Origin of the sequence: Streptomyces sp. DT2A-34, assembly GCF_030499515.1 — a bacterium.
Classification (GTDB): domain Bacteria; phylum Actinomycetota; class Actinomycetes; order Streptomycetales; family Streptomycetaceae; genus Streptomyces.
Genome location: NZ_JASTWJ010000001.1, coordinates 2,690,687 through 2,748,357, shown reverse-complemented (window position 1 = coordinate 2,748,357; position 57,671 = coordinate 2,690,687). Strand labels below are relative to the sequence as shown.

The following is a 57,671-nucleotide window of genomic DNA, read 5'->3' as shown; positions in this document are numbered from 1 at the left end:
CCCGACGGCACAGACCCCGTCGCCTTCGAATCCACCACCGCCCTCGACACCTGGCTGACCACCCACCCCGCCCCTCACCCCGGCCTCTGGATCAAGGTCGCCAAGAAGGGCTCGGGCATCCCCTCGGTCACCGCCGCCGAGGTCAACGACGTGGCGCTCTGCCACGGCTGGATCACCGGTCAGCGCAGGAGTCTCGACGCCGCGTACTTCCTGCAGAGGATCACCCCGCGACGGCCGGGCAGCCTCTGGTCGATGGTCAATGTGCGGCGCGTCGAGGAGCTGACGGCCGCCGGCCGCATGCGCCCGGCCGGCCTCGCGGAGGTGGACGCCGCGAAGGCGGACGGGCGGTGGGCGGCGGCGTACGAGTCGCAGAAGCACGCCACCGTCCCCGAGGACCTCGCGGCCGCACTGGAGCGGAGCCCCCGGGCCAAGGCCGCCTTCGACGGGCTCGGCAGGACGGATCAGTACCTCGTCATGCTCGGGGTGCTCCAGGCCCGGACCCCTGGGGCCAGGGCGGCTCAAGTGGGCGCGGCGATTGCGCAGTTGGAGGCGGGGGCCGAGATCTAGATCCAGCCCCGCCCAGGGTCACGCGTTCCTGATCGCCGAAATATCGAAGTTCAGCTTGATCTTGTCCGAGACCAGCACCCCGCCCGTCTCCAGCGCGGCGTTCCAGGTCAGCCCCCACTCCGAGCGCAGGATCTCCGCCTTGCCCTCGAAGCCGACGCGCTCGTTGCCGAAGGGGTCCTTCGCGGCGCCGTTGAACTCGAGGTCGATGGTGAGCGGTTTGGTGGTGCCGAGGATCGTCAGGTCGCCGGTGATGCGGTAGTCGTCGCCGCCGAGGGCCTGCGCCGAGGTCGAGCGGAAGGTCATCGTCGGGAACTCGTCCGTCTTGAAGAAGTCCGCGCTCTTGAGGTGCCCGTCGCGGTCCGCGGAGCCGGTGTCGATGCTCTCCATCTTGACGTCGATGGAGGCCGTGGACGCGGACGGGTCGCTGCCGTCCAGGTGCAGCGAGCCGCTGAAGTCGAGGAACTTGCCCTTGATGTTGGTGACCATGGCGTGGCGGACGGTGAAGCCGATCGTGGAGTGGGCCGTGTCGATCGTGTAGTCGCCGGTGAGGGCGGACAGGTCGGAGCTCACCATGACGTACTCCTTCGCGAGATGTTGAATCTTTAACTACATCAACGCGACCGACCCTAGGTCTATTCCGTTCGGGATTCAACATCATCCGCCAGGTGTTGGCGTGATTACTCTGAGGTGGTAGATGCCCAGGGCATGAATCCACAGCGAAGAGCCTCCATGGGACCCACCCGTCGAGCCGTGTTACTCGCGGCGGCGCTCCTGACCACGACCACGACCGCAGCCACGGCCACGACCGCTCCCGCCGCCGACGCCGACCCCTACGAAGCCCTCCGCCTGCGCTGGCTCGGCATCGCGCTCGGCGCCGACTACGACCCGACGGCCGAGCCGTACGCCTCCCGCCTCGCCGAAACCGGCACCCTCGCCCGCGGCTTCCAGGCCACCATGGCCCCCACCCCCACCTCCCTCTGGCCCGGCCACCCCTACGACCCGCCCGCCGGCATCACCCAGAGCTACGGCCGCCTGTGGGCCATGACCCAGGCCTACGTCCAGCCCGGCACCGGCTCCACCACCGACCCGGCCCTCCTCGCCGACGTCCTGCGCGGCCTCGACCATCTCTCCGCCACCATCTACAACCCCTCCACCACCCGCTACGGCAACTGGTGGGAATGGCAGATCGGCAGCCCCCGCCTGCTGACGGACATCACGGCCGCCCTGTACGGCCACCTCGGCGACGCCCGTATCGCCGACGCCTGCGCAGCCGTCGACCACTTCATCCCGGACTCGATGCTCACCGACTACTCCGGCACCTCCACCGGCGCCAACCGCGTCGACCTGTGCCGCGGCGTCGCCCTGCGCGGCATCCTCGGCCGGGCCCCGGCGAAGATCGCGCTCGCCCGTGACGGGCTCTCCCCGGTCTTCCCCTACGTCACGAAGGGCGACGGCCTCTACGCCGACGGCTCCTTCATCCAGCACACCTGGGTCGCCTACTCCGGCACCTACGGCCAGGTCCTCCTCGACGGCCTCGGCCGCCTCTTCGCCCTGCTCGCCGGATCCGAGTGGGAGGTGACCGACCCGAACAGGCAGATCGTCCTGGACAGCGTCGAGCGCGCCTTCGCCCCGCTCATCCACGACGGGCTGATGATGGACAGCGTCAACGGCCGTGCCATCAGCCGGGGTTACCTCAAGAGCGACGACCGGCACGTGATGCGCAGCGACCACTTCCACGGCCAGGGCGTCATCGCCGCCATGACCCTGCTCGCGGGCGGCGCGAGTGCCGTGGAACGCGAGCGCTGGCACGGCCGTATCAAGGGATGGATCGAACGGGACACCGTCACACCGGTCTTGACGGCGCGCCAGTTCGGGGTCGCCGACCTCGCCCGACTGCACGCCGTCGCCGCGTCGCCGGTCCCCGCCGCTCCCGAGCCCACCGGCCACCACCTCTTCGCCGCCATGGACCGGGCCGTCCACCGCCGCCCCGGCTTCGTCGCGAACATCGCCATGGCCGGCGACCGCATCGCCCACTACGAGTGCGGCAACGGCGAGAACCCGCGCGGCTGGCACACCGGCGCCGGGATGCTCTCCTGGTGGGCGGAGGGTCTGGGTGACCAGTACACCGACTGGTATTGGCCGACCGTCGACTGGTACCGGCTCCCGGGTACGACCGTCTCCACGCTCCGCCTCCCCGACAAGGCCGGCGGTGAGTGGGGCGAGCCCAAGCCCGACGTGCGGTGGGTCGGCGGCACGACCGACGGCGAGTACGCGGCGATCGGGCAGCATCTGAAGGGCCTGGGGTCGACGCTCGAAGCCCGCAAGTCATGGTTCTGCGTCGAGGACGCCGTGATCTGCCTCGGGGCCGGGATCACCTGCGCCGACGGCGTGCCCGTCGAGACCGTCGTCGACAACCGCAACCTGGGGGAGGGCGGCACCCAGGCCTTCGTACGCGGCCCGGGCTGGGCGCATCTGGAGGGCCACGGCGGCTGGGTGGTGCCGTACGGCGATCTGCGCGCCCTGCGCGAGGACCGCACCGGTGCCTGGGCCGACATCAACACCACCAGTACGACCGAGCGCCGCACCCGCCGCTGGCAGACCCTCTGGCTGGACCACGGCACGGACCCGACGGACGCGACATACGTCTACGTGCTCATGCCGGGCGCCGGCCGGCATGAGGTGGCGGCGCGGGCCGCACAGGGCGCCCGTCGGCTGTCGGTCCTCGCCAACGACCGCGCGCGCCAGGCGGTGCACGTGCCCTCCCTGGGCCTGACGGCCGTCAACTTCTGGCAGCCGGGCACGACCGGCCCGCTCACCGCCTCCGCCGGCGCGAGTGTGCTGCTCCGCCGCGGCGGCCGTACCGCTACGCTCTGCGTGAGCGAGCCGCCGCGCACCGGCGAGCCGCTGGAGATCACCTGGGAGCACCCCGTACGCCGCGTCCTGCGGGCGGACGACTCGGTCGAGATCCTGGCGACGGGCCGCCGACTGCGGGTCCGTGTCACTCCGGGGATGGTATGCGCGACCCACCGATGTGAGGTGGCTCTCGGCTGACGACTTTGTGCGACCCCCACAACGCGGACGCCCTCTGAGCAGTCGGAAGGGCTGCATGCAGTGATGGTTCTGTTCAGGGGTACCAGGAAAACGCTCCGGAGACTGTACGGAGTCAACGGCTCGCTTTCCTTCGTGTCCTTCGTAAGGTCGCTACATGACCGTTTTGGATGAGGCACCGGGTGAGCCGATCGACGCCCGCGGGCGGACGGCCGAGCTGCACGAGATCCGTGCGCAGGCATTGGCCGGCCCGAGCGAGAAGGCGACCGCGGCGCAGCACGCCAAGGGCAAGCTGACCGCCCGGGAGCGGATCGAGCTGCTGTTGGACCCGGGCTCCTTCCGGGAGGTCGAGCAGCTGCGCCGGCACCGCGCCCAGGGCTTCGGCCTGGAGGCCAAGAAGCCGTACACGGACGGTGTGATCACCGGCTGGGGCACGGTGGAGGGCCGGACGGTCTTCGTGTACGCGCACGACTTCCGGATCTTCGGCGGCGCGCTGGGCGAGGCCCACGCCACGAAGATCCACAAGATCATGGACATGGCCATCGCGGCCGGTGCCCCGCTGGTCTCCCTGAACGACGGCGCGGGCGCCCGCATCCAGGAAGGCGTCTCCGCCCTCGCCGGCTACGGCGGCATCTTCCAGCGCAACACCAGGGCGAGTGGTGTCATCCCGCAGATCTCGGTCATGCTCGGCCCGTGCGCGGGCGGTGCGGCCTACTCGCCCGCCCTGACGGACTTCGTCTTCATGGTCCGCGAGACGTCCCAGATGTTCATCACCGGCCCGGACGTGGTCAAGGCGGTGACGGGCGAGGAGATCACCCAGAACGGCCTGGGCGGCGCGGACGTCCACGCGGAGACGAGCGGCGTCTGCCACTTCGCGTACGACGACGAGGAGACGTGCATCGCGGAGGTCCGCTACCTCCTCTCGCTGCTGCCCCAGAACAACCGCGAGAACCCGCCCCGGGTGGACTCCACGGACGCCGCCGACCGCCGCTCGGACGTCCTGCTGGACCTGGTTCCGGCGGACGGCAACCGGCCGTACGACATGGCGAAGGTCATCGAGGAGATCGTCGACGACGGCGAGTACCTCGAGGTCCACGAGCGCTGGGCCCGCAACATCATCTGCGCGCTGGCCCGGCTGGACGGCCAGGTGGTCGGCATCGTGGCCAACCAGCCGCAGTCCCTCGCCGGTGTCCTCGACATCGAGGCATCGGAAAAAGCTGCGCGCTTTGTCCAGATGTGTGACGCTTTTAACATCCCGATCGTCACTTTCCTGGACGTCCCCGGGTTCCTCCCGGGCGTCGACCAAGAGCACGGCGGCATCATCCGCCACGGCGCGAAGCTCCTCTACGCCTACTGCAACGCGACCGTCCCCCGGATCTCCCTGATCCTGCGCAAGGCGTACGGAGGCGCCTACATCGTCATGGACAGCCAGTCCATCGGCGCGGACCTCACCTACGCCTGGCCGACGAACGAGATCGCCGTCATGGGCGCGGAAGGTGCGGCCAACGTCATCTTCCGCCGGCAGATCGCCGAGGCCGAGGACCCCGAGGCCATGCGGGCCCGCATGGTCAAGGAGTACAAGTCCGAGCTCATGCACCCCTACTACGCGGCCGAGCGTGGCCTCGTGGACGACGTGATCGACCCCGCGGAGACCCGCGAGGTGCTCATCAAGTCCCTGGCGATGCTCCAGACCAAGCACGCCGACCTGCCGTCCCGCAAGCACGGCAACCCCCCGCAGTAACCCAGCGGATCCTTCGCGGTACCCCCGCGGAAACCTCTCTCACGGAGACTGTGACCTATGAACTCCCCTGACATCCGCGTCGAGAAGGGCCACGCCGAGCCCGAGGAAGTCGCGGCCATCACCGCGATCCTCCTGGCCCGCGCCGCCGCCCAGCCCTCCGACACCACCCCGGCCCACCGCGGCCGCGCGAAGGCGGGCTGGCGCCGCCTGGAGCGCGAGCCCGGGTTCCGGGCGCCGCACAGCTGGCGCTGAGGCCTGGCGAACGTACGGCCCCGTTCTCCCTGGGGGAGGGCGGGGCCGTGGTCTGTGTCAGCGGACGGCGACGGTGACGCCGGGAAAGTCGAGGGCGCGTGGGTCGGGCAGGAGGCACCCGTACAGGCTGAGGCGCTTCAGGCTGGGAGGGAGGACGGGTGCCGAGTCGAGCCAGGCGGCGACGTCCACGTTGTGCAGACTCAGATGTCGGAGCCGGGGCAGGGTGGGCAGGTGCCGCAGGGCGGCCGGCAGGCAGGTGTCCATCGGGAGCATCTCCAGAGACGTGATACCGGGATGGCCGACGAGCGGAGCCAGGCTGGCTGTCGCTTCGAGGTCCCACAGCGAGAGGTCGGTCACCTTCGGTCCCAGACGGAGATCCGCCAAGCTCGGTGTACCGGCCAGCCCCAGGTACAGCTGCCGTAGCCGTGGCAGTTCACCCAGTGCTTCGAGATGCCTCATCGATCCCGTGCCCAGCAGGACGAGTGAGGTCAAAGAGGGCTGGGCCTTGAGATCGGTGAGGTCGGCCTCGCCCTCCACCTGGAAGACCAGCAGCCTTCTCAGGGGCGGGAGGCCGGTGAGCATCGCGAAGTCCGAGACGGGGTGCTTGACCGACAGACCGTCGACGGATGCCAGCCGCCGCACGGCATTCCACTGGCCGGAGTGGGTGATCACGGCGTTGCGGCCCCGCAGGGGGAGGCGGGCCAGCACCTGCGTGGCGTAGTCCTCCGCGTCGAAGTAGCCCCACGCGTGGATGAGTTCGGTGATGACAGGGTCGCGCCGATCCCGCGTGTATCCCGCCAGCAGCCGGAGCGCCTCCTCCCCGCCGATCAGCGCGACCGTCCGCACCGTCTGCATGGCCGCCTTCTGTGTGAGTTCCTCCAAGGACTGGGGAAGCTCACGCAGCAGACTCGGCCCCACGGCCGCCAGCGCCGGTGGATCCGTCACGCGGTGTGCCGGAAGCAGCGCTGCCACCGCCTCGTCCAACCGCCCTGCCAACTCGCCGGAGACCTCGGGCACCGTCTCCTGACAAGCCGCCGCCAGCAACCGCAACCGCCGCGCGTGCCGGGGTTCCTCCTCGGCCCGGTCCAGGATCCCGCCCAGCAACTCCTCCCGCTGCGGCCGATTGGCATGCCCGGCCGCCATGATGATCGTCTCCCGCCAGATGTCCAGGTGGGCCCGCCCCACCAGGTTCCCGATGCGGTCCTCCTCCGTCGCCTCCTGGGCGGCCAGGTACTCCTGGAACGTCCGGTGCACGAAGTCCAGCCGCCCCACGGCGGGGGAGCGCAGTACGCCTGAGCGCCCCCGCAACTGGTCCAGGACCCGCACCCCGTCCCGTTCCTCCAGATGCCGCATCCCCGTCAGCTTCCGGCCGACATACCGCTCCGCCTGCTCCAGCGAGATCTCACTGCGGTTGTTGTCGGACAGCCGCCACGCCAGATCCCGCAGCAGCACCAGCTTGTCCCCGAGGCTCAGCCGGCTGTCCACGGCGCTGGGGACGCTGCGGTGCGCGTCCCGCTCATGGACCAGCGTGTGCAGGGCGTTCCGGTACAACTCCATCCGGTCACGGGGGAGTTGGCTGCCCCGGTTCAGATGCATCGCGCACAGCAGCGACGCCAGCAACGGCGTCCCCGCGAGTGACTGGAGATGCGGTCGGTCCTTCAGGCTGTTCAGCAACGACTGCTCGTACTGCGGCAGTTCCTCCACCGCGCACGGCAACTCCTCACCCAGCTCCCGCACCGCCTGATGCCACTGCCGTACGAACGCCACCAGATCGGGTGGCGTCATGCGGTCCAGGTGCAGCGCCGTGAACTCCTCCCGGCGCAGCCAGTCCGCCCCTGCCGCGGACGGACGCGAGGTGACGACCACCCTTATGTCCCCGTACGCCGCGAGCAGCTTGCGCAGCCACTCCCGTACGGCCCGCCGCTCCCCGTCCAGCAGCTCGTCCACCCCGTCGATCAACAGCAGCGCCTTCCCGCCCGCCAACTGCCGCTCCACCCACGCCTTCGGCATCACCCCCGTGATGTGCCCGGCCACCGAATCGAGCATCGCCTCCGGCACCGGCAGTACCCGTCCGCTGTACTCCCGCAACTTCACGAACACCGGCGTCAGACCGTTCCACCCGGCCAGCTCACCCGTGAACGCACCCCGAGCCGCAGTGACCGCCAGCCACCGCAGCAACGTCGTCTTGCCCGAACCCGCCTCACCCCGCAACAGGACCCGCGAGGCACCGCCCAGAGCGGCCTCCACACGCATCCCCGCGGCCTCGCCCCGCCCGCCGTCCTCCCAGTCGCTCATATCGGGCCGTAGTAGCGGCAGAGAGCGTCCTCCAGCCCTTCGCCGGGCCGTTCCGTCGTCGCCCGTTGCCCGCAGGCTCACATACGCCACCGACAACCGAGCCTGCGCCACCGCCCGGTCCGACGCACGCCGAAACAGCTCCACCTCGTCCAGCGAGGTACTGACCAGCTCCAGATACCGCCGCCGGAACTCCCCGTCCCGGTCCGTCCCCTCCGGCGCGAACAGCGACCGGTCCGGCAACCGCTCCAGGACCCGGGCGATCTCAGCGCCGAGCGACGTCGTCCGCGCCAACAGCTCCGCAAGCGCCCGCTCCTGGAAGACCGGCAGTCCTCGCACGATCCGTACGTAGTACTCGCAGCACTCCGCGAACAGCACCTCGTACAGGCGGCTTTCGGCCTCGCTCAGCCCCACCGGAGCGCGCACGGCCCCCGTGATCCGCCGCACGACCTCCGCCGGATTCACGTCCGCCGCCAGCAGCGCCTCGTCCGACAGATCGGCCCGTACGCAGGTGTCGCACACCGCGTCGAGCACCGCCCGCCGCCCACCCTCGTCCAGCCCCCGGAACTCCCGCTCCAGAAACGGCGCCAGCCGGTCGAACACCGCGTCCGCGATCTCCTCGAACTGCCGCTCCACGCTCCGCTGCAGCCGCAACCCGGACACCCGCACCCGCACCAACTCGGCCATCGACAACCGGCGTTCCTGCTCCCGCCGCTTCCCACCGAGCCACACCTGGGCCGCCGCCCGCGCCACGGTCGTCCCCAGCCGTAAGGCAGCCGCTTCCGCGCTCATCCCCGCACCCCTCTCAACACACCTACGGCCCCCATCCCTCCCACAGGAGGAACAAGGGCCGCAAGCGAAACGTGCCGAAGACCGGCCGCCGGAGAGCCGCTAGCGCAGCCGCGCCATCAGCGCGTGCTCGACCAGCGTGATCAGCGCCGACTTGGCGTCCGCGCGGTGGCGGGCGTCCGTCGTGATGATCGGGGTGTCCGGACCGATCTGGAGGGCCTCACGGACCTCGTCCGGGTTGTACGGCTGGTTGCCGTCGAAGCCGTTCAGCGCGATCACGAACGGCAGGCCGCTGTTCTCGAAGTAGTCGACCGCGGGGAAGCAGTCGGCGAGGCGGCGGGTGTCCACCAGGACGATCGCGCCGATCGCGCCGCGCACCAAGTCGTCCCACATGAACCAGAAGCGGTCCTGACCGGGGGTGCCGAACAGGTACAGGATCAGGTCCTGGTCCAGGGTGATGCGGCCGAAGTCCATGGCGACCGTCGTGGTCGTCTTGTCTCCGGTGTGGGTGAGGTCGTCGATGCCCGCCGAAGCGGAAGTCATCACGGCCTCTGTGCGCAGCGGGTTGATCTCCGAAACGGCCCCGACGAACGTGGTCTTGCCCACGCCGAAGCCACCCGCCACCACGATCTTCGCCGAGGTGGTGGAGCGGGAAGGACCGCCGCTAGAGCTTGCGAAGTCCACTGAGCACCCTTTCGAGCAGTGTCACGTCTGGCTGGCCGCCGGCGTTCTCGTCGCCGCCGGGCTGATGGATGGCGACCAGGCCCGCCTCCGCCAAGTCGGCGACGAGGATCCTGGCCACGCCGAGAGGGATCGTCAGGAGGGCGGAGACTTCCGCCACCGACTTGATCTCGCGGCAGAGGTTGCAGATCCGCTGATGCTCGGGCAACTGGCCCTGCATCTGGTGCGGCTGCGCGGTGGTGTGCACCAGCGCCTCGATGGCGAGCTGGTAGCGCGGGCGCGTCCGTCCGCCGGTCATGGCGTACGGGCGTACCAGGGGGTTGTGCGACGACCCGGCGGGCGCCGGCTCAGGGGCGCGTCGCTGCGGCTGCACCGGCTGGATGCGCGGCGCCGGCGGCTGGTCGTACGGCGAGGGGCCGGGGCCCTGGGGCGCGTACGGCTGCCGCTGGCTCGGGGAGGAGGGGAAGTTGTAACGGTTCGGGTTCTGGGAACCGTCGTTCTGGCCCTGGCCAGGACCGTACGACCAATTACCCGACGATGAACCGCCTGGGGGTGTTGCCACTTTTTCTCCTCCTCCGACTGTGCCTGGCACCCATCATGTGGAGCCGCGTCCCGAAACCTTACGGCCCCGGGACGCCAAAACGCACCGACTGTCTGTTAGTTGAGCAGGCTGCCTTGAAGCTCCGCACGAAGATCCGGCGTGAGGACCGTACCGGCTCGGTCGACCAGAAGCGCCATCTCGTACCCGATGAGGCCGATGTCCGCCTCCGGATGTGCGAGGACCGCGAGCGACGAACCGTCGGAGATGGACATGATGAACAGGAATCCCCGCTCCATCTCCACAACCGTCTGGTTCACGCTGCCACCCTCGAAGATACGGGAGGCGCCTGCCGTCAGAGACGTCAGACCGGAGGCGACGGCCGCGAGCTGGTCGGCGCGGTCGCGGGGGAAGCCTTCGGACATCGCCAGAAGGAGTCCGTCGGCGGAGACCACCACCGTGTGCGACACCCCGGGGGTGTTGTCCACGAAGTTGGTGATCAACCAGTTCAGGTTCTGTGCCGCCTGGCTCATCGGGCTCACACTAACGCTCCTGGTTGTAGGTGCTGTCAGAACCGAAGCCCTGACCGTTCGTTTCGCTTCCCGCGCTGCGTCCCCGCTGGACCCCGCGGCGCAGGTTGCTCAGCCTGCCCCGGACGTCCTCGGGAGCGCGGGAGATCTGTGGACCTCCCTGGGGGGTGGTCTCGGCGGCTCCCTCGACCAGGTTGGCCTTGGGTACCCGCCGCGGCAGGCCGGAGGAGGTGACCCCGCCCGCCTTGGGCTTCCGGAGTTGCGCGGCCTGCTGCCAGCGGTCGTCGTTGGCCGAGCGCCAGCTGCTGTCGCCGTTGCTCTCCGGCGTGGGGGCCGGCGATTCCTGTCGCACCGGCCGAGCGCCGTTGGTGCCGCTCGCGGCGGAGCCACGGCGGGGGAGCCCGGCGTCGGTCAGTGCGTGGGCGGCGGAGGATGCCGGTCCCGGACCGTCGAAGCCTACGCGGTCGCGCTCGTTCGAGTCATCGGCCTGCGCAGATTCCGTTTCCGGAGCGTACTGGTCCTGGTACCCGTTGCGGTAGCCGTTCGGCTGCGGCCAGTCGTCCTGGTGGCGCCGCTGCTCGAAGGCGGGGAAGGTCTCCGGGGCCGACGCGCTCGCGGCCGCGGGCTCCTCACGGGTCGCCTCCGGATACGAGGGCTCGGGGTAGCCGCCGCCCGACGAGAAGGTGTCGTTCTGCTGCAGGCCCCCGTTCGGCGCGTAGTACGTGTCGTCGTACGACGGCCGCTGCGGCTCGTCGTACGCGGCCCGCTGCTGCTCCTCGTACGGCGTCTGCCGCTGCTGCTCCTCGTACGACTGGCGCTGCTCGTCGTACGACGGCTGCTGGTCGAACCCGCCGCGCTGCTCGGGGAAGCCGCTCTGGCCGTCGTAGGCCGGCTGACCGGTGAAGTCGTCGTACCCGGGCGCCCCAGGGTTCTCCTGGCCGGGCTGCTCGCCGTGGTTCTGGGACTCCAGGGCCGCACGGCGCTCCTCACGCATCAGGGAGCGGCCGACGGGGTCCAGCTCGCGGATGTCGTCCGGGACCTCGGTGTAGCGGCTGTCGTCGAAGCCGAGCTCCGCCGCCGTACGCATCGGCACCTGGTTGAAGTTCTCACCCTGGAAGTTCTGCTCCGGGATGATCTGCGAGACGGTGAAGTCGTCATGGGCAGGCTGCTGCTCGCCGCCACCGCCGTGCGTGATCGCGTCCGGCAGCATGACCAGCGAGGTGGTGCCGGCCTGCTCGCCGGAGGGGCGCAGCTGGACGCGGATGCCGTGCCGGTCGGACAGCCGGCCGACCACGAACAGGCCCATGCGCTGCGAGATCGCGGCGTCCACGGTCGGCGGGTTGGCCAGCTTGTGGTTGATGTCCGCGAAGTCCTCGGCGGTGAGGCCGATGCCCTTGTCGTGGATCTCGATCATGACGCGGCCGTCGGGGAGACGGGTGGCGGTCACCCGGACCTTGGTCTGCGGGGAGGAGAACGTCGTCGCGTTCTCCAGGAGCTCGGCGAGCAGGTGCACGAGGTCGGTCACGGCGCGGCCGTGGATCTCGGCCTCCGGGACGCCCGACAGCTCGATGCGCTCGTACTGCTCCACCTCGGAGGAGGCGGCGCGCAGGACGTCGACCAGCGGGACCGGCTGGTCCCAGCGGCGGCCGGGCTCCTCGCCGGCGAGGACGAGGAGGTTCTCGCCGTTGCGGCGCATACGGGTCGCGAGGTGGTCCAGCTTGAAGAGGTTCTCCAGCTGGTCCGGGTCGGCCTCGTTGTTCTCCAGGTCGGTGATCAGGGTCAGCTGGCCCTCGATCAGCGACTGGTTGCGGCGCGACAGGTTGGTGAAGATCGCGTTGATGTTGCCCCGCAGCAGGGCCTGCTCGGCGGCGAGCCGGACGGCCTCGCGGTGGACCTGGTCGAAGGCGCGGGCGACCTCGCCGATCTCGTCGCGGGTGTTGATCGGGATGGGCTGGACGCGGGTGTCCACGCGGCCCGGGTCGGTGCGCGAGAGCTGGTCGACCAGCATGGGCAGGCGCTGCTCGGCGATGCCGAAGGCGGCGTTGCGCAGCTGGCGCATCGCGCGGGACATCTGGCGGGCGACCATGCCGGCCAGGATGAACGCGGCGAGCAGGGCGACGACGACGGCGGCACCGGTGATGAGGGCGTCACGCTTGGCGTCGTCGGCGATGTTGGAGGCCTCGTTCACCGCGGTGTCCGCCAGGTCGGACTCGATCTCGCGGTAGGCGTTGAACTTGAGGGTGTTGACCGCCCACCAGTTCTGCGCGGTGACGCCCTGCTCGGCGAGTGCGGCGCGGGCGCTGGGGGCGGGGGACTCGAGGCCGACGAGGAGCTTGACCATATTGGTCGGGTCGGCCGGCGGCGGGACGTAGTCAGGGTCCTTGGCCGCGGCCTCCTTGGCCATGGCCGCGCCCTCGGCCGTGATCTCCTTCTTGGCGTCCTCGAGCTTCTGCGCGTCGGCTTCGGTGCCACCGCCCTTGTATTCCTCGATGGCGATGCCTTCCAGGTAGGCATACGAGGAGAGAGCGACCCGCTGGCTGGCGAAGCTGCTCGCGGTGGGGCCGGGCTTGACCAGCAGGTGCATACCGATGGAGCGCTGCAGCGACAGGGCCGCCTTGGTGAGCTCGATGGCGTAGACCGTGCGGCCGTAGGAGGTGATGTTGCCGGTGCCCAGACCGAGCTCGTTGGCGAACTCCGTCAGAGGGTGCGCGACCTCGACGTAGCCCTCCTCGGTCTGCACACCGGTGAGCTTGTTGGTGTAGGCCGCCGCGCGCAGGTCGGCGAGCCCCGGCTCGGCGTCTCGGAACACCTTCAGACGGCGCTCCAGGCCCGCTTTCTGCGGCATGTTCTGCGCGGCGGCGTCGAACTCGTCGGCTGCCTTGTCCGTGTTGGCACGGGCCGCGGTGACCGTCTTGTCGTCCTCGCCCTTGCCCTGCAGCAGCGGCGCTGCCGTGACGTCACGCTCGTTGTAGAGGGCGTCGGCGTAGTTCAGGGAGGCCCGGACCAGACGCGCGGTGTTCTCCGCGTCCTCGGCCTCCTGCCAGGTGTCGATCGAGCTCTTCACCTGGAAGCCGCCCATGACGAGGCCGACCAGCACGGGTATGAGCAGGATCGCGTTCAGCCGGGTCGGCACGCGCCAGTTGCGCGGCGAGAGACGGCCGCCGCTTGGCGCAGGCGCCGCCGTGGGTTCCGATCCGGGCACAGGGGCGGGCGCCGCTCCGCGCGGCGGCGGGGTGAAGTTGCCCCGGGCCGACGGCTCGGGACTGCTCTTGCTTCGCCTCACTCGACCAACAACCTTCCGGCGGGGTCGGCACCTACGTATGTGCCGCTGTGTCTCAGAGCCCAGTTCGCCATCGAGTACGGAGTACTGCTGAGTACGTCTTTGACTATTGGGCAGTTCTCGCATTCCAGCACGTCGGCCTGCGCTCTTCCAAACAGTGGAAGAGGAGGATTACGAGCGATGTAAGCCCCAGATAAAACGGTCATACAGAACGAGCCCCGCCAAAAGACGGGGCGTTCGTACGCGCAGCGATACCGCTTGACCGCGACGAGTGGCCATACCACCCGATTCCTCTGCCGAAACGTTATGAACAACGGAGCCGACCGTGTCAAAGGCCACAGCCGGCTCCGCCGCATCTACGACAACTGCCGTATTGCGCTTCCGACTTGCGCTACCGCAGCCGCGCCATCAGGGCGTGCTCGACCAGCGTGATCAGCGCGCTCTTGGCGTCGGCCCGGTGGCGGGCGTCCGTGGTGATGATCGGCGCGTCCGGGCCGATCTGCAGCGCCTCGCGCACCTCGTCGGGCGTGTAGGGCTGGTGTCCGTCGAAGCCGTTGAGGGCGATGACGAAGGGGAGCCCGCTGTTCTCGAAGTAGTCGACCGCGGGGAAGCAGTCGGCGAGGCGGCGGGTGTCCACCAGGACGACGGCGCCGATCGCGCCGCGCACCAGGTCGTCCCACATGAACCAGAAGCGGTCCTGGCCGGGCGTACCGAAGAGGTACAGGATCAGGTCCTGGTCCAGGGTGATACGGCCGAAGTCCATGGCCACCGTGGTGGTGGTCTTGTCCCCGGTGTGCGTGAGGTCGTCGATGCCCGCGCTCGCGGAGGTCATGACGGCCTCGGTGCGCAGCGGGTTGATCTCCGAGACGGCGCCCACGAACGTGGTCTTGCCCACGCCGAAGCCACCCGCCACCACGATCTTGGCGGAGGTGGTCGCCCGGCCCGGTTCAGAGCTTGCGAAGTCCACTGAGCACCCTTTCGAGCAGCGTCACGTCAGGTGCGCCGCCGTTGTTCTCGTCGCCGCCCGGCTGGTGGATGGCGACCAGGCCGGCCTCAGCGAGGTCCGCGACCAGGATCCTGGCCACGCCCAGCGGCATGGACAGCAGCGCGGAGACCTCGGCGACCGACTTCACCTCACGGCACAGGTGGCAGATGCGCTGGTGCTCCGGAAGGAGCCCCATGAGCGCTGCCGGGTCGGCCGTGGTGCTGATCAGGGCCTCGATGGCGAGCTGGTAGCGCGGCCGGGTCCGGCCGCCGGTCATCGCGTACGGACGTACCAGCGGCTGGTCGCCCTCATCCTCGTACGGCTCCGCGTACGGATCATGAGAGGCGGTGGGCGGGGTCATGAATCCTCCGGGCGGGGACAGCAAGTCGGTCAGTCAAGCCGTCTGACGTCGCCGGTGGGGGGGTTGTGGCGGCCGGACGGTGATTTGGTGAGACGGGTGGATCCGCGGGTGATCAGTGGAGCAGACTGCCTTGGAGCTCGGCGCGCAGGTCCGGCGTGAGCACAGCGCCCGCGCGGTCGACCAGCAGCGCCATCTCGTAGCCGACGAGGCCGATGTCGCACTCGGGGTGGGCGAGAACGGCCAGGGACGAACCATCCGAGACGGACATGAGGAAGAGGAATCCTCGCTCCATCTCGACGACGGTCTGTGCCACGCTGCCGCCCTCGAAGATCCGGGACGCCCCTGCCGTCAGCGAGGTCAGACCCGATGCGACGGCCGCCAGCTGGTCGGCACGGTCACGCGGGAATCCCTCGGACATGGCCAGCAGAAGACCGTCGGCGGACACGACAACGGTGTGGGACACACCCGGGGTGTTGTCCACGAAGTTGGTGATCAACCAGTTGAGGTTCTGTGCTGCCTGGCTCATCTGGCTCAACTAACGCTCCTGCTGGTGAGTGGGGTTCGGGAAGCTGCCGGTCTGGCCGTTACCGACCTGGCGACCTTGCGCGATACCCCGACGGAGATTGGTCAGCCGACCGCGTACGTCGTCAGGCGCACGCGAGACAGCCGGACCGGATTGGTGCTGTTGCTGCTGAGCCGTGCCCGGGACGAGGTTCGCCCGGGGCACCCGGCGCGGCAGGCCGGAGGTGGTGACACCGCCCGCGGCCGGTTGCCGGACGCGTTCCGCCTGCCGTACGAGGTCGTCGTTCGGCGAGCTGCGCCAGGCGGTCGATGAGGTCCGCTGGGGAGCGGAGGACGGCTGCGCCGGAGCCGCGGGAGCCTGCGGCTGCTGCGGGGCGGAGGCCGGAGCCGAGCCGTCCGCGCCGGGCTGACGGCCCTGCGGACCGCCGTGGAACCAGTTGGTCTCCAGCGTGTCGTACAGCGGGGTACGGCCGTCACCGGGACCCGCCGGCGGCAGCGCCTCCGGCTCCTGGCGTGCGGGCCGCTGCTGCGGACGCGGCGGGACCGGGGGCTGCTGGGCGCCGAAGTCGGCACCGCCGCCGTAGGCGCCGTTGACCTGCGGCCGCTCGAACTGCCCGGTGGAGTCGGGGTTCTGGCGGCCGGGCAGGGCGTGCTGGCCCGTCGAGCTGCCGTCGTACCCCTGCGGCGAGGCGAACTGGCCCGTCTGCGACGAGTTGTTCTGCCCGTTCGGGGTGCCGAAGACGTCCGAGCGGACGAACTGACCGTTGTTCTGCGGCTCGTTCGCACCGGGGCGGGCGGACTGGCCCGTGCTCTGCGAGTCGTACCCGCCCGGGGCAGGGGCGCCGAAGTCCGGGCGGCCGAAGTCCGACGGGCCGGCGTTCGAGCCGGGGCCCTGGCGGCCGTCGGGGCGTCCGATCGCCGGGATCTCCGTGGTGGAGCCGGGGCCCTGGAGGTCGTCGATGCGCGGCATACGGGAGGTCTGTGCGGTGTCCTCGTCGTGCCCGCGCGGGGTGTCGAGCGAGGCGCGCGGCACCGGCGGCTGCGCGTTCTCGTCGCTCCAGCTGGGGCGGGACGGCTGGTTGCCGCCCGGCAGCTCGGCACGCGGGCCACCACGCGGCGGCAGCTGCGGCTGACGGCCGCGGCGGCCCGTGTCGTTGCCGGCGGGCGGGGACTGCGGCGACGAGGGGCCACCCGGGCGGGACTGGTCGAGGCCGGAGGAGGCGCCACGGGGGCCGCCGAAGGGGTCCTGACCGGTGCCCGCGGCCTGCAGCCCCTGCGGGGCACCCGGCGCCTGGCCACCGAACCCGGCGCCCGCACCGGCCGGCGGCCGGCCCTGCGAGGGCGCGCCCGGACCCTGCGGTCCACGCGGTGCGCCCGGTCCACCGGGAAGTCCGCCACCGTCACGTCCGGGCAGCGCGGCCCGCGGTTCCTGACCGGCACCGAGCCGGCCCCCGCCGGACGCACCGGCGCCGAGCGCGCCGCCACCCGGCGCACCCGCGCCGAGGGAGCCGTTGCCGGCCTGGGCCTGGGCCTGGGCCTGGGCCTGGCGACGGGCGGCAGCCGCACCGGCGGCGGCCTGCGCGGCGGCCGGACCACCGGAGAGACCCGGACCGTTCGGGCCGGGCTTGCCCGGAGCGGGCTTCTTGCCGCCCTGGGCGACATCGACGGGGAGCATGACCAGCGCGGTCGTACCACCGGAGTCGGAGGGGCGCAGCTGGATGCGGATGCCGTGGCGCTGCGACAGCCGGCCGACCACGAACAGACCCATGCGGCGGGAGACCGAGACGTCCACGGTGGGCGGCGAGGCGAGTCGCTCGTTGATCGCGGCGAGGTCCTCGGGGGAGAGGCCGATGCCGGTGTCGTGGATCTCGATCAGGACGCGGCCGTCGGGCAGCGCGTGACCGGTGACCTTGACCTTGGTCTGCGGGGAGGAGAACGAGGTCGCGTTCTCCAGCAGCTCGGCGAGCAGGTGCACGAGGTCGTTGACCACACGGCCGGCCACTTCGGTGGTCGGCACGGAAGCGAGCTCGATGCGCTCGTACTGCTCCACCTCGGACGCGGCGGCGCGGAGCACGTCGACCAGCGGGACCGGGCGGGTCCAGCGACGGCCGGGCTCCTCACCGGCGAGGACGAGGAGGTTCTCACCGTTACGGCGCATACGCGTCGCGAGGTGGTCGAGCTTGAACAGCGAGGACAGCTGGTCCGGGTCGGCCTCGCGGGACTCCAGTTCGGAGATGAGCGAGAGCTGACGCTGGATGAGGCCCTGGGAGCGGCGCGAGAGGTTGGTGAACATCGCGTTGACGTTGCCCCGCAGCAGGGCCTGCTCGGCGGCGAGGCGGACCGCCTCGCGGTGCACGTCGTCGAAGGCCGCGGCCACCTGGCCGATCTCGTCCCGGGAGTGCACACCGACCGACTCGACGGAGGTGTCGACGTCCTGCGGGTCGGACTCCGAGAGCTGCTTGACCAGCTCGGGCAGCCGGTCCTGGGCGACCTTGGTGGCGGTCTCCTCCAGGCGGCGCAGCGAGCGGATCATGGAGCGGGCCACGACGAACGCGCCGACCAGCGAGACACCGAGCACGAGCAGGATCAGCGCACCGGAGATGATCGCCTCGCGCTCCGACTCGTTGCGCAGCTCGCGGGCCTTCTGCTCCATGTCCTCCAGCAGCGTCGTCTCGATGGCGCGCATCTGCTGGATCTTGGTGGTGCTGTCGTCCACCCAGTCCCGGTACGACCGCTTGTCCAGCGACTGCAGACCGGTGTCGGTGGTGAGGGCGCGGCTGGCGTAGGTGTCGCTGGCCTTGATCGTCGGGTTGCCGTCGCCGATCGGCTCCAGGAGCTCCTCGGCGGCTCCCGAGCCGTAGATGCTCTTGAAGCTGCGGATCTCGGACTTCTGGCTCTCCAGCGCCGAGTCGGCGTACAGGCGGTCGTTCTCGGACAGGTCGCCCTGGGTGGTGCTGTTCGCCGGCAGCGCCGCCGCGAGGACCGCGCGCTGGATGGACGCGTATTCCTTGGCCGAGGAGAAGGCGGCCAGGGCACGCGTGCTGTGGATCATGTCCGGGTTGCTGGTCGCCTCGGCCATGTCCTGCGAGAGGCCGAGCAGGTTGGTGATCAGACGGTGGTAGGCCTCCACGGTCTGGGTGGAGTTGTCCTCGGCCTTGTAGGCGGCGCTGCGGATCTCGGCGAGTCCGCCCAGGGCCCGGACCAGCTGGACGATGTTGTCGCGGACGCCCTTGAGGTTGCCGTCCTTGCTGCTGTCGTCGATCTCCTCGGCGGCTTCCCTGAAGCTGTCCGACGCCCGGTCGGTCTTGTCCCGATAGCCCTTGACCGTGTAGTCGGTCGCCTTGGCGCCGTGCGCGAGCGGACCGGCGGACTGGTCGCGCTCCTCCTGGAGCGCCGCGGCCAGCTCGGTGGCCCGCTTGGTCATGTCCGTCAGCAGCTTCATGTTGTCGAGCTGCTGGATGTCGTTCATGTTGTCGCTGATGCGCAGCGCGCCCAGCGAGGTGGCCGCGACCACCGGGAGAGTCAGCAGCGCCACCAGACGCGTGGAGATACGCCAGTTGCGCAGGGCTATTCGCGTGCCGGGGCCGCCGGAGCCCTTCGGGGCCTTCTTCGCCGGCGGAGCGGAAGGGTTCGCCGCCCCCGGGGATGCCGACACGCCGGGGCGCCCGGAGCGCTCACCGCCCTCGACGGACGGGGCCGGGCCCGGGTTCTGGGCGTGCTGGGGGGAGGGACCTCGGTCGGTCCCGCCGTGCTCCGGCTCCGCCGAAGCGCTGCCATCCCTCTTGAAACGTCCCTGCACTAGCGTCGCAACCTCTGGACCAGGCGCCCCTCCGCGTGAACGGACGGACACGGTGTCGGCGTCTTTCGGGAGCGCCCTGAATACGCTCCCTGATGGTCGTCAGTGACCGGCGCTGGCTCCCCCTTCTCGCCGCCACTCGGCGCTCGATGCGCCCCCTGTGCGCCGGCTCGATCCTGCGGCGGTCCGTGGAATTCCAGCACAGTGCAGGATCTCCAACAAGGCCCGTAGGTCGAGCCGTGACATACGTGACACCACGTGAGTACGAGATTACCTGCCGTAGAAAGCGATCCCACCCATAACGGACGTATGCCTGCGAACCGTTCGGGCGCAAGGGGTGCCCCAGTCGCCATGATCAGGAGCGGAATGACAGCTTCAGGGGTGCAATGTCCGTTTCGGTGAGGTGGATCGCGAGCCGGAATTGACTGATTTGTCCGCGAACTCGTGAGCAAACTCACACGCGGATCAAGGGGTCCGCGCAACTTCCCGAGGGAATTGCATGTTTAGCCTGACGCTTTACAAGAGGAATGTTTCTGCCAACCCGCGTCCGGACGCAGGCCCATCGTGGCCGGCCCCGGCGCCCCGTCACGACAGGGCTCAGTAAAACCGTGAAGACGACGACGATGATCCGCACGATAGCCAATCCGCGGCGCACGACGCTGGCGCACCTCGACGGCGCCGACGAACTGCAGGCCCCGCAGCAGCCGGAGCACTCCGTCGACCTTCCCGCTCAGACCGCCAACCCCAAGCGCACCATCCTCCAGGAGATGCCCGTCACCGCCGCCGCCGAGTAGTACGCGGCCGGACGACCGGTTGTTCAATCACGTACGAACATGCGGTCGCGTACGACGGTGGGAGCGCCCGCGGTAATGCGCGAGGCGCTCGCTCCTCCCCGCGCTAGCCTGGAGCGTCAGACTCCAGCCGGCTCAAGTGAGGGGCGCAGGATCCCGTGCGCATCGCCAGATTCTCCATCGACGGGAATGTCGCCTTCGGCGCGGTCGAGGGCGACAAGCCGGACGAGCTCGTGCTCGACATCATCAAGGGCATCCCGTTCGCGGACTTCGAGCTCTCCGGTACGAAGGTGCCGCTGAGCAAGGTCAGGCTGCTGCCGCCGGTGCTCCCCAACAAGGTCGTGGCGTTCGGCCGCAACTACGCCGAGCACGCCCGCGAACTCGGCAACGACGTGCCCGACGCCCCGTTCGCCTTCTTCAAGCCGTCCACCGCGGTGATCGGCTCCGGCGACGAGATCCAGTACCCGTCCTTCACCGAGGACCTCCACCACGAGGCCGAACTGGCCGTCGTCATCGGCCGCATGTGCCGCGAGGTCCCGCGCGACCGCGTCAAGGACGTGATCTTCGGCTTCACCTGCGCCAACGACATCACCGCCCGCGACGTCCAGAAGCGCGAGAAGCAGTGGGCGCGGGCCAAGGGCTTCGACACCTCCTGCCCGCTGGGCCCGTGGGTGGAGACGGACCTGGCCCTCGAAACGGCCGCCGACCTGACCATCCAGCTCACGGTCAACGGCGAACAGCGCCAGCTCGGCCGTACCAGCGAGATGATCCACCCGATCGAGGACCTGATCGTCAACATCTCCGAGGCCATGACGCTGCTCCCCGGCGACGTGATCCTCACGGGCACCCCGGCAGGGGTCGGCCCCCTCAACGTCGGCGACGAGGTCGCCGTCACCATCGAAGGCATCGGCACTCTCACCAACAAGGTTGTCAAGCGTGGCTAGCGCACCCGTCCGCGTACGTTTCTGCCCCTCGCCCACCGGTAACCCCCACGTGGGCCTGGTCCGCACCGCCCTGTTCAACTGGGCGTTCGCCCGGCACCACCAGGGCACGCTCGTCTTCCGCATCGAGGACACCGACGCGGCCCGCGACTCCGAGGAGTCCTACGGCCAGCTGCTCGACTCGATGCGCTGGCTCGGCTTCGACTGGGACGAGGGCCCCGAGGTCGGCGGCCCGCACGCGCCGTACCGCCAGTCGCAGCGCATGGACCTCTACAAGGATGTCGCGGCCAAGCTCCTGGACGGCGGCCACGCCTACTACTGCTATTGCTCCCAGGAGGAGCTGGACACCCGTCGCGAGGCCGCCCGCGCCGCCGGCAAGCCCTCCGGTTACGACGGCCACTGCCGCGACCTGACCGACGCGCAGGTCGAGGAGTACAAGGCCCAGGGCCGTACGCCCATCGTCCGTTTCCGCATGCCCGACGAGGCGATCACCTTCACGGACCTGGTCCGCGGCGAGCTGACCTTCACGCCGGAGAACGTCCCGGACTACGGCATCGTCCGCGCGAACGGCGCCCCGCTCTACACGCTCGTCAACCCGGTCGACGACGCCCTGATGGAGATCACCCACGTCCTGCGCGGCGAGGACCTGCTCTCCTCGACGCCCCGGCAGATCGCCCTGTACAAGGCGCTGATGGAGCTGGGCATCGCCAAGGGCATCCCCGAGTTCGGCCACCTGCCGTACGTGATGGGCGAGGGCAACAAGAAGCTGTCGAAGCGCGACCCGCAGTCGTCCCTGAACCTCTACCGCGAGCGCGGCTTCCTCCCCGAGGGCCTGCTCAACTACCTCTCCCTGCTCGGCTGGTCGCTCTCGGCCGACCAGGACATCTTCACGATGGACGAGATGGTCGCGGCCTTCGACATCGCGGACGTGAACCCCAACCCGGCCCGCTTCGACCTGAAGAAGTGCGAGTCGATCAACGGTGACCACATCCGCCTGCTCGATGTGAAGGACTTCACCGAGCGCTGCCGCCCGTGGCTCCAGGCGCCGTTCGCCCCCTGGGCCCCGGAGGCCTTCGACGAGGTGAAGTGGCAGGCGATCGCCCCGCACGCGCAGACCCGTCTGAAGGTGCTGTCGGAGATCACGGACAACGTCGACTTCCTGTTCCTGCCGGAGCCGGTCTTCGACGAGCCGTCCTGGACGAAGGCGATGAAGGAGGGCAGCGACGCCCTCCTGCGGACCGCCCGCGAGAAGCTGGACGCGGCCGACTGGACCTCCCCGGACTCCCTGAAGGAAGCCGTCCTGGCCGCCGGCGAGGCCCATGGCCTCAAGCTCGGCAAGGCCCAGGCCCCGGTCCGCGTGGCCGTCACGGGCCGCACGGTCGGCCTGCCGCTGTTCGAGTCCCTGGAGGTCCTGGGCAAGGAGACGACCCTGTCCCGGATCGACGCGGCGCTGGCGAAACTCGCGGCGTGACGCCGACGCGGACCTGAGGGGCGGCACCCGGACAACCGGGTGCCGCCCCTCGGCGGTGGATCAACGGAGGCGCTGACCCGGCCGAGGCTTCGGCCGTGAACCCGACTCCAATCCTCGGGTGGTGTCCCCTAGTTGGGTCACCGTTGGTTTACGTTGGATCGCGTGACGATCAAAGCTGTGGTCTGGGACGTCGACGACACCCTCTTCGACTACACCACCGCGGACCGTGTGGGCATGCGCGCGCACCTGCTGGCCGAGGGCCTGCTCGACGGGTACGACAGCGTCGAGCAGGCCATCGCGCGCTGGCGGAAGATCACCGACGCCCAGTGGGCGCGGTTCTCGGCGGGAGAGGCCACCTTCCAGGGGCAGCGCCGCGACCGCGTGCGGGTGTTCCTCGGCGAGGAGCTGACCGACGCCGAGGCCGACGCCTGGTTCGAGCGGTACATCGGGCACTACGAGACCGCCTGGAACCTTTTCCCGGACGTCCTGCCGGTCCTGGACGCCCTCGCGGCCAGCCACCGGCACGCGGTGCTGTCCAACTCCAGCATTCACGTCCAGGACCGCAAACTGCGCGTGCTCGGCGTGTACGACCGCTTCGAGGCCGTCCTGTGCGCGGCCGAGCTCGGCGTCTCCAAGCCGGAGGCCGGCGCCTTCCACGCCGCCTGCGCCGCGATGGAGCTCGCCCCGCACCAGGTGGCGTACGTCGGCGATCACCCGGAGATCGACGGGCGGGGTGCCGCGGACGCCGGGCTGCTGTCGGTGTGGATCGACCGTGACGGCGCGTACACCGGCGTTGGCGCGCCCGCCCCGGCGGACGGCAGACCGCACCGGATCGCCTCCCTCGCCGAACTCCCCGCGATCCTCGGCGCGGATACCCGTTTTGGAGCCCCGTCCACCTTCGGGTAATGTTCTTCCTGCGCCGCCGGGGAGCGGGCCGAAAGGCCGGAAACCCGGAGGAGCAAACTAGAACAAGATCCCCTCAGGGGCTTGCGTTCCAGTGGCCTATGGTGTAATTGGCAGCACGACTGATTCTGGTTCAGTTAGTCTTGGTTCGAGTCCAGGTAGGCCAGCTCGCAGAGCTCATCTGCAAAGCCCCCGTTGTGTAGCGGCCTAGCACGCTGCCCTCTCAAGGCAGTAGCGCCGGTTCGAATCCGGTCGGGGGTACTGATCTCGATCAACTCGGGATCGCTAGGGCCCCCGTTGTGTAGCGGCCTAGCACGCCGCCCTCTCAAGGCGGTAGCGCCGGTTCGAATCCGGTCGGGGGTACTGTCTGGTCTAAACCACATTGGTCTATGGTGTAATTGGCAGCACGACTGATTCTGGTTCAGTTAGTCTTGGTTCGAGTCCAGGTAGACCAGCTCGGACCTGCGGAAACGCAGGCTCCACGCCCCCGTTGTGTAGCGGCCTAGCACGCCGCCCTCTCAAGGCGGTAGCGCCGGTTCGAATCCGGTCGGGGGTACCACATGAAGGCCCTTCGCTTCGGCGGAGGGCCTTCATCGTGCCGGCGTCGGCTACTCGAAGCCGTACCGCCGCGTCGTCTCCTCCTCCTGGGCCAGCCGGTGCAGCGCCTGCAGCACCGGCTCGTTGAGGATCGCCCCCAGGATCGCGAACTCGATCCGCTCCGCCTCCGACGGGTGCGTCTCCATGTTGTCCAGGTCGAGGACGGCTGTCCGGTGCATCAACTCGGCGTACGGCGCGAGCAGTTCGGCCCCCCAGCCGTAGCCGAGCCGGCGGAACGCGGCCACCGCCACCACCAGCGAGCGATAGGCGGGGGAGATGGTCGTGAGCCGCTTGGCGTTCTCCCAGCCGAGCCGGTCCAGGAGCGTGCTGACCTCCTGCTGTGCGGCCTGGACATACTCGTCGTCCTCGTCCGGCTCCGGCACCTGGGGCAGCGCCCACAGCGCCGCGCCGAGGCGGATCGAACGGCCCAGTGAGTCGTCGTCGACGTGTCCGAGCACCTCCCGGACCGTCGCCACCGGCACCCGCCCGACCTGGATCATCGCGCGCACCAGGCGCAGCCGGCGCAGATGTTCCTCGTCGTACTCGGCGGTGCGGGCGTTGATCTGGCGGCCGGGCGCCAACAGCCCTTCGCGCAGGTAGTACTTGATCGTCGCGATGGGCACCCCGCTGCGCTCGCTCAGTTCCGCCAGCCGCATCTCTTGCGCTCCCTTGGAGAGTGTCACTATCCAAGCGCTCCCAAGAAGGATAGTGCCGCTGTCCGACTGGGCCGTGCCTCGCTGGTTCCCGGTCGCCCTGGCCATGCCGCGGACCTACTACGTGGTCCAGTACTGGGAGTCCAAGGAGAAGCTCTACGCGTACGCGACCTCGCCCGACATGCTCCGCCGCCGGGCGTGGGCGCTCTTCGACCGCAAGGAGCGGGAGGGCAAGGTGCGCGGGCATGTGGGGCTGTGGCACGGAGGTCCTACGTGGTGCCCGAGGGGGCGTACGAGTCGATCTACGCGGACATGCCGGCGTTCGGACTCGCGGCGGCGCACGGGCAGGTGCCGCTGGAGAAGCGGGGGCGCTACGCGAAGGACCGGTTCGCGCACCGGTCGAAGGTGAAGGCGGCCGAAGAAGCCGGGTGACCGGGGGGCTCAGGGGAGTGGGGAGGGTCTGCCGCGGCGTTGAGGCGGACCCTCCCCACTGACGTCCCCGATGTCAGCCGGTGCGGCGCAGGGCCTCGGAGAGGCGTGCGGCGGCGTCGATGACCGCCTGGGCGTGCATACGGCCCGGGTGGCGGGTCAGGCGCTCGATGGGGCCGGAGACCGACACGGCGGCCACCACGCGGTTCGACGGGCCGCGTACGGGCGCGGAGACGGACGCGACGCCCGGCTCGCGCTCGCCGATCGACTGGGCCCAGCCCCGGCGTCGTACGCCGGAGAGCGCGGTGGCTGTGAAGCGGGCGCCCTGCAGGCCCCGGTGCAGGCGCTCCGGCTCCTCCCAGGCCATGAGGATCTGCGCCGAGCTGCCCGCCTTCATCGTGAGCGTCGAGCCGACCGGGACCGTGTCCCGCAGGCCGGACAGACGTTCCGCCGCGGCGACGCAGATGCGCATGTCGCCCTGGCGGCGGTAGAGCTGGGCGCTCTCGCCCGTGACATCACGGAGGTGGGTGAGCACCGGGCCCGCCGTGGCGAGGAGGCGGTCCTCGCCTGCCGCCGCGGCCAGCTCCGCGAGGCGAGGGCCCAGAATGAAACGGCCCTGCATGTCGCGCGCCACCATGCGGTGGTGTTCCAGAGCCACGGCCAGCCGGTGGGCCGTGGGTCGTGCCAGTCCGGTGGCCGCCACAAGCCCCGCGAGGGTGGCCGGACCGGACTCCAGGGCGCTCAGGACAAGGGCTGCCTTGTCCAGGACGCCGACGCCGCTACTGTTGTCCATGCAACGATACTCGCGTCTCACTCTGTGAAACGCAAGTTCAATTTTCCGTGGAACACGCCACTCTGGAAGACACGAAGGCAATGCGGCCCGCAGACAAACGGGCCCGGTGGCGGACGCCCGAACAGGGGCGGCGGGCGCTGCCTCCTCAAGATCTCTAGTTGGGCCGGTGGACGCTTGCCGGCCGGAGGGAAAGCGATGGGTAGGACACTCGCGGAGAAGGTCTGGGACGACCATGTCGTCCGGCGCGCCGAGGGCGAGCCCGACCTCCTCTTCATCGATCTGCACCTGCTGCACGAGGTGACCAGCCCGCAGGCCTTCGACGGCCTCCGCAAGAGCGGTCGCCAGGTGCGCCGGCTCGACCTGACCATCGCCACCGAGGACCACAACACCCCGACCCTCGACATCGACAAGCCGATCGCCGACCCGGTCTCCCGGATCCAGCTGGAGACGCTGCGCAAGAACGCCGCCGAGTTCGGTGTGCGCCTGCACCCGCTGGGCGACGTCGAGCAGGGCGTCGTGCACGTCGTCGGCCCGCAGCTGGGTCTGACCCAGCCCGGCATGACGGTCGTCTGCGGCGACTCCCACACCTCCACGCACGGTGCCTTCGGCGGCCTGGCGTTCGGCATCGGCACCTCCCAGGTGGAGCACGTGCTGGCCACCCAGACGCTGCCGCTGGTCCGCCCGAAGACCATGGCCATCACGGTCAACGGCGAACTGCCCGACGGCGTCACCGCCAAGGACCTGATCCTGGCGATCATCGCCCGGATCGGTACCGGCGGCGGCCAGGGCTACGTCCTGGAGTACCGCGGCTCCGCCATCGAGAAGCTCTCGATGGAGGCCCGCATGACCATCTGCAACATGTCGATCGAGGCCGGCGCCCGCGCGGGCATGATCGCCCCGGACGAGACCACCTTCGAGTACCTCAAGGGCCGTCCGCACGCGCCCAAGGGCGAGGACTGGGACGCCGCGGTCGAGTACTGGAAGACGCTGAAGACCGACGATGACGCCGAGTTCGACGCCGAGGTCGTCATCGAGGCCGCCGAGCTGTCGCCGTTCGTCACCTGGGGCACCAACCCGGGCCAGGGCGCGCCGCTTTCGGCGAACGTCCCCGACCCGGCTTCGTACGAAGACGCTTCGGAGCGCCTCGCCGCCGAAAAGGCCCTGGAATACATGGGGTTGGAGGCCGGTCAGCCGCTGCGCTCCATCAAGGTGGACACCGTCTTCGTAGGCTCCTGCACCAACGGCCGGATCGAGGACCTGCGCGCCGCCGCCGAGCTCCTCAAGGGCCGCAAAGTCGCCGACGGCCTGCGGATGCTGGTCGTTCCGGGCTCCGCGCGGGTGGGTCTGCAGGCCGTCTCCGAGGGCCTGGACGTGGTCTTCAAGGAGGCCGGTGCCGAGTGGCGGCACGCGGGCTGCTCGATGTGCCTGGGCATGAACCCCGACCAGCTGGCCCCCGGTGAGCGCTCCGCGTCCACCTCCAACCGCAACTTCGAGGGCAGGCAGGGCAAGGGCGGCCGTACCCACCTGGTGTCGCCGCAGGTCGCCGCCGCGACCGCCGTGCTGGGCCACCTGGCCTCCCCGGCCGATCTGTCCGACGTCGAGACCCGTACGCCCGCTGGAGTCTGAGAAGTCATGGAAGCATTCACCACGCACACCGGCCGGGCCATCCCGCTGCGCCGCTCCAACGTCGACACCGACCAGATCATCCCTGCTCACTGGCTCAAGAAGGTGACTCGGGACGGGTTCGAGGACGGGCTGTTCGAGGCCTGGCGCAAGGACGAGACGTTCATCCTCAACCAGCCCGAGCGCCAAGGCGCCACGGTTCTGGTCGCGGGTCCCGACTTCGGTACGGGTTCCTCGCGTGAGCACGCCGTGTGGGCGCTGCAGAACTACGGCTTCAAGGCCGTCATCTCCTCGCGCTTCGCGGACATCTTCCGCGGTAACTCGCTCAAGAACGGCCTGCTCACGGTGGTTCTGGAGCAGAAGATCGTGGATGCGCTGTGGGAGCTCATCGAGAAGGACGCGACTGCTGAGGTCACGGTGGACCTTGAGGCTCGTGAGGTGCGCGCCGAGGGCATCACCGCCTCCTTCGAGCTGGACGAGAACTCCCGCTGGCGGCTGCTGAACGGCCTCGACGACATCTCGATCACCCTGCAGAACGAGGCCGACATCGCCGCCTACGAGGCGAAGCGACCGTCGTTCAAGCCGCGCACGCTCCAGGCCTGAGCCAAGGCACGCTCCAAGGCCTGAGCCAAGGCTTCGGCGCAAGGCGACTTTCGGCCACCGCAACACCCGCGCAGTACCCCCGATCAGCCCCGATCGGGGGTACTGCCATGTCTGCACCCGAACGGCCCTGCGCCGCGTGAGTGCCGTGCTCAACTTCCCACGTTACGAAGGGTGTTGCCGGGGTACGCGAGTGTTGTATCCGTGGCTTTCGCAAGTGCTCGGAAGGCCATTCGAGGCCGGAGTTGCACCCCTGGCAGGCGACAACTCGCCCCAGATGGCACAATCTGTGCATGGAACACGACGGCCAACTCGAGCTCTATGCGGCAGTCGCGGACCAACTGAAGGAAGCGCATGCAAGGGTGCGCGCACTGCAAGTCCCGGAGGGCGTACGGATGGCGCTGACCCGGAAGCTGCTGGTCATTACGGCCGCGGCCAAGCACGACGTCGCCGAAGCGACAAGGCGTCTGGAGTGGTTCATCGCGGACCTCGACGCGGGGCGATTCCCCGAAGAGGAACGCTGAACACCTTCGAGATCGCCGAGTCCGTTGCGGCACAAGGGTGATTAGCCCGTTTCGTGTTTGATTTGCGGTATATATCTGCCTAACGTGCGAAAAAGCTTGAACACTTTCGTTCTGGCGATGTCTCCGAAGGGGAAGACGTGAACAAGGCGCAGCTCGTAGAAGCGATTGCCGACAAGATGGGCGGCCGCCAGCAGGCCGCCGATGCTGTCGACCACGTACTGGACGCGATCGTCCGCGCGGTCGTCGCGGGTGAGCGGGTCTCGGTCACCGGCTTCGGATCGTTCGAGAAGGTCGACCGCCCGGCTCGTTACGCCCGTAACCCTCAGACGGGCGAGCGGGTTCGGGTCAAGAAGACGTCCGTTCCGCGCTTCCGTGCGGGTCAGGGCTTCAAGGACCTGGTGAGCGGCTCGAAGAAGCTCCCGCGGGGCGGCGAGGTCGCGGTCAAGAAGGCGCCCAAGGGCAGCCTGACCGGTGGTGCCGCGGCGACGGTCAAGAAGGCCGCCGCGAAGAAGACCACCAAGGCGGCCGCCGCGAAGAAGACGACGGCGAAGAAGACGACGGCCAAGAAGACCACGGCCACGGCGAAGAAGACCACCGCGAAGAAGGCGCCGGCGAAGAAGACCACGGCGACCGCCAAGACCACCGCGGCGAAGAAGACCACGGCCAAGAAGGCGACCGCCAAGAAGGCCCCGGCGAAGAAGGCGACCGCCAAGAAGGCGCCCGCCAAGAAGTCGACGGCTCGCAAGACCACCGCCAAGAAGGCCACCGCCCGCAAGAGGTAGAACCGCAGGGGCACTCACGCGCAGGGCCGGACTCCGTGGGGAGTCCGGCCCGCGGCGTGTTCAGCCGCTGTTCACAGGGTTTGCAGGGTGACCAGCGTGATGCGCAGGGACTCGCCTGCGCCCTCCGTCTCGATGCGGACCCGCTGCCCGGGGCGCAGCAGCCGTAGGCCGCCCGCGTCGAAAGCCGGGGCGTCGAAGGGGACGGGGGTGCCGTCGTCCAGCAGCACGCTGCCGGAGCGGGATTCGGCGTCGTAGGTGTATGCGGTGGCCTGCATGACGGCCAGCGTATGCGTTCCGCCGGGAGGCCGCGATGGGTGGCCGTCACTGTTCCTTGATCAGTAGTTGTGCCGCTGCCACAGCTGTGCGTGGGCCTACCCCCAGGGCCAGTGCCGCGCGCAGGTCGGCGCCGGTGTCCACGTCCTGGCGTACGGAATCCACGTCGGCGAGGGGGAGTTCCATCGCCCCCGACGCGCGATGGCGGGCCCGGGAACCCATGCCGAATGCCGGAAGTAATTCCTGGCCCGGAGCGGCGGCCAGCAGTGTTGTGCCGATTGCGGCTGCATCCGGGAGAAATGCGCGTGGGAATTCCGCGGCCGAGTCCAGGACCCGGGCCAATTCCAGGGGGCGCAGGGCGGGGAGATCGGCGTTGAGGGCCGCCACGGCGCTTTCGGGGCGGGACGAGCGTATGACTGCCGCCCCGTGCGCCAGAGCCGCGTTCAGGCCGTCGCCGGGCTCGTCCGGGACGATATGGGCGCCAAGTGCGCCCAGCTCGCGGCCGGCCAGGGCGTCGTCCGTGACGACTGCCACATCCTTCACCGCCGGGCAGGCCAGCGCCGCCGCGACGGTGTCCTGGGCGAAGGCGAGGGCCAGGCCCGGGCGCAGTCCGTCGCTCGCGGTGTCCGAGAGCCTGCTCTTCGCCCGCGCCAGGGGCTTCAGGGGTATGACCAAGGTCCACTGCACGAGCGTTTCGTCCCTCTCTAGTAGCGGCCATTGTCACTCAGCGGTCACCAGGGGCATCCGGCGGTTGCGGCAAGGGGAGGGGTGCGAAGCTCCTTGGAGGGGTGGGGGTCGGAGACGGGCGGGCGTACGGTGTTCTCGACAGACCGGCGGCCTGGGGCGACACTTGTGCGGCCCTCCGGCCCGATGTCCTTGATCCCTAGAGGAAGGTGTCCGTGTGCCCCGCCGCAGAATCGGCTTCTGGTACCGCTTCGCCGCGGTGCTCTGCAAACCGCCGCTGGTGGTTCTGATCAAGCGGGACTGGCGCGGAATGGAGCACATTCCGGCCGAGGGTGGATTTATCACCGCGGTGAACCACAATTCGCACATCGATCCCTTCACGTACGGGCACTTTCAGTACAACACCGGCCGGGTTCCGCGATTCCTGGCGAAGAGCGGGCTTTTCAAGAAGGGGTTCGTCGCCGCCGCGATGCGCGGCACCGGGCAGATTCCCGTCTACCGGGAGACCACGGACGCGCTGAGCGCTTTCCGTGCCGCGATCGACGCCGTGGAGCGCGGCGAGTGTGTCGCGTTCTACCCCGAGGGCACCATCACCCGCGACCCCGACCAGTGGCCCATGACCGGCAAGACCGGTGCCGCACGCGTCGCCCTGCAGACCAAGTGCCCGGTGATCCCGGTCGCGCAGTGGGGGGCCAACGAACTGCTGCCGCCCTACGCCAAGAAGCTCAACGTCCTTCCGCGCAAGACCCACCGGGTCCTCGCGGGCCCGCCCGTGGATCTCGCCCGCTTCTACGACAAGGAGATGACCCCGGAGTTGCTGAAGGAGGCGACCGAGGTCATCATGGCCGCCATCACCCGCCAGCTGGAGGAGATCCGCGGCGAGAAGGCGCCCGAGACGCCGTACGATCCGCGCCAGGAGCGCATCGAGCAGCGGCGCAGGACCGCCGCGCAGAACCGGCGGACGCAGCCGAAGGCCGAACAGGAAAAGGCCGGGCAGGAAGAGGGGCAGGGCACGTGAGCAAGCCTGTCAAGGCGGCGGTTCTGAGTGCCGGTTCGTGGGGTACCGCCTTCGGCATCGTCCTCGCCGACGCGGGGTGCGAGGTCACCCTGTGGGCCCGTCGCGCCGAGGTCGCCGAGGCCATCAACTCGAGCCGCACGAACCCCGACTACTTCCCCGGCGTCGAGCTCCCGCAAGGCATGCGGGCGACCACGGACCCCGCCGAGGCCATGGCCGACGCCGACTTCACGGTGCTGTCCGTCCCCTCCCAGACGCTGCGCGCCAACCTCGCCGAGTGGACCCCGATGCTGGCGCCGGGCACCGTGCTCGTGTCCCTGATGAAGGGCGTCGAACTCGGCACCACCATGCGGATGAGCGAGGTCATCGAGGACGTGGCCAAGGTCGGCCATGACCGCATCGCCGTGGTCACCGGACCCAACCTCGCGCGCGAGATCGCCGCGCGGATGCCGGCCGCGGCGGTGGTCGCCTGCACCGACGAGGCCGTCGCCCAGCGCCTCCAGGCCGCCTGCCACACGCCGTACTTCAGGCCGTACACCGAGACCGACGTGGTGGGCTGTGAGCTGGGCGGTGCCGTGAAGAACGTCATCGGGCTCGCCGTCGGCATCGCGGACGGCATGGGGCTCGGTGACAACGCCAAGGGCTCGCTCATCACGCGGGGCCTCGCCGAGACCGCGCGGCTGGGGGTCGCGCTGGGCGCCGACCCGCTGACGTTCTCCGGCCTCGCGGGCCTGGGCGACCTGGTGGCGACCTGCTCCTCGCCGCTGTCCCGCAACCACACCTTCGGCACCAACCTCGGCAAGGGCATGACCCTGCAGGAGACCATCGCGGTCACCAAGCAGACCGCCGAGGGCGTCAAGTCCTGTGAGTCCGTGCTGGATCTGGCCCGTCGGCACGGCGTAGACATGCCGATCACGGAGACGGTCGTCGGCATCGTGCACGAGGGCAAGCCTCCGGTGGTCGCGCTCAAGGAGCTGATGTCGCGCAGCGCGAAGCCCGAGCGACGCTGAGCGAACGCCGCTCCCTTGACACCGGCACGCCCTCCGACTCACTCGCGGCCCGGACGCTGACTCGGCCCCTACGGCCGGGTACGCTCATCGCGATATGAGCACCGAGAACCTCCCCCAGAGCCCTGACCAGCCGCCTCGCAAGCCGCGCGTGGCCGTCGTGTTCGGCGGTCGCAGCTCCGAGCACGGGATCTCCATGGTCACCGCCGGCGCCGTACTGCGTGCGATCGACCGGACGAAGTACGACGTCCTGCCGATCGGTATCACGCGGGAAGGCCGCTGGGTGCTCACCGCGGACGAACCGGAACGGATGGCGATCACCGATCGCCGTACGCCCGAGGTCGAGGATCTCACCGACTCCGGCGAGGGCGGCGTGGTGCTCCCCGTCGACCCCGCGAACCGCGAAGTCGTCTACAGCGAGCCCGGGTCGGTGCCCAAGGCGCTGGGCGAGATCGACGTCGTCTTCCCGGTGCTCCACGGCCCCTACGGCGAGGACGGCACCCTGCAGGGCCTGCTGGAGCTTTCCGGGGTGCCGTACGTGGGTTCCGGCGTGCTCGCCTCGGCCGTCGGTCAGGACAAGGAGTACATGAAGCGGGTGTTCACCTCGTTCGGGCTCAAGGTGGGCCCGTACGTGGTGATCCGGCCGCGCGAGTGGGAGCAGGACGAGTCCGCCGCCCGCAAGAAGATCATCGACCTCGCCGGCGACCACGGCTGGCCGCTCTTCGTGAAGCCCGCGCGCGCGGGTTCGTCGATCGGTATCACCAAGGTCGACGACCTGTCCGGCCTGGACGAGGCGATCGCCGAGGCCCGGCGGCACGACCCGAAGATCCTCGTCGAGGCGGCGCTGCGCGGCCGTGAGATCGAGTGCGGGGTGCTGGAGTTCGAGGACGGCCCGCGCGCCTCCGTACCGGCCGAGATCCCGCCGCCGGACGCGCACGCGTACTACGACTTCGAGGCCAAGTACATCGACTCGACGCCGGGGATCGTGCCGGCGCCCCTGACGGCGGAGGAGACGGCGGAGGTCCAGCGCCTGGCGGTGGACGCCTTCGAGGCGGCCTCGTGCGAGGGCCTGGTACGCGCGGACTTCTTCCTCACCGAGGACGGGGAGTTCGTGATCAACGAGATCAACACGATGCCCGGTTTCACGCCGATCTCGATGTATCCGCAGATGTGGCAGGCGAGCGGGATCAGCTACCCGGACCTCGTGGACAAGCTGCTCCAGGCGGCGTTGCGGCGGTCCACCGGGCTCAGGTGACGGTCGTCGTGTTCAGTTGGCGATCCCCGTGGGGATCGCCTTCTTGACGGCCGCCGCCAGGTCGATCAGCACACTCGAACTGTCCCGGCCCTTTTCCACGGTGACCTCGACATAGGCGCGGCGCAACGCGGACGTGAACCGGTAGCCCCCGTCGTCCTGCTTCTCCATCAGCCACCTGACGCCGTTCACGCCGCCGGCCACCGCGTCCGGATCCCGGCCTTCCGCCACCTTGGGATCGAGCATCTTGGGCGGCCTCGCGACACCGCACCGCAGTATGATCGCCGAGTCCCCCACCCGGCGGTCAGCGCGGACGCGGGCGAGGGGTCCGTACGGCTCTCACCGTCCACCTTGGCCGGCAGTACCTTGTCCAGGTTCTGGCACAACTTCGTGGTCTTCGCGTCGGCGCTGGGAACCGCCGCCGACGCGCTGCCGTCTGCTGATGAGCAGCCCGCCGCGGTGATCAGCAGGACGAGCGCGGGCAGCCCGAGGACGGAAATGCGCCGGGGACGGAAAGAGTTCACCGGCCAAGGGTAGACGGGGGCTACAGATGTACGACCGGGCAGGTCAGGGTGCGGGTGATGCCGTCCACTTGCTGGACCTTCGCGACCACCATGCGACCCAGGTCGTCGACTGTGTCGGCCTGGGCGCGCACGATGACGTCGTACGGTCCTGTCACGTCCTCGGCCTGGATGACTCCAGGGATCTTGCTGATCGTCTCGGCGACGGTCGACGCCTTGCCGACCTCCGTCTGGATCAGGATGTACGCCTGTACCACGGAACCTCCAGGGCGGCCACGAGGATCATGTGGGGAAAAGGAACGCCACGGTATCGCGTCGCCGCTCGCCGCGGGGAGACCCACGGGAACCGGGGCTTGCGCGCCGGGGTTCCGGCACGACAGAAGTTGACGTACACCTCGACCGTAGCGAGGACAGTAGTGACGCGCGACCGGGTGCGGACAGGGACAGAAGGGGCGTAAGGGCAATGAAGGGCACTGTTGGTGAGCTCGGCGAGTTCGGGCTCATCAGGGAGCTCACCTCCCGTCTCACCACCACCCCGGCGGTCCGGGTCGGTCCCGGCGACGACGCCGCGGTGGTGGCCGCGCCCGACCGCAGGGTGGTCGCCAGCACCGACATCCTGCTGGAGGGGCGGCACTTCCGCCGCGACTGGTCCACGGCCTACGACGTCGGCCGCAAGGCCGCCGCGCAGAACCTCGCGGACATCGCCGCCATGGGCGCCGTACCGACGGCGCTGCTGCTCGGCCTGGTCGTGCCGGCCGAACTCCCGGTGACCTGGCCGAGCGAGCTGATGGACGGCCTGCGCGACGAGTGCCAGGTCGCGGGCGCGTCGGTGGTCGGCGGGGACGTCGTACGGGGCGACACGATCATGGTGTCGATCACCGCGCTCGGCGATCTGCGCAACCAGGAGCCCGTGACGCGGGCGGGCGCCCAGCCCGGCGACCTCGTCGCGGTGACCGGCTGGCTGGGCTGGTCCGCCGCCGGATACGCCGTGCTCGCCCGCGGTTTCCGTTCGCCGCGGGCCTTCGTGGAGGCGCACCGGCGCCCCGAGCCGCCGTACCACGCGGGTCCGGCGGCGGCCGGGCTCGGCGCGACCGCCATGTGCGACGTCAGCGACGGGCTGATCGCCGACCTCGGGCACATCGCCGAGGCCAGCAAGGTCCGCATCGACATCCGCTCGGGCGCGATCGACATCCCGTCCCAGATGAACGACATCGGGCAGGCCGTCGGCGTCGACCCCATGCAATGGGTGCTGACCGGGGGAGAGGACCACGCGATCGTGGCGACCTTCCCGCCGGACGTGAAGCTCCCGGCCCGCTGGAAGGTCATCGGCGAGGTCCTCAATCCCTCGGCGCTGCCGCAGGTGACGGTGGACGGGGCGCCGTGGACCAGCAAGGGCGGCTGGGACCACTTCGGCGGGGACATCGAGTCATGATCCCGGGCGTCCTTACGGTGGCGGGCTCCGACTCCGGTGGGGGCGCGGGCATCCAGGCCGACCTGAAGACGATGCTCGCGCTCGGCGTGCACGGCATGAGTGTCCTTACGGCGGTCACCGCACAGAACTCCCTGGGCGTGCAGGGGGCCTGGGAGCTTCCGGTGGAGGCGGTGCGGGCGCAGTACCGCAGTGTCGTCGACGACATCGGCGTGCAGGCTGTCAAGACGGGGATGCTCGCGTCGGCCGGACTCGTCGAGGTGGTGGCCGAGTTGATCGGGGGACGGACGCGCCCGCCGTGGTCGACCCGGTCGGCGTCTCCAAGCACGGGGACTCGCTGCTGGCGGCCTCCGCGCTCGACTCGGTGCGCACCAAGCTGCTGCCGGTGGCGACCGTCGCGACGCCGAACCTCGACGAGGTGGCCCAACTCACCGGCGTCCACGTGGAGTCGGAGGACGACCTGCGGCGAGCCGCGGCGGCCGTGCTCGCCTACGGGCCCCGTTGGGTCGTGGTGAAGGGCGGCCATCTCGCGGGCGACGCCGTGGACCTGCTCACCGACGGCACCGAGGAGCACTGGCTGCGCGCCCCGCGCCACGACAACCGGCACACGCACGGCACGGGCTGCACCCTCGCCTCCGCGATCGCGGCGCAGCTGGCGAAGGGCCAGTCCGTGCCGGAGGCGGTGGCGGCGGCCAAGGAGTACGTCACCGGGGCGATCGCGGCCGGGTTCGCGCTGGGCGGGGGGATCGGGCCCGTGGATCACGGCTGGGCCCTCACTCGCCGGGGTAATCCGGCAGCTTGACGTCCGGTCGCGGCCTGCCGGGCCTCGATCTCCGTGTGCGGGGCCAGGGCAGCAAAAAGCCGGCCCACCGTGAGGTGGACCGGCTCAGTGCAGCGAACCAGCAGTGGCCGCGCGCTTAGCTGTGCGTCAGCGCGAGACCTTGCCGGCCTTGATGCACGAGGTGCAAGCGTTCACGCGCTTCGGCGTCCCGCCCACCACGGTACGGACGCGCTGGATGTTCGGGTTCCAGCGACGGGACGTACGGCGGTGCGAGTGCGAGATGTTGTTGCCGAAGCCCGGCCCCTTGCCGCAGACGTCGCAGTTGGCAGCCACGGGTCACTCCAAAGACTTCAGATGCACTTACGGTTGGATCCCGGCGGGCCGGGATCGAGATCGTAGGATCAGAGATCTGAGTGGCGCTGCCAGGAGGATGGCCCGATGGGATCGGGCAACCGGAGCAGCATACAACGACTGCGCCAGTGCAACGAAACTACCATGGCTGCTCAGGGGCCCGCTCCCGGCCCTCTTCCGCCGTACACCGGCCCTGGGTCTACGCTGCGTGCCACGTCCAGCAGCTCAAGGAGGCGCAGGTGGCGCACGTGCCGCAGACATTCTTCGATGCTCTCGCGGTGCGCACCTGGTGCGGTCTCGCGTTGGAGTCGCTGGGTCGCGCGCGTGAGGAGATCGACGCGATCAACGTCTATCCCGTGGCCGACGGTGACACCGGGACGAACCTGTATCTGACCGTGGAGTCGGCCGTGGCCGCGGTCGAGGCGGTGTTCGCCGGGCACGAGGTGGAGTCCGCGCGGACCGGTAGCCCCTCACTCGCCGACACCGTGCGCGCGATGGCGCACGGGGCGCTGATCGGGGCCCGGGGGAACTCCGGGACGATCCTCGCGCAGCTGCTGCGTGGCATGGCGCAGGTGCTCGCCGCGGACGGTGAGACGGCTCACACCGACGGGTCGGCCCTGCGGCTGGCCCTGCGGCGCGCCGCCGACTCCGCGCGCGAGGCCGTGGCCCATCCCGTCGAGGGCACGGTCCTCTCGGTCGCCTCGGCCGCCGCCGACGCGGCCACCGGGGCGGAGGGCGACTGCGGGACGGTCGCGCGGGCGGCCTACGAGGGGGCACGTGCCGCCCTCGCCGCGACGCCCAGCCAGTTGGCCGTCCTGGAGCGTGCCGGGGTCGTCGACGCGGGCGGGCGGGGGCTGGTGGCGGTGCTCGCGGCGCTGGTGGAGACGTTCACCGGGGAGGCGCCGCGGGAGGTCTACCGGGGGCTCCTTGGGGACGGCGGGTTCGGTGGCACGCACGCACACGTGGGGAGCGCAGAGGGCGGTGCCGCGCGCACGCGGGAGGAAAGCGCGGACGGTGGCGCCCCGCACGCGCGCGTGGAGCCCGGCGAGGTCGGGGTGCCGCTCACGGACTTGGCGGCGGGCGCGTTTCCTGGGACTGACTTGGCGCCGGGTGCCTTTCCGGGGGGCGACGACCATCTCCTCGTGTCCCCTGTGCCGGGAAGAGCGGCGGGGGAAGCGGTGGTCCCGGCACACGCGCGCGGTGGCTCCGCAGCCCCGGGCGGCCTCGACGACTGTGCCGACGGTCCGGCCGACCACGGCGGAGGAGGCGGCCCCGCCTTCGAGGTGATCTACCTCCTGGAGGCCGATGACGTGGCCGTCGCGCGACTGCGGGCCCGGCTCGACGCCCTCGGGGACTCCCTCGTCGTGGTCGGCGGCGACGGGCTGTGGAACGTCCATGTGCACGTCGACGACGCGGGTGCCGCCGTGGAGGCGGGCGTCGAGGCGGGGCGGCCGTACCGGATCCGGATCACTCACTTCGGGCTCGGCGACGTCCACACCACCGGCGGCGAGCGGCCGCTGCGGGAGCGGGTTCAGCGCGCCGTGGTGGCCGTCGTGCCGGGCGAGGGACTGGCCGGGCTGTACACCGAGGCCGGCGCGACCGCCGTGCTCGCGCGCCCCGGGGAGCCGCCCGCCAGCGGAGAGCTCGTCGACGCCGTTCGGCGGGCCCACGCGCGCGAGGTCGTGCTGCTGCCCAACGACCCCGAGCTGCGCCACACCGCGGCCGCCGCGGCCGAGCAGGCCCGCGCGGAGGGCATCCGCGTGGCGCTGATCCCGACCCGCTCCGCGGTCCAGGGCATCGCGGCGCTCGCCGTGCACGAGCCGGAGCGCCGCTTCGACGAGGACGTCGTGTCGATGACCTCGGCGGCCGGCGCGACCCGGTACGGCGAGGTCGTCGTCGCGGAGCGCCAGTCCTGGACCATGGCCGGCATCTGCCAGGCCGGCGACGTCCTCGGCCTCATCGACGGCGACGTGGCCGTGATCGGCTCGGACGTGACGGCCACCGCGGAGACCGTCCTCGACCGCATGATCGCGGCCGGCGGCGAACTCGTCACGATCGTCCTCGGCGACGAGGCGCCGGAGGCGATCGCCGAGCACCTCGAAGCACGCGTGCGTGAGTCGTATCTCGCCGTCGACACGGTGGTGTACCGGGGCGGACGGCAAGGGGCGCTGCTGCTCATCGGCGTGGAATAGCGCTCCCCGGAGCCCTGTCGCGCGAGAGCCCGGAACCGGCCCCTCCCCGCGCCGCTACTCCGTGCCCTGCTCCTCCACTACCTGCAGCATCTGCTGGGCCTCGGCCCGTCGCTCCTGTGCCGCCTCGTCGCCCTCGTCGGAGCCCGCGTACGCCGTCAGCACCGCACGCGCGCGTGCGGCGGCCCGGGCCGGGCGGCTCAGGTCGGCCTCCAGCCAGCCCGCGGCGAGTTCGGCGCCGGTGCGGCTGTGCAGGGCGTCATCGCCGAGGGAGGCGAACACCGCGGCGGCCCGCGTCACCTGGGACAGGGCCTCCTCCAGCGCGGCCCGGATCGACTCGTCCTCGGCGTCCTCCGTGGCGGAACGGGCGAGCAGGTCGCCGAACTGCCGATGGGTGTGGCCGAGTTCGGCGGTGAGCCGCTGCCGCGCCTCCGCGTCGTCCGCGGCGTCCAGCGCCGCCACGCACTCGCCGACCGCGCTCGCCATCAACTCGGACGCCGTGCCGACCCCGCCGGCCGCGTCTTCGCCCGCCACGTCCCCCACCCGCAGCGCCAGCCACGCGCGGGCGCGCAGGGAGCGGACGAGGCCGTGCACGTTGCCGAGGGAGCGCCACAGCGCGCCCGCGCGTGCGTACGCCTCGTCCGCCTCGGCGTGCAGGCCCGCGTGGCCGAGGGATTCGGCGGCGAGGTGGGCGAGCGTGGCGTGGTCGTGCTGCTCGGGCCAGTGCCGGGCGATCTCGGCGGCCTGCAACCGGCGTTCGGCCGCCGCGCGGTGTTCGCCGAGTTCGCTCAGGCAGTCGCCGAGCCACCACTGCGTCTGGACGACCGCGCCGTCGCCGTGCGTCTCGGCGGTCAGGTCGGGCAGCGCCGACTCCAGCACCTCGGCGGCCTCGGCCCACCGTCCCTGCCGCAGCAGGAACCCGCCGAGCTGTTGCCGCGCCCAGGCGCCCAGCGTGCGGCTCTCGCCCGCCTCGTCGGCCCAGTGCGCCGCCTCCAGGGCGCGTTCGGCGGCCTCCTCCGTCATCCCACGCCCGCCGAGCACCTCGGCCAGCTGGAGGTTCAGCTGGGCCCGCCCGGTCGCCTCGAGGTGCGGCCCGCCGTGCTCCAGGGCCGCCCGCAGCGCCCGCTCGGCTTCCGCCGTATCGCCGAGATGGTGCGCGAGACCGGCCAGCCGGGCCTCGTACTCCACCGCGAACCACGGCAGCCCCGCCCCGACGAACGCCTCCGAGGCCCGCGCGAACAGCTCCGCGGCCCCTTCCACGTCCCCGGTGAGCGCCGCCAGCTCCGCGAGCATCGCCTGCGCCTCCGCGGCCCGCGAGACGAGGCGTACGTCGTCCCCGGCCCGCCCGTCGACGAGCGCGAGCACCTCCCGCGCGGCGGTCTCGGCGTCGGCCAGGACGGCACCCTGCACCGCGTCCTCCGCCTCGTGCACCTGCCGCATCAGAATCCGCGCCCGGCTCATCAGTACGGCCGCCGTCTGACGTACCTCCGTGCCGTCCTCGGCGTACAGGGCGAGAATCCGGTCGTACAGGCCGGCGATCGTGGTGAGGGCCTGCGGCACCTCGCCCGAGAGAGCGCGTACGTACGCTCCACGCGCGCGTGCCGCCAGGGCCTCCCCGGGGTCGCCCGCCTCCGCGTACAGCCCGGCGGCCTCCTCGAACAGGGCGATGCCCTCGGGGCCCAGGTCCATCGCCTGGTGATCGGCGATCTCCGCGCGGTCGCGGGCGGCCAGCTCGACGCCCTCGGCGGCCCGCGCGACGGCCGCCCAGGCCTCGACGGCGTTCGGCTGCAGGGTGTCCGACAGGCGCCGTGCCTCGGCGAGCAGCGCGATCAGGTCGGGCTGCGTGTCCGGGTTCCCCGGCGCGTTCGCCGCGGCCGGGCCGGGCAACGCCACCGCCGTAGGCCGAGCCGGCGTACGCACCCCCAACGGCAGCCGCTCCACCAGTGGCCGCTGGCCCATACGCGCGCGTGCCCGCTCGCTGATGTGCGCCGTGCCGTTGCGCTCGTCGAAGCGGGCCGCCAGCGCGAGGGCCTCCCCGCGCGCGTGGGTGGCGAGTTCGCGGGCGGTCCAGGTACGGCCCGCCGGACCGGGCACCCGCTGATCACCGAGCCCGAGTTCGGTCAGGCGGTCCATGAGCAGGGCCACCACCGCCATGAACTCCAGCTTGCTGCGCGGATGCCCGTCGTCGGTGAAGTACGCGGGCCGCTCGGCGAGCAGCTCCAGGCCGCGCGCCTCGTTGCCGGTCAGCGCACAGAACTCCACGTGGTCCGCGTAGGCCCCACGCATGCTCTCCATGGCCCGTACGAGCCTGAAGCCCCGCAGATGGTTGGCGCGGGCCTCGTCGACGCGTCCCAGGCGCAGCAGCGGCGCCAGGGAGGACGCGAGGACCGTGTGCGGCTCATGGGCGCAGGTGAACTCGCCCTCCAGGACCGGCCCCCACAGCTGCAGCCCCTCCGCGTGCCGGCCCCGTTCCGCCTGCCACCACCCCTGCCCGTGCAGCTCGCACGCGTGGCAGTCGGCCATGCTGTCCCGGTCGGCGGCCAGCCAGGCGGCGTACGCCCGCTCGGCCCGCGCCACGTCCCCGACATGCGCGGCCACGCTGAACTCGGCGCTGCGCACGGCCCGTTCGGAGTGCCCGGCGAGCCGGTAGCGGTGCTCCATCTCGCCGAGCCACTTCTCGATCGAGGCGAGCGGGATGTGCGGCTGGTCGAGCATGCCGGACGACATCCACTTGAAGACCCAGTGCAGTGAGTGCGTCTCGTACGCGTCGAAGTCCTCGGGCCGCTCGTCCCACATGCGCAGCAGACGCGCGAAGGGGACGAACATCTTGTCCTTCTCGGAGCTGTAGTTGTAGACCTTCAGCTGGTGTCCGAGCGCCTCGATCACGGCGAGCGGGACGTTCAGCTTCTCGGCCTCGGCGAGCAGCTGCTCCGCGCGCGCGTTGCGGGCGGGACCCTCCGGCTCCTCGCCGTTCTCCGCCATCGCCCGGCGCAGTGAGTCGAAGTCCGTGATCCCGCTCATCGGCGGCCCTCCTCGCCGTTCGTGGCCCATTCCAGCAGGCCGATGAAGGCCCGGTTCAGCAGCGCCGAGTCCGCGGGCCTGAGCGGTCGCTGCGCCATCAGCAGCGCCTGCCCGTAGAGGGACTCGGTGGCGGTGCCGATCAGCTCCGGATCGCCCAGGGAACTGATCTTCCGGATGAGCGGGTTGAGGTGGTTGAGCACGAGACGCGCGCGTGGCGTGCTGCCGCGCAGCGAGCCGAGGATGCCCGCCCACAGGTCGTCGGCCTGCTCCTCCGCCTCCGCGCGCGCCTGCTCGTGCCGGGCTTCCCGGTCGTCGAGGTGCAGCGCGGGCACGGACAGCGGATGGAAGGCGCGCAGGACGACGTCACAGCCCAGGGGGTCGAGCTTGGCCCGCGCGGCGGCCAGGAAGCCCGCCAGGGCCAGCTCCTCGGCCGGGTCGACCGAGTCCAGATGGGCGGTCACGGTGTCCGCGTCCAGCTCGGCGACGACCGTCCCCGGCCGCACCGACGGCAGCGCCTCGACCAGCTCGCTGTCGTACGTGTAACCGCCATTGATCACCCCGACGCCCTGCGCGGACGCGATCGGCGCGACCTGCCGGTACTCCTCGACGGTCCGCGTGAAGTGCACCACCGGGTGCCGCTGCGCGAACTCCTCCAGGGACAGCCGCCCGTCGGTCGTCTCGAAGGGCAGCCACGGCAGCATCGTGCGCAGCATCTCCTTGTCGTGCCGCGCGAGGGACTTCACGCCCAGGTGGTGCACGGCCAGGAAGGCCGCCAGCCGTTCCGGATCACCGGCCGCAAGGCCGGTCAGCCAGGACCGAATCCTTTCGCCGAGCGCCTCCCGTACGGCCGCCAGCGTCTCGTCCTCGTACAGCGACTCCCGCGAGGCCGTGGGCCGCAGACTGTCCGTGTCGAGCACGCACCGCACGAAGAACGCCCAGTCCGGCAGCAGCTGTTCGGCCCGCTCGGTCAGCAGCATGCCCTTGAGGTGGACGCGATGGCCGGCCCGCTGGGCGGGGCTGACCGCCGAGGGAAGGACGTAAGCCACGCCACGCATCCCCGCGAGCGGCACGTCCAGGTCGATCGAGTCCAGCGGCGTGAAGCCGAACAGGTCGTGACAGTGCCGGGCCAGGGCAACCCTGCGGTTGGCGGGGGAGGGGTACGGCCGGTCCCAGGGCGCGGGCAGATCGGTGACCGCCTCGCCGCCGACCCGGACGTCGTACGGCAGCAGCGAGCCGAAGTCCCGCGCCAGCGCCAGCACCCGGTCCTCGGCCAGCCACTCGGCGGCTCCGGCGCGCGCCACCAGGTGCACGGTGGTCCCCGGTTCGGCGCGGGCGTCGTCAGGCAGCGTCCGCACGGTGTACGACCCGTCGTCCGTGGCCGTCCACTCCACGGGCGCCGCGTCCGGCGTACGGGCGCTGCGGCTGACGACGCGGATCCGCTCGGCGACCACGAAACAGGCCAGCAGACCGATGCCGAACTGCCCCAGGAACTCGGACCGGGCCTCCTGCAGCCCTTCGGCACGCTTGGAGCTGCGTCCGATGGTCGCGAGGAGGCTGTGCACGTCCGCCTCGGTGAGCCCGACCCCGGAGTCCTCGACCCGCAGGGCGCCCGACTCGGCGTACAGCCGGACCACGGCGGGCGCGCCCGGCTCCTCGGCGCGTCTGGCGGTGATGGCGTCGACCGCGTTCTGCAGCAGCTCGCGCAGGTAGACCTTGGGACTGGAGTAGAGGTGATGGGAGAGCAGGTCCACCAGACCGCGCAGGTCGACCTGGAACGTATGAGGTGACTGGGGCGGTTGAGGGGCCTGGGATGACTGTGAGGTCTGGGAGTCCATCGTCACGGCGCCGTTGGGGGGACTTGGCGACGGCGCGGGGTCGGGCGGTCCCGGTGAGGCGGTGACCGCGGAAAGGATGGCCGGAGCGCGCCATCCTAGAGCCGGAACGAGCCGCCTGACCAGGGGTTTCCGGGACGTTTACCAACACGGCCGCCACGACCGCTACGGCATTGTCAGTGCCGTGGTGTGGAATGGATCTCGTGCCCGCACTGGAAGAACCACTGAAGAAAGTGCTCGGCCCTCCCACCGCGAAGGTGATGGCCGAGCATCTCGGCCTGCACACCGTCGGCGACCTCCTGCACCACTACCCCCGCAGATACGAGGAGCGCGGCCAGCTCACCCACCTCGCCGACCTCCCCATGGACGAGCACGTCACGGTGGTCGCGATGGTCGCCGACGCCCGCCTGCACACCTTCGCCTCCAGCAGGGCCCCCCGCGGCAAGGGCCAGCGCCTCGAAGTCACGATCACGGACGGCAGCGGCCGCCTCCAACTGGTCTTCTTCGGCAACGGCGTTCACAAGCCCCACAAGGAGCTCCTGCCGGGCACACGCGCGATGTTCGCGGGCAAGGTCTCCGTCTTCAACCGCCGCCTCCAACTGGCGCATCCGGCATACGAGTTGCTGCGCGGCGCCGACGACGAGGCAGCGGAGACGGTCGAGACCTGGGCCGGCGCCCTGATCCCCATCTACCCAGCCACCGCCAAACTGGAGTCCTGGAAGATCGGCAAGGCGATCCAGACGGTCCTGCCCAGCGCCCAGGAGGCCGTAGACCCCCTCCCGGACTCCCTCCGCGAGGGCCGCGGCCTGGTCTCCCTCCCCGAGGCTCTCCTGAAGATCCACCGCCCGCACACCAAGGCGGACATCGAGGACGCCCGCTCCCGCCTCAAGTGGGACGAGGCCTTCGTCCTCCAGGTCGCCCTGGCCCGCCGCCGTCACGCCGACGCCCAACTCCCGGCGGTGGCCCGCAAACCCAAGCCGGACGGCCTCCTGGCGGCCTTCGACGACCGCCTCCCCTTCACCCTCACCGAGGGCCAGAAGAAGGTCTCCAAAGAGATCTTCGACGACCTCGCCACCGAACACCCGATGCACCGGCTGCTCCAGGGCGAGGTCGGATCGGGCAAGGCGCAACCCCTCGACTCGCTCGTGCTCACACCCTCCGGTTTCCGTCGGATGGGTGACATGAGTGTGGGTGACGAAGTCGTCGTGCCGAATGGGGAGCTCGCGCTGATCGACGGCGTCTTCCCACAAGGAGAACGCGATGTGTGGCGTTTGGTCCTCTCCGACGGAAGTTCCGTGGAGTGCGACGACGAACACCTCTGGATCGTCGGCACGAGTGGTGGGTGGCAGCGGGGCCAGGCTCCCAAGATCATGACGACGCGGGAGATCCGTCTCGACACGTTGAAGGCAGACGGGTCCTCGAAGTGGTACCTCCCAGCGGCAGCACCGGTCGATCTCGGCGGCGACTCGGGGCTGCCGCTGGACCCCTACCTGTTCGGCCTTCTCCTCGGGAGCGGCTCATTGCGTCACGATCTCCGTCTGTCCACGATCGACGACGAGATTCGCGATGCCGTGGCGGCCGCCGTGGCGCCGGAATGCCGTCTGGTGCCTGTAAAGGGTTCCCGCTGCGACTACACGATCCAGCTTTCCCAGCCTGCCGGCAGTGTCCGCAACCCCGTGATCCGGACTCTGCGGGACCTGAACCTGTGCGGCGAGACGTCGCCTGGCAAATTCGTTCCCGACGCTTTCAAGAACACGTCGGCCAAGAACCGTCTCGCTCTGTTGCAAGGGCTCCTGGACACCGACGGCACGATCCATGCGGACGGTATGAGCCTGTCGCTCTGCACGGCCTCGCGCAGGCTTGCGGACGATGTCGCCTGGCTCGTGCGCTCGCTGGGCGGCCGTGCGCGCGTCCTGCCGAAACGAGATGCGTTCAACGTGTCGGTTGCCTTGCCCGACGAGTACGTGCCGTTCCGACTGCCCCGCAAGGTCGAACGCGTCCGGCCCCGGCCGAAGGACGACACCTTCCGGCGGGGAATCCGCGCGGTCGAGTACGTGGGGCGAAAGCCGGCCCAGTGCATCAGCGTGGCTCACCCGAGCCACGCATACATCACCGACAACTTCACGGTGACCCACAACACCATGGTGGCCCTCCGAGCCATGCTCGCCGTCGTCGACGCCGGCGGCCAGGCCGCGATGCTCGCGCCCACAGAAGTGCTCGCCCAGCAGCACCACCGCTCCATCGTCGAGATGATGGGCGAGCTGGCCGAGGGCGGGATGCTGGGCGGGGCCGAGCAGGCCACGAAGGTGGTCCTGCTGACCGGGTCCATGGGCGCGGCCGCCCGCCGCCAGGCCCTGCTCGACCTGGTCACCGCGGAGGCCGGGATCGTGATCGGCACACACGCGCTGATCGAGGACAAGGTGCAGTTCCACGACCTCGGCCTGGTCGTGGTCGACGAACAGCACCGCTTCGGCGTCGAGCAGCGCGACGCCCTGCGCGGCAAGGGAAAGCAGCCCCCGCATCTGCTCGTCATGACCGCGACCCCCATCCCACGCACCGTCGCCATGACCGTCTTCGGCGACCTGGAGACCTCGGTCCTCGACCAGCTCCCGGCCGGCCGCTCCCCGATCGCCAGCCATGCCGTCCCGGCCGCCGACAAGCCCCACTTCCTGGCCCGCGCCTGGGAGCGGGTGCGGGAGGAGGTGGAGAACGGCCACCAGGCGTACGTCGTCTGCCCCCGCATCGGCGACGAGGAGGACGACCCGAAGAAGGCCGGCAAGAAGAAGTCCCCCGAGGACGAGGCGGAGAAGCGCCCGCCGCTCGCGGTCCTCGACGTGGCGGACCAGCTCTCCAAGGGGCCTCTCCAAGGCCTCAAGGTCGAGGTCCTGCACGGCAGGATGCACCCCGACGACAAGGACGCCGTCATGCGCCGCTTCGCCGCCGGCGAGACGGACGTCCTGGTCGCCACGACGGTCATCGAGGTCGGCGTGAACGTCCCCAACGCCACGGCGATGGTGATCATGGACGCCGACCGCTTCGGCGTCTCCCAGCTCCACCAGCTGCGCGGCCGAGTGGGCCGAGGCTCCGCCCCCGGCCTCTGCCTCCTGGTCACCGAGATGCCGGAGGCCAGCGCGGCCCGCCAGCGCCTCAACGCCGTCGCGTCCACCCTCGACGGCTTCGAACTCTCCCGCATCGACCTGGAACAACGCCGCGAGGGCGACGTCCTGGGCCAGGCTCAGTCGGGAGCGCGGTCCAGTCTGAGGGTCCTGGCGGTCATCGAGGACGAGGAGATCATCGCGGAGGCACGGGAGGAGGCGGCGGCGCTGGTGGCCGCCGATCCGGAGCTGACGGGACTTCCCGGCCTACGGACGGCCCTGGAGGCTCTCTTGGACGAGGAGAGGGAGCAGTACTTGGAGAAGGGGTGAGCTGGAGCGCCCTTATAGGGGCGCGGGGCTGTAATCCATATGCGGCTACCGCCGCGCGGGCGCGACCAGCCACACTGAGACCTAAAGCCGTCCACAACCAAGGACCAAAGATGACCCGCGTGATCGCCGGCGCAGCCGGCGGACGTCGTCTGGCCGTGCCCCCCGGCACGGGAACACGCCCCACCTCCGACCGCGCACGCGAGGGCCTCTTCTCCACCTGGCAGTCCCTCCTCGGCGGCCCTCTGGAGGGCGAACGAGTCCTCGACCTCTACGCGGGCTCGGGCGCGGTCGGCCTCGAAGCCCTGTCCCGCGGCGCGAGCCACACCCTCCTCGTCGAGGCCGACGCCCGAGCCGCACGCGTCATCCGCGAGAACGTCAGGAATCTCGGCCTCCCCGGCGCCGAGGTGAGGTCGGGCAAAGCCGAGCAGATCATCCAGACCCCGGCGCCGACCGAGCCGTACGACCTCGTCTTCCTGGACCCGCCGTACAGAGTCACAGATCACGATCTTCGCGAGATTCTCCTCACACTCCGCTCGGGGGGCTGGCTCACCCCGGACGCTCTCGTCACCGTGGAGCGCAGCACCAGAGGCGGCGAATTCAGATGGCCGGACGGCTTCGAAGCGCTCCGGGCCCGTCGCTACGGCGAGGGAACGTTTTGGTACGGTCGCGCCGCCTCTACGTGCGAAGACGCACGATGACCGGACCGGAGAGCGAGGGATCACAAGTGCGCCGCGCCGTCTGTCCCGGGTCGTTCGACCCCATCACCAACGGACACCTCGACATCATTTCCCGCGCCTCCAGGCTGTACGACGAGGTCTACGTCGCAGTCATGATCAACAAGGCCAAGAAGGGCCTGTTCGAGGTCGACGAACGGCTCGACCTGATCCGCCAGGTCACGGCCGAGTACGGCAACGTCCGGATCGAGGCCTTCCACGGCCTCCTCGTCGACTTCTGCAAGCAGCGCGACATCCCCGCCATCGTCAAGGGCCTGCGCGCGGTCAGCGACTTCGACTACGAGCTGCAGATGGCCCAGATGAACAACGGCCTGTCCGGCGTCGAGACGCTGTTCGTGCCGACCAACCCCACCTACAGCTTCCTCTCCTCCTCACTCGTCAAGGAAGTCGCCACCTGGGGCGGAGACGTCTCCCACCTGGTGCCCCCGGTGGTCCTCGAAGCCCTGAACAAGCGCCTGCGCAGGGACTGATGGGGCTACAGTCGTCCCGTCCGTCTCCATCACAGCTGTAGAGAGTGGCGAGCACACGGTGGACGTACAGAAGAAGCTCGACGAGATCGTCGCGGCCGTCTCGGGTGCCCGGTCGATGCCCATGTCGGCCTCGTGCGTGGTCAACCGAGCCGAACTGCTCTCGATGCTCGAAGAGGTCCGCGAGGCCCTGCCCGGCTCCCTCGCCCAGGCCCAGGAGCTGATCGGCGACCGCGAGCAGATGGTCGAGCAGGCCCGTCAGGAGGCCGAGCGGATCATCCACTCCGCGCACGCCGAGCGCGGCTCGCTGATCTCCGACACCGAGGTCGCCCGCCGCTCCCAGGCCGAGGCCGACCGCATTCTCGCCGAGGCCCGCAAGGAGGCCGAGGACATCCGCGCCGAGGCCGACGACTACGTCGACTCCAAGCTCGCCAATTTCGAGGTCGTCCTCACCAAGACCCTCGGCTCCGTCGGGCGCGGCCGCGAGAAGCTCCTCGGCACCGGCCCCGGCATCGACGAACAGGGCTACGAGGACGAGGACGCCCCCGAGCGCAGCCACGACCCGGAGACTCTGCGCCGCACCGCCGACGAGTACGTCGACGTCAAGCTCGGCGCCTTCGAGGCGGTCCTGGCCAAGACCCTGGAGGCCGTCGGCCGCGGCCGCCAGAAGCTGCACGGCCGTATCGCCACCGACGACCTCGGCGCCCTCGCCGATGACACCAGCACCGTCCAGCACTCCAGCGACGCCGACTACCTCGCCGACCTCGTCGCCCTCGCGGAGCAGGACGCCCCGGCAGCCGCCGCCGAGCAGCCCGCACGGCAACAGCAGCAGTACGACCAGCAGGCGGCCGTGCAGCCGGCGTACGGCTACCAGCAGCAGAACGCGGATCCGTACGGCGGCTACCAGCAGGGCTACGGCGGCCAGCAGGACCCGTACGGCTACCAGCAGGCCGACCCCTACGCCTACCAGGGCTACGCCCCCCAACAGGCCGCCTACGACCCGAACCAGGCCCAGCAGCAGCCCGCGCAGCAGACCTCGCAGGGCAACGACGGCTACGCCCTCGACGAGACCAGCCTCTTCGACACCAGCATGATCAGCGCGGAGCAGCTGCGGGCCTACGAGCAGGGGCGCGGCCAGTAAGGGGCCACCGGATTGGGCCGTGAGGGAAAGGTCCAGTATCCTGGCTCTTCGGTCGCGCGTACGTCCGCGATCACCGCTGCCCGGGAACACCACAGGGCAGCAACCCTCTGAGCTCAGCAGATCGAAAGCAGGAATGGCGTGACAGCCCGCCTCGACCACCGCAACCCTCTCGTGTTCGACACGCACGAGCTGGGCCGGCGGCCCGGTGCGCTGCAGCGCCTGACCCGCACGGTCGACGCTCCCAAGGACTTCGGTATCCAGGGAGTCGTCGGGGTGCCGGAAGGCGCCCCGGTGGAGCTCGAACTCCGACTCGAGTCGGTCATGGAAGGTGTGCTTGTCACAGGCACCGGCCGTGCACAGGCCGAGGGGGAGTGCGTAAGGTGTCTGGAGCCGCTTCAGCTCGACGTCGAAGCGGACTTCCAGGAGATGTTCTCGTACCCTGACGCCGATGATCGGGGCCGCCACCACCACGGTGCGGAACCCGGCGACGACGCCGAGGACGACGAGGACAGACTCTTTCTCGAGGACGGCCTGTTCGACCTCGAATCCGTGCTGCGCGATGCGGTGGTGCTCGCACTGCCGATGCAGCCGGTGTGCCAGGAAGACTGCCCGGGACTGTGCGCCGAGTGCGGCGCACGCCTCGCGGACGACCCGGACCACCACCATGACGCCGTCGACATCCGTTGGGCGGCACTGCAGGGACTCGCCGGTTCACTCGAAGACGGCGAGAAGGACGAGATGAGCGGCGCCGAACCGGGCGTCGACGAGAAGCAGGAGAAGTAGCCGTGGCTGTTCCGAAGCGGAAGATGTCGCGCAGCAACACGCGCCACCGCCGGTCGCAGTGGAAGGCTGCGGTCCCCACCCTGGTTGCGTGCGAGCGCTGCCACGAGCCCAAGCAGCAGCACATCGCGTGCCCGTCTTGCGGCACCTACAACAAGCGCCAGGTCCTCGAGGTCTGAGCGGCTGGTGAGAGGCACTGTGTCCACGCCGAAGAAGAACGCAGCGGACAACACGGCCTCGTCCCACACGCTGTTGGAAGGGCGGCTCGGGTACAAGCTCGAGTCCGCCCTTCTGGTGCGTGCGCTGACCCACCGCTCCTACGCATACGAGAACGGCGGTCTGCCCACCAACGAGCGCCTGGAGTTCCTCGGGGACTCCGTCCTCGGCCTCGTGGTCACGGACACGCTGTACCGCACCCACCCCGACCTGCCCGAAGGCCAGCTGGCCAAACTGCGGGCCGCGGTGGTCAACTCGCGTGCGCTGGCGGAGGTCGGTCGCGGCCTTGACCTTGGCTCCTTCATCCGGCTCGGCCGCGGTGAAGAGGGCACGGGCGGCCGGGACAAGGCGTCCATCCTCGCCGACACCCTGGAAGCGGTGATCGGCGCGGTCTATCTCGACCAGGGCCTGGACTCGGCGGCGGAGCTGGTGCACCGCCTGTTCGACCCCCTGATCGAGAAGTCCTCGAACCTCGGAGCCGGCCTGGACTGGAAGACCAGTCTCCAGGAGCTCACCGCGATCGAAGGCCTCGGAGTCCCCGAGTACCTGGTCACGGAGACCGGCCCCGACCACGAGAAGACCTTCACTGCTGCCGCCCGCGTCGGAGGCGTCTCGTACGGCACCGGCACCGGCCGCAGCAAGAAGGAGGCGGAGCAGCAGGCCGCGGAATCCGCGTGGCGGTCCATCAAGGCCGCGGCGGACGAGCGTGCCGAGAAGGCGAAGGCGGCAGCAGATGCCGTCGAGCCTGAGCCCGAGCCTGAGCTCGAGCCCGAGCCTGAGCTCGAGCCCGACGCCGACGCGTCATCGGCCTCCGCCTGACCGAACAGCGCGATCCGAGCGCCCGTGCCCGCCGTGGGCCGGGCGCTCGGCTCATATCCTCAGTCGTAGAAACACGGTCGTAGAAACACGGGGGAGTACGGGGGAACCATGCCCGAGTTGCCCGAGGTCGAGGTAGTACGGCGCGGTCTGGAGCGGTGGGTCGCCCATCGCACCGTCGCCGACGCCGAGGTGCTGCACCCGCGTGCCGTACGTCGGCACATCGCCGGTGCGGACGACTTCGCGCACCGCCTCAAGGGCCACCGGATCGGCATGCCGAGCCGTCGCGGCAAGTACCTGTGGCTGCCCCTGGAGGACACGCACCAGTCGATCCTGGCGCACCTCGGGATGAGCGGCCAGCTGCTGGTGCAGCCGCAGAGCGCGCCCGACGAGAAGCACCTCAGGATCCGCGTGCGGTTCGCGGACGCCCTCGGCACCGAACTGCGCTTCGTCGACCAACGCACCTTCGGCGGCCTGTCGTTGCACGACAACACCCAGGGCGGCCTGCCCGACGTCATCGCCCACATCGCCCGCGACCCACTCGACCCGCTCTTCGACGACGAGGCCTTCCACCAGGCCCTGCGCCGCAAGCGCACCACGATCAAACGGGCCCTGCTCGACCAGTCGTTGATCAGCGGAGTCGGCAACATCTACGCGGACGAGGCTCTTTGGCGCACCCGCCTCCACTACGACCGCCCGACCGCGACCTTCACCCGCCCGCGCAGCCTCGAACTCCTGGGCCACATAAGGGACGTCATGAACGCCGCCCTCGCGGTGGGCGGCACGAGCTTCGACAGCCTGTACGTCAACGTCAACGGCGAGTCGGGCTACTTCGACCGGTCGCTGGACGCGTACGGCCGTGAAGGGCTGCCGTGCAAGCGGTGCGGTACGCCGATGCGCCGGCGGCCCTGGATGAACCGGTCCAGCTACTTCTGCCCGAAGTGTCAGAGGGCGCCGCGCGTCTCGTCGTAACGCCGGCGTGCTTCGAGTACGTCGTCCATCTGTCCCTCCACGAAGTGGATGAGGGCCAGCAGCCGCTCGGCGACCCCGCGGCCCAGCGGCGTCAGCTCGTAGTCGACCCGGGGCGGATTGGTCGGCTGGGCCTCGCGGTGCACCAGGCCGTCGCGCTCCAGGGCGTGCAGCGTCTGGGACAGCATCTTCTCGCTGACGCCGTCGACCCGGCGGCGCAGCTCGTTGAAGCGCAGCGAGCCCTCGTACAGGGCGCCCAGGGTGAGTCCGCCCCAGCGGCCCGTGACGTGTCCCAGCGTGCCGCGCGAGGGGCAGAGCTTGGCGAACACGTTGTACGGGAGGTCCTGCACCTCCGTGCGCTCCTGCGTGGTGTCCATAGCTCAAGCGTACTCGCATGCAGCGCTAACGCAGAGTTTGCGCTAACTTATCGTTAGTCTTTCGGGAGGTGCGCCGCGATCGCCGCGTAGACGCTGACGCACGAAGGGCTCCCAGCCGGTCACCTCACCGGATGGGAGCCCTGGCGTTGTACGTGCTGCTCCTAGTACCCGAAGTCCTGCGTCCACCAGGGCCCGCCGGAGCCGAAGTGCACACCGACCCCGAGCGTCTTGAAGTCGCAGTTCAGGATGTTGGCCTTGTGGCCGGGGCTGTTCATCCAGGCGTCCATCACCGCGGCCGCGTCGGCCTGGCCGCGGGCTATGTTCTCGCCGCCGAGGTCGGTTATGCCCGCCTTCGCGGCCCGGTCCCACGGGGAGGCGCCGCTGGGGTCGGTGTGGTCGAAGAAGCCCCGCGCGGCCATGTCCTCGCTGAAGTCCTGGGCCAGATCGGCAAGCGAGCTGTTGGCGGCGACGGCGCTGCAGCCCACCTGTGCGCGCTCGTCGTTCACGAGCCTCAGCACCTCGGCCGCGGCGGCGGCCTCCGCGGACACCGTCACCGGGGCGCTGGTCTTCTCCTTCTCCGGTGCCTTCTCGGGCGCCTTCGTGGCCGTACGCGAAGGGGTCTCCTTCGGCTTCTGGCTGGGCGTGGCCGAGGGCTTCTTCGACGGGGTCTTCGTCGGTGCGGCCGACGAGGTCGACGGGGACGGCGAGGCGGGCCGCTGGGCGTCGCGGCTCGTCGAGCCGCCGTCGTCCTGGCTCTCGGCGTTGTTGGAGGTGCCGCCCTGTTCGCTCGGGGAGTTGGTCGGGGTGTCGGCGGCCTGCACCTTGTCCGCGCCGCTCGAACCGCCGAGCTGGTAGTTGTCGATGCCGGGCACCACGCCGGTGGCGACCGCGACGGTGCCCAGCGCGACCGCCGCGGAGACGCCGAGCAGCCCGGTCTTCACCGGGGCCACGGCCCTCTTCTTGCGGCGGCGGTGCGAGCCGCCCCCGGGTCGCCGGGAGTCGCCGGCGGGCGTGAAGCCGTCACTGCGAAGGACCGCGGTGGTCGCGCCCGGGGCCGAGCCGCCGGCGGATGCGGCGTCGCTCGGGAAGGTCGTGGGGCCGGTCACCAGGTCGAAGTCGTCGTCTGTGGCGAACAGGTAGGCGTCGCTCTTCGCGTAGGCCTCGGCGTACGCCTCCGGGTTCAGGTAGGGCGCGATGCCCATCTTCGGAGGGTGGTCGCTCGTGTGCGAGTCCCGTGGGGGGTGGCCCTCCGTATAAGAGCCGTCCGTATGTGTGACCCCCGTGGCGCGGCCCGTGGCGGCGCGGCCGGCGGCGGAGCGTCGGTGGCGTCCCATGTCCTGGCCTTCCTCGTCCGTGCGGTCTCAACGTCCTCACAGAACTCACACGATCGAGTGAGTTTCATATGAGATTCATTGGGTGGGGACGGTACCCCATGGCGCCAGGGGAGGAAGTGCCCGGAGAGGTATTGGCCCGTTAGGTTGCACTCATGAGCGAGGATGTACGGCTGGTCGCCTGGGTGCGTGGACGCGTCCAAGGTGTGGGTTTTCGCTGGTTCACGCGGGCCAAGGCGCTCGAGATCGGCGGCCTGAGTGGTTTTGCTCTCAATTTGGACGACGGACGGGTCCAGGTCGTCGCGGAGGGAGCCCAGGAAGGCTGTGAGGGACTCCTGGACTGGCTTCAGGGTGACGACACGCCCGGACGTGTGGACGGTGTCACCGAGATCTGGGACACACCTCGCGGGGGTTACGACGGCTTCGCCATCCGCTGAGCCGGATCTGTAAAACGGCCCTGGTGCAAGCGGAAGGACGTGCCCCCGGCAACTGCCCCGAGTGGAAAGAAGCAGGTGGTTGCCAAGAACCGCTTGCAGTGGCAGGCTCCGGACGTAAGGATGATCGCCACGCCCCCAGGGGCCCGCAGGAGTCGCCGCGCAGCCGCCATTCGGCCGTGTGCCCCCGGGTTTGCCCCCCAATACGGGGCGTGATCGTGTTGACCGTCAAACTTTTTGGTGAGACGCTGAAAGCCCCGCGCACCTGAGCTGTTTGGCGTGGCTGAACGGCAGCACAACTCCAGGCCTGCCAAGCAACCGCGGGTGCGAATCCCTCACGACCCACACCGCATCGGTCGGTCACTCAGTGTGGAGGACCATCCATCATGGCAAAGGCGCTTCTCGGTTACGTCGGCGGCTCCGACCCTCGACTCCTCGCCGAGATGCGACGGCTCCAGCAGCGTGTCCAGGATCTGGAATCCGAACTCGGACGAATCCAGGCGGAGAACGACGCTCTGCAGGCTGCCGCTTCTCACGACAGGATCATGGAGAGCATCGACGCACACCAGGCGGAGCCTGCGCTCACCTGATCACTGCACCGCTCCACAACAGCACAAGCAGTGGTTGGGCGGCCCGTATCCAACCGCTAAGTAGTTGTCAGGCGACTGGCCCGCCAGCCGTCAGAAGTTGCAAGGGACGCTTCGGCGTCCCTTCTTCTTGCCCCCGGCTTTACTGCCCGCGCATCCTTTCACCCTCTTTAACGTCTGGTGTGCCCTGCACGTTCATCGGTGAAACCGTTGGTTCATGGAGTGACATCCGGGCGGAAGGTAGAGTCCAGCGGCGTGCACCTCAAGGCCCTGACCCTCCGCGGGTTCAAGTCGTTCGCCTCGGCGACCACGCTCCGGTTCGAGCCGGGAATCACGTGCGTCGTGGGTCCGAACGGCTCGGGCAAGTCCAATGTGGTGGACGCGCTCAGCTGGGTCATGGGTGAGCAGGGCGCCAAGTCGCTGCGCGGCGGCAAGATGGAGGACGTCATCTTCGCCGGCACCACCGGCCGCCCGCCGCTGGGGCGCGCCGAGGTGTCGCTGACCATCGACAACTCCGACGGGGCGCTGCCCATCGAGTACTCCGAGGTCACCATCACGCGGATCATGTTCCGCAACGGCGGCAGCGAGTACCAGATCAACGGCGACACCTGCCGGTTGCTCGACATCCAGGAGCTGCTGTCCGACTCCGGCATCGGCCGTGAGATGCACGTCATCGTCGGCCAGGGCCAGCTCGACTCCGTCCTGCACGCCGACCCCATGGGCCGCCGCGCCTTCATCGAGGAGGCCGCGGGCGTCCTCAAACACCGCAAGCGCAAGGAGAAGGCCCTCAGGAAGCTGGACGCGATGCAGGCCAACCTCGCGCGCGTGCAGGACCTGACGGACGAGCTGCGCCGGCAGTTGAAGCCGCTGGGCCGCCAGGCGGCGGTGGCGCGCCGGGCCGCTGTCATCCAGGCGGATCTGCGCGACGCCCGCCTCCGCCTCCTCGCCGACGATCTCGTGCGGCTCCGTGAGGCGCTCCAGGCCGAGGTCGCCGACGAGGCCGCGCTGAAGGAGCGCAAGGAGGCCGCCGAGCAGCAGCTGAAGAAGGCGCTCCAGCGCGAGGCGCTCCTGGAGGACGCGGTACGGCAGCTCACGCCGCGCCTCCAGCGGGCCCAGCAGACCTGGTACGAGCTGTCCCAGCTCGCCGAGCGGGTCCGCGGCACGATCTCGCTGGCCGACGCGCGCGTGAAGAGCGCGACGTCCGCGCCGCCGGAGGAACGCCGGGGCCGTGACCCCGAGGACATGGAGCGCGAGGCCGCCCGCATCCGCGAGCAGGAGGCCGAGCTGGAAGCGGCCCTGGAGGCGGCCGAGCGGGCCCTGGAGGACACGGTCGCTCACCGTGCCGAACTGGAACGGGAGCTCACGCAGGAAGAACGGCGCCTGAAGGACGTCGCCCGCGCCATCGCGGATCGCCGCGAGGGACTGGCCCGGCTGAACGGGCAGGTCAACGCGGCCCGTTCACGTGCGGCCTCCGCCCAGGCCGAGATCGACCGCCTGGCCGCCGCCCGGGACGAGGCGCAGGAGCGGGCCTTCGCCGCTCAGGAGGAGTACGAGGCGCTGAAGGCCGAGGTCGACGGCCTGGACGCCGGCGACGCGGAACTGGGCGAGCAGCACGAGGCGGCGAAGCAGCAACTCGCGGAGGCGGAGGCCGCGCTCACCGCAGCCCGCGAGGCGGCCACCGCGGCGGAACGGGCGCGCGCCGCGACCCAGGCCCGCCACGAGGCGCTGGCGCTCGGCCTGCGCCGCAAGGACGGCACGGGCGCGCTGCTCGGCGCGAAGGACCGCCTCACGGGGTTGCTGGGCCCGGCTGCGGAACTGCTGACGGTGACGCCGGGGTACGAGGTCCCGCTGGCGGCGGCTTTCGGGGCGGCGGCGGACGCGATCGCGGTGACGTCAGCTTCGGCGGCGGCCGATGCAATCAGGCTGCTGCGGAAGCAGGACGGGGGCCGGGCATCGCTGCTGCTGGCGGGTACGCCGGAGGCGCCCCGCAGGGGCGCGGGGCTGCATCAATCTGCGGCTCCGCCGCGGGGCGCGCCCAGCCACGACGAACCCGCAGACGCCCGACGACATGACGTGGCACTTCCTGTCGCGGCACAACCCGCGGAGCGTTTCGCGGCAGATTTCGTCCGCGGCCCTTCCGAGCTCATGCCCGCCGTACGCCGTCTCCTCCACGGCATCGTCGTCGTCCCCACCCTCGAAGACGCCGAGGACCTCGTCTACGCCCACCCCGACCTCACCGCCGTAACCGCCGAAGGCGACCTCCTCGGCGCCCACTTCGCGCACGGCGGCTCCGCGGGCGCCCCCAGCCTTCTCGAAGTACAGGCCTCCGTGGACGAGGCCGCCGCAGAACTGGAAGAGCTGGCCGTCCGCTGCGAAGAGCTCGCCGAGGCCCAGCAGGCGGCGGCCGAGCGCCGCAAGGCATCCGCGGCGTCCGTCGAGGAGTTGGGGGAGCGGCGCCGGGCGGCCGACCGGGAGAAGTCCGCCGTGGCTCAGCAGCTCGGCCGGCTCGCAGGCCAGGCAAGGGGCGCGGCGGGCGAAGCGGAGCGCTCC

Annotated in this window: 48 protein-coding genes, 5 tRNA genes and 3 pseudogenes (2 of these 56 running past the window's edge); 35 read left to right on the top strand and 21 right to left on the bottom strand. The window is 70.3% G+C overall.

Translation table 11 applies throughout. From position 1 onward, the window contains the following. Positions 1-567, top strand: partial view of a YdeI family protein gene (locus QQM39_RS11895; RefSeq protein ID WP_301996658.1) — the 3' portion only. 9 nt of this gene lie to the left of the window's left edge; the window shows 567 of its 576 coding nt (coding positions 10-576); the start codon falls outside the window, past its left edge; the stop codon is at positions 565-567. Positions 568-585: 18 nt separating this feature from the next. Here the strand turns inward: QQM39_RS11895 and QQM39_RS11890 are convergent, their stop codons facing one another. Next, on the bottom strand, positions 586-1,140 hold the full coding sequence (locus QQM39_RS11890) for a YceI family protein (RefSeq protein ID WP_301996657.1): 555 nt from the start codon (positions 1,138-1,140) through the stop codon (positions 586-588). Between the two features lie 156 nt (positions 1,141-1,296). On the opposite strand from QQM39_RS11890, the gene QQM39_RS11885 reads away from it, so the two are divergent. The 3 genes from QQM39_RS11885 (at position 1,297) to QQM39_RS11875 (ending at position 5,608) form a co-directional block, all read left to right on the top strand. Then, a complete protein-coding gene (locus QQM39_RS11885; RefSeq protein ID WP_301996656.1) occupies positions 1,297-3,618 on the top strand; it encodes a polysaccharide lyase 8 family protein in 2,322 nt (773 codons plus the stop codon). A 154-nt stretch (positions 3,619-3,772) separates the two neighbouring features. Next, positions 3,773-5,356, top strand: coding sequence for an acyl-CoA carboxylase subunit beta (locus QQM39_RS11880; protein ID WP_301996655.1), 1,584 nt, complete (start codon positions 3,773-3,775; stop codon positions 5,354-5,356). 57 nt (positions 5,357-5,413) lie between these two features. Continuing rightward, entirely contained in the window at positions 5,414-5,608 is a 195-nt protein-coding gene (locus QQM39_RS11875; RefSeq protein ID WP_301996654.1) for an acyl-CoA carboxylase subunit epsilon, read from the top strand. A gap of 57 nt (positions 5,609-5,665) precedes the next feature. On the opposite strand, the gene QQM39_RS11870 is transcribed toward QQM39_RS11875, so the two are convergent. From QQM39_RS11870 to QQM39_RS11830, 9 genes are all read right to left on the bottom strand, one after another. Continuing rightward, positions 5,666-8,692 carry an NACHT domain-containing NTPase gene (locus QQM39_RS11870; protein ID WP_301996653.1) on the bottom strand — a complete coding sequence of 1,009 codons (3,027 nt, stop codon included), beginning with the start codon at positions 8,690-8,692 and terminating at the stop codon, positions 5,666-5,668. Positions 8,693-8,791: 99 nt separating this feature from the next. Further along, positions 8,792-9,373: an ATP/GTP-binding protein gene (locus tag QQM39_RS11865; RefSeq protein ID WP_026248371.1), complete on the bottom strand. Its 582-nt coding sequence runs from the start codon at positions 9,371-9,373 to the stop codon at positions 8,792-8,794. Further along, positions 9,354-9,932, bottom strand: a complete 579-nt coding sequence (locus QQM39_RS11860) for a DUF742 domain-containing protein (protein ID WP_301996652.1) — start codon at positions 9,930-9,932, stop codon at positions 9,354-9,356. Before QQM39_RS11860 ends, QQM39_RS11865 begins: the two co-directional genes overlap by 20 nt. A gap of 95 nt (positions 9,933-10,027) precedes the next feature. Further along, complete coding sequence (locus QQM39_RS11855) at positions 10,028-10,441, bottom strand: roadblock/LC7 domain-containing protein (protein ID WP_004983065.1); 414 nt, start codon at positions 10,439-10,441, stop codon at positions 10,028-10,030. Positions 10,442-10,451: 10 nt separating this feature from the next. Next, positions 10,452-13,721 (bottom strand): nitrate- and nitrite sensing domain-containing protein, encoded by a 3,270-nt coding sequence (locus QQM39_RS11850; RefSeq protein WP_301996651.1) that lies wholly within the window; start codon positions 13,719-13,721, stop codon positions 10,452-10,454. A 388-nt stretch (positions 13,722-14,109) separates the two neighbouring features. Beyond that, entirely contained in the window at positions 14,110-14,685 is a 576-nt protein-coding gene (locus tag QQM39_RS11845; RefSeq protein ID WP_030051303.1) for an ATP/GTP-binding protein, read from the bottom strand. Continuing rightward, positions 14,666-15,064 (bottom strand): DUF742 domain-containing protein, encoded by a 399-nt coding sequence (locus QQM39_RS11840; RefSeq protein ID WP_003997626.1) that lies wholly within the window; start codon positions 15,062-15,064, stop codon positions 14,666-14,668. The genes QQM39_RS11845 and QQM39_RS11840 overlap by 20 nt, the downstream gene beginning before the upstream one ends. A 112-nt stretch (positions 15,065-15,176) precedes the next feature. After that, entirely contained in the window at positions 15,177-15,590 is a 414-nt protein-coding gene (locus tag QQM39_RS11835) for a roadblock/LC7 domain-containing protein (RefSeq protein WP_003993189.1), read from the bottom strand. A gap of 9 nt (positions 15,591-15,599) precedes the next feature. Next, entirely contained in the window at positions 15,600-19,385 is a 3,786-nt protein-coding gene (locus tag QQM39_RS11830; protein WP_301996650.1) for a nitrate- and nitrite sensing domain-containing protein, read from the bottom strand. 605 nt (positions 19,386-19,990) lie between these two features. On the opposite strand from QQM39_RS11830, the gene QQM39_RS11825 reads away from it, so the two are divergent. The 9 genes from QQM39_RS11825 to QQM39_RS11785 all read left to right on the top strand — a co-directional run bounded on the left by QQM39_RS11825 (position 19,991) and on the right by QQM39_RS11785 (position 24,047). Then, positions 19,991-20,176 carry a hypothetical protein gene (locus tag QQM39_RS11825; RefSeq protein WP_301996649.1) on the top strand — a complete coding sequence of 62 codons (186 nt, stop codon included), beginning with the start codon at positions 19,991-19,993 and terminating at the stop codon, positions 20,174-20,176. A gap of 155 nt (positions 20,177-20,331) precedes the next feature. Next, positions 20,332-21,117, top strand: coding sequence for a fumarylacetoacetate hydrolase family protein (locus QQM39_RS11820; RefSeq protein WP_301996648.1), 786 nt, complete (start codon positions 20,332-20,334; stop codon positions 21,115-21,117). Continuing rightward, positions 21,101-22,585 carry a glutamate--tRNA ligase gene (gltX, locus tag QQM39_RS11815; protein WP_301996647.1) on the top strand — a complete coding sequence of 495 codons (1,485 nt, stop codon included), beginning with the start codon at positions 21,101-21,103 and terminating at the stop codon, positions 22,583-22,585. Before QQM39_RS11820 ends, gltX begins: the two co-directional genes overlap by 17 nt. 162 nt (positions 22,586-22,747) lie before the next feature. Next, entirely contained in the window at positions 22,748-23,491 is a 744-nt protein-coding gene (locus QQM39_RS11810) for an HAD family hydrolase (RefSeq protein WP_301996646.1), read from the top strand. 92 nt (positions 23,492-23,583) lie between these two features. Next, positions 23,584-23,655: transfer RNA gene (locus QQM39_RS11805), tRNA-Gln, on the top strand. 21 nt (positions 23,656-23,676) lie between these two features. Further along, positions 23,677-23,749: transfer RNA gene (locus QQM39_RS11800), tRNA-Glu, on the top strand. A gap of 29 nt (positions 23,750-23,778) precedes the next feature. Next, positions 23,779-23,851 (top strand) — tRNA-Glu (locus tag QQM39_RS11795). Positions 23,852-23,871: 20 nt separating this feature from the next. Then, a tRNA-Gln gene (locus QQM39_RS11790) sits at positions 23,872-23,943 on the top strand. Between the two features lie 28 nt (positions 23,944-23,971). Next, positions 23,972-24,047: transfer RNA gene (locus tag QQM39_RS11785), tRNA-Glu, on the top strand. A 49-nt stretch (positions 24,048-24,096) separates the two neighbouring features. On the opposite strand, the gene QQM39_RS11780 is transcribed toward QQM39_RS11785, so the two are convergent. Next, the gene (locus QQM39_RS11780) at positions 24,097-24,741 is read right to left on the bottom strand and encodes a MerR family transcriptional regulator (protein ID WP_301996645.1); all 645 of its coding nucleotides are present in this window, start codon (positions 24,739-24,741) and stop codon (positions 24,097-24,099) included. 106 nt (positions 24,742-24,847) lie between these two features. On the opposite strand from QQM39_RS11780, the pseudogene QQM39_RS11775 reads away from it, so the two are divergent. Further along, a pseudogene (locus QQM39_RS11775) lies at positions 24,848-25,170 on the top strand (DUF4188 domain-containing protein); the annotation flags it as partial. A gap of 73 nt (positions 25,171-25,243) precedes the next feature. On the opposite strand, the gene ndgR reads toward QQM39_RS11775, so the two are convergent. Further along, positions 25,244-25,960 carry an IclR family transcriptional regulator NdgR gene (gene ndgR, locus QQM39_RS11770; protein WP_015036427.1) on the bottom strand — a complete coding sequence of 239 codons (717 nt, stop codon included), beginning with the start codon at positions 25,958-25,960 and terminating at the stop codon, positions 25,244-25,246. Between the two features lie 195 nt (positions 25,961-26,155). On the opposite strand from ndgR, the gene leuC reads away from it, so the two are divergent. The 4 genes from leuC (at position 26,156) to QQM39_RS11750 (ending at position 29,489) form a co-directional block, all read left to right on the top strand. Continuing rightward, positions 26,156-27,586, top strand: coding sequence for a 3-isopropylmalate dehydratase large subunit (leuC, locus tag QQM39_RS11765; RefSeq protein WP_301996643.1), 1,431 nt, complete (start codon positions 26,156-26,158; stop codon positions 27,584-27,586). A 6-nt stretch (positions 27,587-27,592) separates the two neighbouring features. Next, positions 27,593-28,186 carry a 3-isopropylmalate dehydratase small subunit gene (leuD, locus tag QQM39_RS11760; protein ID WP_301996642.1) on the top strand — a complete coding sequence of 198 codons (594 nt, stop codon included), beginning with the start codon at positions 27,593-27,595 and terminating at the stop codon, positions 28,184-28,186. Between the two features lie 290 nt (positions 28,187-28,476). Next, a complete protein-coding gene (locus QQM39_RS11755) occupies positions 28,477-28,707 on the top strand; it encodes a hypothetical protein (RefSeq protein ID WP_301996641.1) in 231 nt (76 codons plus the stop codon). A gap of 137 nt (positions 28,708-28,844) precedes the next feature. Next, entirely contained in the window at positions 28,845-29,489 is a 645-nt protein-coding gene (locus QQM39_RS11750) for an HU family DNA-binding protein (protein ID WP_301996640.1), read from the top strand. Positions 29,490-29,560: 71 nt separating this feature from the next. Here QQM39_RS11750 and QQM39_RS11745 read toward each other — a convergent pair whose 3' ends face one another. Both QQM39_RS11745 and cofC read right to left on the bottom strand, forming a co-directional pair. Then, positions 29,561-29,764 carry a hypothetical protein gene (locus QQM39_RS11745; RefSeq protein WP_301996638.1) on the bottom strand — a complete coding sequence of 68 codons (204 nt, stop codon included), beginning with the start codon at positions 29,762-29,764 and terminating at the stop codon, positions 29,561-29,563. Positions 29,765-29,810: 46 nt separating this feature from the next. Beyond that, positions 29,811-30,449 carry a 2-phospho-L-lactate guanylyltransferase gene (gene cofC, locus QQM39_RS11740; RefSeq protein ID WP_301996637.1) on the bottom strand — a complete coding sequence of 213 codons (639 nt, stop codon included), beginning with the start codon at positions 30,447-30,449 and terminating at the stop codon, positions 29,811-29,813. A gap of 214 nt (positions 30,450-30,663) precedes the next feature. Here cofC and QQM39_RS11735 point away from each other — a divergent pair, with 214 nt between their 5' ends. The 3 genes from QQM39_RS11735 to QQM39_RS11725 all read left to right on the top strand — a co-directional run bounded on the left by QQM39_RS11735 (position 30,664) and on the right by QQM39_RS11725 (position 33,723). Beyond that, the gene (locus tag QQM39_RS11735; RefSeq protein WP_301996636.1) at positions 30,664-31,464 is read left to right on the top strand and encodes a 1-acyl-sn-glycerol-3-phosphate acyltransferase; all 801 of its coding nucleotides are present in this window, start codon (positions 30,664-30,666) and stop codon (positions 31,462-31,464) included. After that, complete coding sequence (locus QQM39_RS11730; RefSeq protein ID WP_301996635.1) at positions 31,461-32,471, top strand: NAD(P)H-dependent glycerol-3-phosphate dehydrogenase; 1,011 nt, start codon at positions 31,461-31,463, stop codon at positions 32,469-32,471. The genes QQM39_RS11735 and QQM39_RS11730 overlap by 4 nt, the downstream gene beginning before the upstream one ends. 94 nt (positions 32,472-32,565) lie before the next feature. Further along, positions 32,566-33,723 (top strand): D-alanine--D-alanine ligase family protein, encoded by a 1,158-nt coding sequence (locus QQM39_RS11725; RefSeq protein ID WP_301996634.1) that lies wholly within the window; start codon positions 32,566-32,568, stop codon positions 33,721-33,723. Between the two features lie 12 nt (positions 33,724-33,735). Here QQM39_RS11725 and QQM39_RS11720 read toward each other — a convergent pair. Together QQM39_RS11720 and QQM39_RS11715 are read right to left on the bottom strand one after the other, a co-directional pair. Next, positions 33,736-34,244, bottom strand: a pseudogene (locus tag QQM39_RS11720) (DUF3515 domain-containing protein). Positions 34,245-34,264: 20 nt separating this feature from the next. Further along, positions 34,265-34,498, bottom strand: a complete 234-nt coding sequence (locus tag QQM39_RS11715) for an Lrp/AsnC family transcriptional regulator (protein ID WP_003997603.1) — start codon at positions 34,496-34,498, stop codon at positions 34,265-34,267. 206 nt (positions 34,499-34,704) lie between these two features. On the opposite strand from QQM39_RS11715, the gene QQM39_RS11710 reads away from it, so the two are divergent. Both QQM39_RS11710 and thiD read left to right on the top strand, forming a co-directional pair. Continuing rightward, complete coding sequence (locus QQM39_RS11710) at positions 34,705-35,673, top strand: thiamine-phosphate kinase (RefSeq protein WP_062709090.1); 969 nt, start codon at positions 34,705-34,707, stop codon at positions 35,671-35,673. Next, a pseudogene (thiD, locus tag QQM39_RS11705) lies at positions 35,670-36,472 on the top strand (bifunctional hydroxymethylpyrimidine kinase/phosphomethylpyrimidine kinase). The gene QQM39_RS11710 and the pseudogene thiD overlap by 4 nt, the downstream one beginning before the upstream one ends. 126 nt (positions 36,473-36,598) lie before the next feature. On the opposite strand, the gene rpmB reads toward thiD, so the two are convergent. Then, complete coding sequence (rpmB, locus tag QQM39_RS11700) at positions 36,599-36,784, bottom strand: 50S ribosomal protein L28 (protein ID WP_003993230.1); 186 nt, start codon at positions 36,782-36,784, stop codon at positions 36,599-36,601. A 257-nt stretch (positions 36,785-37,041) separates the two neighbouring features. Here rpmB and QQM39_RS11695 point away from each other — a divergent pair, with 257 nt between their 5' ends. Then, complete coding sequence (locus QQM39_RS11695) at positions 37,042-38,994, top strand: DAK2 domain-containing protein (RefSeq protein WP_301996633.1); 1,953 nt, start codon at positions 37,042-37,044, stop codon at positions 38,992-38,994. A gap of 54 nt (positions 38,995-39,048) precedes the next feature. Here the strand turns inward: QQM39_RS11695 and QQM39_RS11690 are convergent, their stop codons facing one another. Together QQM39_RS11690 and QQM39_RS11685 are read right to left on the bottom strand one after the other, a co-directional pair. After that, on the bottom strand, positions 39,049-42,012 hold the full coding sequence (locus tag QQM39_RS11690; protein WP_301996632.1) for a tetratricopeptide repeat protein: 2,964 nt from the start codon (positions 42,010-42,012) through the stop codon (positions 39,049-39,051). Further along, the gene (locus QQM39_RS11685) at positions 42,009-43,847 is read right to left on the bottom strand and encodes an HSP90 family protein (RefSeq protein WP_301996631.1); all 1,839 of its coding nucleotides are present in this window, start codon (positions 43,845-43,847) and stop codon (positions 42,009-42,011) included. Before QQM39_RS11685 ends, QQM39_RS11690 begins: the two co-directional genes overlap by 4 nt. A gap of 191 nt (positions 43,848-44,038) precedes the next feature. On the opposite strand from QQM39_RS11685, the gene QQM39_RS11680 reads away from it, so the two are divergent. From QQM39_RS11680 to mutM, 8 genes are all read left to right on the top strand, one after another. Next, complete coding sequence (locus tag QQM39_RS11680; RefSeq protein ID WP_301996630.1) at positions 44,039-47,269, top strand: helicase-related protein; 3,231 nt, start codon at positions 44,039-44,041, stop codon at positions 47,267-47,269. Beyond that, positions 47,266-47,967, top strand: a complete 702-nt coding sequence (gene rsmD / locus QQM39_RS11675; protein WP_301996629.1) for a 16S rRNA (guanine(966)-N(2))-methyltransferase RsmD — start codon at positions 47,266-47,268, stop codon at positions 47,965-47,967. Before QQM39_RS11680 ends, rsmD begins: the two co-directional genes overlap by 4 nt. A 26-nt stretch (positions 47,968-47,993) precedes the next feature. Then, positions 47,994-48,473: a pantetheine-phosphate adenylyltransferase gene (coaD, locus tag QQM39_RS11670; protein ID WP_301996628.1), complete on the top strand. Its 480-nt coding sequence runs from the start codon at positions 47,994-47,996 to the stop codon at positions 48,471-48,473. Between the two features lie 58 nt (positions 48,474-48,531). Continuing rightward, a complete protein-coding gene (locus QQM39_RS11665) occupies positions 48,532-49,611 on the top strand; it encodes an ATP synthase F0 subunit B (RefSeq protein WP_301996627.1) in 1,080 nt (359 codons plus the stop codon). A 138-nt stretch (positions 49,612-49,749) separates the two neighbouring features. Beyond that, positions 49,750-50,394 (top strand): DUF177 domain-containing protein, encoded by a 645-nt coding sequence (locus QQM39_RS11660; RefSeq protein ID WP_301996626.1) that lies wholly within the window; start codon positions 49,750-49,752, stop codon positions 50,392-50,394. 2 nt (positions 50,395-50,396) lie between these two features. Then, entirely contained in the window at positions 50,397-50,570 is a 174-nt protein-coding gene (rpmF, locus tag QQM39_RS11655) for a 50S ribosomal protein L32 (RefSeq protein WP_003951102.1), read from the top strand. A gap of 19 nt (positions 50,571-50,589) precedes the next feature. After that, the gene (gene rnc, locus QQM39_RS11650; RefSeq protein WP_302003551.1) at positions 50,590-51,426 is read left to right on the top strand and encodes a ribonuclease III; all 837 of its coding nucleotides are present in this window, start codon (positions 50,590-50,592) and stop codon (positions 51,424-51,426) included. Positions 51,427-51,534: 108 nt separating this feature from the next. Continuing rightward, positions 51,535-52,395 (top strand): bifunctional DNA-formamidopyrimidine glycosylase/DNA-(apurinic or apyrimidinic site) lyase, encoded by an 861-nt coding sequence (gene mutM / locus QQM39_RS11645; RefSeq protein WP_301996625.1) that lies wholly within the window; start codon positions 51,535-51,537, stop codon positions 52,393-52,395. Here the strand turns inward: mutM and QQM39_RS11640 are convergent. Together QQM39_RS11640 and QQM39_RS11635 are read right to left on the bottom strand one after the other, a co-directional pair. Continuing rightward, positions 52,368-52,769, bottom strand: coding sequence for a helix-turn-helix domain-containing protein (locus QQM39_RS11640; protein ID WP_301996624.1), 402 nt, complete (start codon positions 52,767-52,769; stop codon positions 52,368-52,370). The two genes, mutM and QQM39_RS11640, sit on opposite strands and share 28 nt — an antisense overlap. Before the next feature lie 161 nt (positions 52,770-52,930). After that, entirely contained in the window at positions 52,931-54,103 is a 1,173-nt protein-coding gene (locus tag QQM39_RS11635; protein ID WP_301996623.1) for a CAP domain-containing protein, read from the bottom strand. Between the two features lie 152 nt (positions 54,104-54,255). On the opposite strand from QQM39_RS11635, the gene QQM39_RS11630 reads away from it, so the two are divergent. The 3 genes from QQM39_RS11630 to QQM39_RS11620 form a co-directional block, all read left to right on the top strand. Next, positions 54,256-54,537, top strand: coding sequence for an acylphosphatase (locus tag QQM39_RS11630; RefSeq protein WP_301996622.1), 282 nt, complete (start codon positions 54,256-54,258; stop codon positions 54,535-54,537). Between the two features lie 383 nt (positions 54,538-54,920). Further along, positions 54,921-55,124, top strand: a complete 204-nt coding sequence (locus QQM39_RS11625) for a hypothetical protein (protein WP_007493378.1) — start codon at positions 54,921-54,923, stop codon at positions 55,122-55,124. Between the two features lie 252 nt (positions 55,125-55,376). Then, positions 55,377-57,671, top strand: the 5' portion of a protein-coding gene (locus tag QQM39_RS11620; RefSeq protein ID WP_301996620.1) for an AAA family ATPase. 1,353 nt of this gene lie beyond the right edge of the window; only the first 2,295 of its 3,648 coding nucleotides appear in the window; its start codon is at positions 55,377-55,379; its stop codon lies beyond the right edge, outside the window.

Bases quoted from the DNA above. Each gene is read 5' to 3' on its own strand.
- QQM39_RS11840 (WP_003997626.1), bottom strand. From the start codon at position 15,064: ATGACCCCGCCCACCGCCTCTCATGATCCGTACGCGGAGCCGTACGAG.
- QQM39_RS11885 (WP_301996656.1), top strand. From the start codon at position 1,297: ATGGGACCCACCCGTCGAGCCGTGTTACTCGCGGCGGCGCTCCTGACC.
- QQM39_RS11685 (WP_301996631.1), bottom strand. From the start codon at position 43,847: ATGGACTCCCAGACCTCACAGTCATCCCAGGCCCCTCAACCGCCCCAG.
- QQM39_RS11745 (WP_301996638.1), bottom strand. From the start codon at position 29,764: ATGCAGGCCACCGCATACACCTACGACGCCGAATCCCGCTCCGGCAGC.
- QQM39_RS11625 (WP_007493378.1), top strand. From the start codon at position 54,921: ATGGCAAAGGCGCTTCTCGGTTACGTCGGCGGCTCCGACCCTCGACTC.
- QQM39_RS11690 (WP_301996632.1), bottom strand. From the start codon at position 42,012: ATGAGCGGGATCACGGACTTCGACTCACTGCGCCGGGCGATGGCGGAG.
- QQM39_RS11640 (WP_301996624.1), bottom strand. From the start codon at position 52,769: ATGGACACCACGCAGGAGCGCACGGAGGTGCAGGACCTCCCGTACAAC.
- QQM39_RS11630 (WP_301996622.1), top strand. From the start codon at position 54,256: ATGAGCGAGGATGTACGGCTGGTCGCCTGGGTGCGTGGACGCGTCCAA.
- QQM39_RS11710 (WP_062709090.1), top strand. From the start codon at position 34,705: ATGAAGGGCACTGTTGGTGAGCTCGGCGAGTTCGGGCTCATCAGGGAG.
- QQM39_RS11635 (WP_301996623.1), bottom strand. From the start codon at position 54,103: ATGGGACGCCACCGACGCTCCGCCGCCGGCCGCGCCGCCACGGGCCGC.
- mutM (WP_301996625.1), top strand. From the start codon at position 51,535: ATGCCCGAGTTGCCCGAGGTCGAGGTAGTACGGCGCGGTCTGGAGCGG.
- QQM39_RS11880 (WP_301996655.1), top strand. From the start codon at position 3,773: ATGACCGTTTTGGATGAGGCACCGGGTGAGCCGATCGACGCCCGCGGG.
- leuC (WP_301996643.1), top strand. From the start codon at position 26,156: ATGGGTAGGACACTCGCGGAGAAGGTCTGGGACGACCATGTCGTCCGG.
- QQM39_RS11780 (WP_301996645.1), bottom strand. From the start codon at position 24,741: ATGCGGCTGGCGGAACTGAGCGAGCGCAGCGGGGTGCCCATCGCGACG.
- leuD (WP_301996642.1), top strand. From the start codon at position 27,593: ATGGAAGCATTCACCACGCACACCGGCCGGGCCATCCCGCTGCGCCGC.
- QQM39_RS11725 (WP_301996634.1), top strand. From the start codon at position 32,566: ATGAGCACCGAGAACCTCCCCCAGAGCCCTGACCAGCCGCCTCGCAAG.
- QQM39_RS11890 (WP_301996657.1), bottom strand. From the start codon at position 1,140: ATGGTGAGCTCCGACCTGTCCGCCCTCACCGGCGACTACACGATCGAC.
- QQM39_RS11680 (WP_301996630.1), top strand. From the start codon at position 44,039: ATGGATCTCGTGCCCGCACTGGAAGAACCACTGAAGAAAGTGCTCGGC.
- QQM39_RS11855 (WP_004983065.1), bottom strand. From the start codon at position 10,441: ATGAGCCAGGCGGCACAGAACCTGAACTGGTTGATCACCAACTTCGTG.
- QQM39_RS11835 (WP_003993189.1), bottom strand. From the start codon at position 15,590: ATGAGCCAGGCAGCACAGAACCTCAACTGGTTGATCACCAACTTCGTG.
- QQM39_RS11870 (WP_301996653.1), bottom strand. From the start codon at position 8,692: ATGAGCGCGGAAGCGGCTGCCTTACGGCTGGGGACGACCGTGGCGCGG.
- QQM39_RS11755 (WP_301996641.1), top strand. From the start codon at position 28,477: ATGGAACACGACGGCCAACTCGAGCTCTATGCGGCAGTCGCGGACCAA.
- ndgR (WP_015036427.1), bottom strand. From the start codon at position 25,960: ATGGACAACAGTAGCGGCGTCGGCGTCCTGGACAAGGCAGCCCTTGTC.
- QQM39_RS11875 (WP_301996654.1), top strand. From the start codon at position 5,414: ATGAACTCCCCTGACATCCGCGTCGAGAAGGGCCACGCCGAGCCCGAG.